The organism is Phyllobacterium bourgognense (genome assembly GCF_003337575.1).
Lineage (GTDB): Bacteria > Pseudomonadota > Alphaproteobacteria > Rhizobiales > Rhizobiaceae > Phyllobacterium > Phyllobacterium bourgognense.
Genome location: NZ_QPJM01000003.1, coordinates 112807 through 168281, shown reverse-complemented (window position 1 = coordinate 168281; position 55475 = coordinate 112807). Strand labels below are relative to the sequence as shown.

The following is a 55475-nucleotide window of genomic DNA, read 5'->3' as shown; positions in this document are numbered from 1 at the left end:
CCAACAAGGCGCTGGATTATGTCGCCAAACAGCAAAACGCCAAGCGCAGCGATCTCATAGGTCAGGCCAAGATGATACTTCCAATGGCAGCGGCGCAGCTTGGTAATGCCGAGTTCGCCCAAGCGCTTGCGACTGCCGTCAATGCCTATCTCGATGACCCGAAAAACATCGAGGTCAAGGCCGCTCCGGCAAAACCGGTACCCTTTGCGGTTATCGCTGCCGGCGGCATGGCCGATCCGAAATCGCTGATCAAAACCCTCGGCGTCACGGTCAACGCAAACCAGTAATCGAAACCAATCAATGAAAAAGCCCGGCAGCAATGCCGGGCTTTTTGTTTTATTGGAGTCAGTTAGAAGAGGTTTTTAAAGCTCTTTCTTCACCGGGTTGAGCCGAATGTTCAGATCGCGTAGCTGGGCTTGCGATACCTCCGACGGGGCATTCATCAGGAGATCATTTGCCTGCTGGTTCATTGGGAACATCGTGATCTCGCGCAGGTTCTTTGCGCCGACGAGCAGCATAACGATACGATCGATGCCAGCCGCCATGCCGCCATGCGGAGGCGCGCCGTACTGGAAGGCGCGGTAGAGGGCGCCAAAATGTTCCTCAACCGCCTCTCGCGAATGACCGACAGCCTCAAAGGCCTTGACCATGGTTTCCGGCAGATGATTACGGATGCCGCCCGAGGCGATCTCGAAACCGTTGCAGACCATGTCGTACTGAAACGCCTTGATCGTCAGCGGGTCCTGGTTTTCCAGCGCATCGATTCCGCCCTGCGGCATGGAGAACGGATTGTGGGCGAAATCGATCTTCTTCTCCTCGTCGAGCCATTCGAAGAACGGGAAGTCGATAATCCAGCACAGCTTGAACTGGTCGCGGTCGACGAGGTTCAGTTCTTCGCCGGCGCGTGTGCGAGCGGCGCCTGCAAAGGACACAAACTTCTTGGGATCGCCAGCAACGAAGAAGGCCGCATCGCCATCGCCAAGACCCAGCTGCATGCGCAGCGCTTCGGTGCGTTCCGGGCCGATATTCTTGGCAAGAGGCCCTGCCCCTTCAAGGTTTTCGCCTTCCTTGCGCCAGAAGATATAGCCGAGGCCCGGCTGGCCCTCGCTTTGCGCCCAGGAATTCATGCGGTCGCAGAAAGCGCGCGAACCACCGGTTTTGGCCGGAATAGCCCAGACCTCGACCTTCGGATCGTTGGCGATCATGTTGGCGAAAACCTTGAAGCCGGAACCGGCGAAATGCTCGGTCACCGCCTGCATTTCAATCGGGTTGCGTAAGTCAGGCTTGTCCGAACCATATTTACGCATGGCGTCGTCATAGGTGATCCGCGGGAATTCTTGCGTAACGGGCTTGCCGTCGGCAAATTCCTCGAAAACGCCGCGCAATACGGGCTCCATGGTCGAAAGCACGTCATTCTGCTCGACGAAGCTCATCTCGATATCGAGCTGGTAGAATTCACCCGGAAGACGATCGGCTCGCGGATCTTCGTCGCGAAAACACGGCGCGATCTGGAAGTAGCGGTCGAAACCGGACATCATGATCAGCTGCTTGTACTGCTGCGGCGCCTGCGGCAGTGCGTAGAACTTGCCGGGATGGATTCGGCTCGGCACGAGGAAGTCGCGCGCGCCTTCCGGGGACGACGCGGTAAGGATCGGCGTCGAAAATTCGGTGAAACCCACATCGGTCATACGGCGGCGCATCGCAGCGATGATCTTCGTGCGCGACATGATGTTCTTGTGCAAGCTATCGCGACGCAGATCGAGGAAGCGATACTTCAGGCGAATATCTTCCGGATAGTCGAGCTCGCCGAATACCGGCAAAGGCAGTTCCTTTGCGGCGGACAGCACCTCTATTTCGCGGGCAAAAACCTCGATCTCGCCAGTCGGCATATTGGGGTTGATCGTGTCGTCCGTGCGCGCCTTGACCTCGCCGTCAACACGGATAACCCATTCACCACGCACGGTTTCTGCCAGTTTGAAGGCCGGCGAATCCGGGTTGGCGACGATCTGCGTCAAGCCATAATGATCGCGGATATCGATGAAGAGAATGCCGCCATGGTCGCGGACGCGATGAACCCAGCCGGAAAGACGAACAGTTGAACCAACGTCCGATTTACGCAAGGCGGCGCAGGTATGGCTGCGGTAACGGTGCATGATAAGTGCCTCTGATAGTGGGATGGACATGCGTGGAAAGCCCCGCAAGCGGTCCAGGAATTTGCGCGGACAAGCGCATTTTGAGGGTGATTTGTCAAGATCAGGATTGGGACGGAGACAAACGCATATCCATTCGCTATAGAAATTTCATGACCATGATTACAACCACTGATCAGCTTGAACAGGCTGTTGCCGCCCTCACCCAATCCGATTTCGTGACAGTCGATACGGAATTTATCCGGGAGACCACGTTCTGGCCGGAGCTTTGCGTCATACAGCTCGCCTCGCCTGACCACACGGCGATCGTGGATGCTTTGGCGCCGGGCCTTGATCTTGCTGCGTTTTTCAAGCTGATGGCTAACGAAAAGATCGTCAAGGTGTTCCATGCCGCGCGCCAGGACATCGAAATCATCTTTCATCTCGGCAATCTGATCCCGCATCCGGTGTTCGACACACAGGTCGCGGCGATGGTCTGTGGCTTCGGCGATGCAATCGCTTACGACCAGTTGGTGCAACGGATCGTTGGGGCGCAGATCGATAAATCGTCACGATTCACCGACTGGCGGCGGCGTCCGCTCTCGGAAAAGCAGCTGGACTACGCGCTCGCCGATGTTACCCATCTGCGCGACATTTACCTGCATCTGAAGAGCAGTCTCGAAGCAGAAGGCCGCACCGAGTGGGTTCTCGACGAGATGAAGATCCTCACGGCGCGCGAGACCTACGACATGCATCCGGACGATGCCTGGAAGCGGCTGAAGATGCGCCTGCGCAAGCCGGTGGAGCTCGCGGTCCTGCGCAGTGTTGCCGCCTGGCGCGAGCGGGAAGCGCGCGAACGCAATGTGCCGCGCGGCCGGGTCATCAAGGATGACGCCATCTACGAAATCGCCCAGCAGCAGCCGCGCGATGCGGAAGCGATGTCGCGTTTGCGAACGATTCCAAAGGGTTGGGAGCGCTCCAGCATGGCAACGGGCCTGCTCAATGCCGTCAATCTTGCGCTTGATCTGCCGAAGGAAGACATGCCGCGCCTGCCGAAATCCGTGCAGTCGCCAGAAGGCGCAGGTGCTGCGGCCGAGCTTTTGAAGGTGCTGTTGCGGCTCGTTACCGAGGAGCACGGCGTTGCTGCAAAGGTGGTCGCGACCACCGACGAGATCGACAGGATCGCGGCAGAAGGCGATGCGGATGACATTCCGGCGCTGCAGGGATGGCGGCGTGAGGTGTTTGGCGAGAAGGCGCTGCAGCTCATCAATGGCGAACTCTGCCTCAAATTCGAGAACAAGAAGATACGCGCCGTGGAGTGGCCAGACGGCAAAACCGCAACCGCAAACAACCAAATTTCTACCGCCGATTGAAATTCTTGCAGTGGATTCGATGATTCTTGCATAGGAATCGATCATTCGTGCGCAGGATTCGCAAACTCTTGTTTGATTTCTATCCCGGACCAAAACAGGTTTGCTCGAAACTTATGGTTCGGTCGCGATCGAAGCATCGAGCCACCGATTTCTTGCATTGATCATGTGCGTGGTTCGTCGTTCGGTAAGCTCACGATGAAGAAGCTCACCTTGAGGGAGAAGGGTTGATTGCAGTGATAATCGTTAAGGTTGCTGTTCTCGGCTCTTGCAACTCACTCACTCCCTCATGGTGAGCTTGTCGAACCACGCACAATATTCACGCGGCCAAAATTGAGTAAACCATCATGACCACATCGACGCTCCCTGCTCCGTCGCTTGCAAAAGAAATCGCCCTTCTCGCCGTTCTCGCGACGCTGTGGGGAGCGTCCTATACCTTCATCAAGATCGGCGTCGAAACCATTCCGCCGGTCACCTTCATCGCGGCACGGACACTCATTGCCGGCGGGTTGCTTCTGGCGATCATAAAGCTGCGCGGATTATCGCTGCCACGCGGCCCCGCCATCTGGAAGCGCTTTCTGATTCAGGCCTGCATCAACAGCGTCGTTCCGTTCACGCTCATCGCCTGGGCGGAGCTGACGGTGAATGCCGGACTTGCAACAATCCTCAACTCGACGACGCCGATCTTCGCCTTCCTTTTGACCGTCCTGATCACGCGTCATGAAGCCGTAACGGCCCGCAAGCTTTTCGGCGTCGTCGCCGGCGTCATCGGCATCAGCCTCATCATCGGTCTTGAAGCATTCCATGGCGTCGGCAAGGAGGTGCTTGCGCAACTGGCGATTGTGGCAGCGACGATCTCCTATGCGGCGGCGGCGATCTTCGGGCGAGGCTTCAAGGGACTCGATCCGATGATGCCCGCTGCGGGCTCGCTCCTTTGCGGCGCGGTACTGCTCATTCCGGTCAGCCTCGTCGTCGACCAGCCCTGGACTATCGTCCCGTCGACGCACTCGATCCTAGCACTGCTTGGCCTGTCGATTTTTTCGACCGCCCTCGCCTTCGTGATCTATTTCCGCTTGATCCACACGCTGGGTTCTGTCAGCACCACATCGCAAGCCTATCTGCGCGTACCCATAGGCGTCGGCATCGGCGTGCTTTTCCTTGGCGAAAGCCTCAATCCGACCGCCTGGATTGGCCTTGTCTGCGTCATTGCTGGCGTCGCAGCCATGACGCTGCCGACACGCCGGAGAGCGGCAATCACGGCAGGTTGAAACTACTAGCTGTCGAGCGCTTCGGCAGCAGGCACGATACGCTCGCGCACCACGTCGTGCAGCTGCCGCACATAACCCGAACGTCGGGAGGGCGTCGCGGGGTCGGATGTCATCACAACCACAAGCGAGACGTGCGGCACCACATAGATCATCTGGCCGCCATAGCCCCACGCGTAGTAGACCGGCTTGCCACTGGCGGCGCTGGACACAAACCAGCCAAGCCCGTAGGCGTCGCCCGTAAACGGTGAACTTGTTCTCGGCTTCCACGATTCCTCGACCCATGCCTTCGGTACGATCTGCCTGCCACCGCTGGCGCCGGATGCCAAAAACATTTCGCCGAATGCACGCATGGCACGGGGCGAAAGCAGCATGTCGTTGCCGCCAAAATAGATGCCTTGCGGATCGCGCGGCCAAGGCGGGATATTGATTTCAAGCGGTTTGCCCAGCCACTCCCGGGCGTTCGCCAAAGTTGAACGTCCGGTCTTGCGCGTCAACAGCGCTGAAAGAAGGTGAGAGTTGCCGGTAGAGTAGAGCATGCCGCCGCCGGGCTCATCGACGAACTCGCGCGACAGGGCATAGCGGACCCAATCATTGCTTCCGACCCAGCGGCCATAATTTGGCCCCGAGGTGCGATCGAGACCCGATTGCATCGACAACAGATTGCCAATTGTCACGGCCTGCAATCTCGGGTCGGCGTCGCGCGGCAGCTTGTCCGCGAGCATTGGCGCAATGGGTTGATCCAGCCCCTCGAACACGCGGCGATCGATAGCAATCCCGACAAGCGTGGCGATAATGGTCTTGGAAACGGATTTCACATTGACCGGGCGGTCGGCGGCAGGCCCACGGAAGACGTGTTCGAGCTCAAGATCGCCATGCCGCGAGATGATCAGCGTATGGAGGGACGGGAAGCCGTTTGCCGCCTCCATGATGGTATCGATTGTAGCCTTGTCCAACCCGGCGGCGGCAGGCTGGGATATGGCCCCGCGCGATGCACATGCGACGGCAGCGAGAGACGTCATCAGGAATGCACGACGGCCGATTGGAACGAGGTTTTTCATTCGCCGAGATTGATGAAAGCGTTAAGCGGCAGCAACACACAAGCTGTCACATGCATGTGATCAGCTCGACTATCCCTCGATCGCGTCGAGGAACGTCTGCACGCCCAAGGTCAGATAGGCCGTATCGACGCTCAGGGGAATATAGGTATAGCCGAGACCGGCGAAGCGTTTTGCCAGCGCTGGAGTCGCAGCATAGATCGCGCAGAGCTTGCCCGCCGCCTTGGCCTTGGCGGCAATCCGCGTCAGCGGCTCGATGATGGCCTCGGAAGCTGCATCCACCTCCTGCCCGTCGCTCCAGGCAATAGAGAAATCCGACGGGCCGACAAACACGCCATCGATACCGTCCACCTCAAGAATGTAATCAAGCGCCTCATAGGCGGCGCGGGTCTCGATCATGGCGAAGGCAAGCGTCTCCTCATTCACCTCGCGCAAATATCCGCCGGAGCCGCCGGCGCCATAGCTCGCGGGACGACCGCGCATCTGGCCCCAGGAGCGTTCGCCGAGCGGCGGATATTTCATCGCGGCCGCGAAAAGCTTTGCATCGTGGACGCTGTTGATCATCGGCGCGACGACGCCTTCAACACCAAAATCCAGCGCGCGGCTTGCCATGTCGAAACGACCGACCGGAATGCGTACCAGCGCATGCTTTTGAGCGCTGCGCAGGATGCCGGTGAGCGCGGCGACGCTCGCCGTATCGTGCGGGCCGTGCTGCATGTCGAAGAGCACAGCATCAAGCGGCGTGCGGGCAAGCGCCTCCATGGCAAACGGATCGGTCAGGTGCGACCAGCCAGAATAAATGATTTCGCCGGATTTCAGACGCGATGCGAGCGACATGGGGGATTCCTCGTCCAGATGTTTTGCGCGAGTATGGGAAGCTGAGAGCAGACTGGTCAAGAGCGATGCTGAAATTCTCAAATCTGAGGATTTGCCGCGAGGCCCCCCGAACGAATCGTGACGGGATCGATTGTCAGGGTGAAATCGTGTAAGCTCCGGGTTGACGCTGAGTCCTATCACCAATGCAACCATGGTGCAGATGACAGTTTTCCATGATGGAAACGAGCAGAAATTCATAGAAGAGACTGGGCCAAGAGACGAAATTCTCTACAACCTCCTGCTATCGCAGGATGAAAGCCAGGTTCTCATCGCTCTCTACGACCAGAATGATGTCTTGCGCTACGCCAACAAGGGCTGGCGGGCGGCATATCATCTTGCACCCGGCGAAGAGGTCGCCTGGGGTGCCCTGATGCGCCGGAATTTCGAGGCCGGGCTCGGGACGGTCCTCGCAACCCAAAATTTCGATGAATGGCTGATATCGACCCAGTCGCGCCGGGGAAAGGTGCCGTTTCGCGCTTTTGAGACAGATGTGGTCGATGGCCGCTGGCTCTGGATGACAGAGACAGTCCAGGCGAATGGCTGGATGCTTTGTATTGCCAGCGATATTACGCCGTTGCGCACGGATGACCGCCGCTTGCGGCAGGACCGCGATCTCGCATTGCGGGCTTCGCAGACGGACGAGCTTACCGGCGTCGGTAACCGGCGCTTCATCATGACCAGGCTCGAGGAGCTGACAAGGCGAGAATTGCCACTTGACGCGGCTGTCAAAGGCTGTGTTGCAGTACTCGATATCGACCATTTCAAAGCGATCAACGATCATTACGGGCATCAGGCCGGTGACCAGGTTTTGCTCGATTTCGCCCGGCACGCGCATAGTTTCGTGCGGCGGCTCGATTGTTTCGGACGGATCGGCGGTGAGGAATTCATGCTGATCCTGCCGGAAACGCCGCTGGAAACTGGCATCGGCATTCTTGAGCGCGTGCTGGAGCGGATCAGAATGGCCCGACCTTTGCAGAACTGGCCGGACCTTGCTTATACATGTTCGGTCGGGATCACGGCATTACGGGCGGGCGATACGGCACAAGACCTTTTCGCCCGCGCGGACCTTGCGCTCTATGAGGCCAAGCTCGGCGGGCGAAACCATATCAGCGTGATATGAGTGCCATATTGCAGGGCATAAAATGTGAAAAAGCGCGTGGATAACACGCGCTTCTCCAAATTGATCCAGTTTTCGTATAGAACGTCAATGTGCCGGCGTTATGCGCCTTCGATTTGCTGTATGGCCTCGATCATCAGCTCTTCCATCTTGCGGCGGATGCGATGGTCGGACGTGTCGATACCGGCAGCATCGAAATCCGTACGGATCTTGCGGAAGACGTCGTCATCGCCCGCTTCGACGAAATCGGCCTTGATGACCTCCTTCGCGTACGCCTCGGCGTCTTCGCCGGTCTTGCCGAGCTTTTCCGCCGCCCAAAAGCCGAGAAGCTTGTTACGCCGGGCTTCCGCCCTGAAACGTACTTCTGCGTCATGCGCATACTTGTTTTCAAAGGCGTTTTCGCGATCTTGCATTGTCATCCTCTCTTTGCTCCCGCAAATTGTGTCGTTGACTAGTAATACAGTCATGTATCAGGCGTTTTTCAGGCAGGTCCCGATGTTTTTGTCTTTATCGATTCCCATATAACCATTCCGTGCAAAATCAAAAGGCTCAATCGACCATCGCTTGTTTCATATTGTCGTAGAACCAGCATATAACCCATAAAACGGGGGAGCTCCATAAAGGATCATTGTAGAATGCTTGCTTTTGCGATAGTTAGCGCGCCAACATGACGGCCAAGACGCAAGGCCGACCGATAACTCCAATACCAGAGAATCCGCAATGAACCGTCGCCGCCGTGTCTACGAAGGCAAAGCAAAGATCCTTTACGAAGGACCAGAACCAGGCACACTCGTCCAGCATTTCAAAGACGATACAACTGTGCTTCACCCCAAGAAAACCCAAGTGATCGACGGCAAGGGCGTCCTCAACAACCGCATCTCCGAATATATCTTCACGCAGCTCAACCGCATGGGCATCCCGACGCACTTTATACGCCGCATGAACATGCGCGAGCAGCTGATCAAGGAAGTCGAGATCATCCCGCTGCAGGTGGTCGTGCGCAATATCGCGGCCGGCTCGCTGGCAAAGCGCCTCGGCATCGAGGAAGGCACCGTGCTGCCGCGCTCGATCATCGAGTTCTACTACAAGAACGATGAGCTCGATGACCCGATGGTCTCCGAGGAGCACATTACGGCGTTCGGATGGGCAGCGCCGCAGGAAATCGATGACATCATGGCGCTCGCCATTCGCATCAACGACTTTTTGAGTGGACTGTTTCTTGGCGTCGGCATCCAGCTTGTCGATTTCAAGATCGAATGCGGCCGGCTTTACGAAGGCGAAATGATGCGCATCGTTCTAGCCGACGAATTCTCGCCGGACAGCGCCCGCCTGTGGGACGCGCAGACGAGCGAGAAGATGGACAAGGACCGGTTTCGCCGCGATATGGGCGGCCTGATCGAGGCCTATCAGGAAGTCGCGCGCCGTCTCGGCATCATGAATGAAAACGAACCGACGCGGCCTGCGGGGCCCGTATTGGTCAAGTAACACCGGAGAAGACAGATCGATGAAGGCACGTGTCACTGTAACCTTGAAGAATGGCGTTCTTGACCCGCAGGGCAAGGCGATCGTCGGTGCACTCGGCAGCCTCGGTTTCGAGGGTGTCGGCTCGGTTCGCCAGGGTAAGGTTTTCGACGTCGAACTTGATACGAGCGACAAGGCAAAGGCCGAGGCGAACCTCAAGGCAATGTGCGAAAAGCTCCTCGCAAATACGGTGATCGAGGATTATGCGGTGGAGCTCATCTAGATGAAATCGGCAGTTGTACTCCTTCCCGGCCTTAACCGCGACCGCGACATGATTGCGGCGTTGACCAAGATTTCCGGCGTTGCACCGCATACGGTGTGGCAGACGGATACGGAAATTCCCGACGTCGATCTGATCGTCATCCCCGGCGGCTTTTCCTATGGCGATTATCTGCGCTGCGGCGCCATCGCAGCGCGCATGCCAGTAATGGAAGCGATCCGCGAAAAGGCCAACAAAGGCGTCATGGTGATGGGCGTATGCAACGGCTTCCAGATTCTGGTGGAAGCCGGTCTCCTGCCCGGTGCGCTGATGCGCAATGCCTCGCTGAAATTCGTTTGCCGCCAGGTGAAACTCGAAGTCACCAATGCCAATACGCCGTTCACCCGCGGCTATTCGCATGGTCAGATCATCCAGTGCCCTGTCGCGCATCATGATGGCAACTATTTTGCCGATGCCGAGACGCTGGCACGCATCGAGGGCGATGGCCAGGTGGTGTTCCGCTATGCCGAAGGCACCAACCCGAACGGCTCGATGAATGATATTGCCGGTATCATCAACAAGAACGGTAACGTGCTGGGGCTGATGCCGCATCCGGAGAACCTGATCGAAGCGGCTCATGGCGGCACCGACGGGCGTGCGCTGTTCACGGGCGTGCTGGGGATCGCCGCCTAAGAGCCCGTCTGTAAACTCTACTGCAGCGGTCATCTGACGCGATTTTCTGCGCTTCCGGTGCTCACGTACCTTAAAGTACGCTGCGCTCCGGTTCTCGAAAACCACGCCATATGTCTCGCTGCAGCGACTTTTCAAACAGGCTCCAAAGGCGATGCTGTAGCTATATGCCCATGGCGCATCCTCAACGTTTTAGCTGATAACCATCCTGATATTCTTGCCTGTCAGCCGCGCCAGCTGCTGCAGGCGGCCTTCCGGAACATCACCAATCAGGTCAGCCTTCCTCTTGTCGATCACAAGCTCGAGGCCTTCTGCCGTCGTCTTCCAGGAAAGCTTCGGGACCACACCGGCCATGGATGCGGAAAACGGATAGGTGATGCGCATGATCCCAGCGAGAATCTTGGAATATTCCAGCAGTCGGGGTGTAGCTATGGCAGCGAGTTCCGGATCGGGAACACTGTTGGAAATGCCCTCATGCCTGAAGAAATTGGCGAGTGCGATATAGGCGCGTCCGGGATGATCGATGCCGATAAAGGAAGCATTGGAAATCATGTTCAATGCCTGCGAGCCACGGTAATCAGGATGGGCACGCCAGCTGATATCCGCCACCAGGCAGGCCGCGCGCCGATAGCGCTTCTCATCTTCCGTCTCGTTGATACCGAGCGCCGCAAAGGCCTCGCCGCTCCATTCGGCCAATTCGCGCGCATAGGCCGGCGACCGGGCGCGTAGTACGGCGAACTCCTCGGCCGCCGAGATCAACGGGTCCTCCAGCTGGTCGCCTTCGGGCAGCAGCGAATAGAGAAAACCCTCGCGCACGCCAAGGGCTGAAAACACGACCTTTGCCGGCCGCATAAGCTTGATCGTCTCAAGGAGTGCGATAGCGCCGTATGCAAGCAGCGCGCGGCGGTTCTTGGAAACATCCTCGATGCCATTCATGTTGTCGACATCGCCGGCAGCAACACGTCTGAGGAACCGCTGCGCTTCCTCGAACGGTATTTCGTAATGGTGCATCACATGGAGCGCATAATGTTCGGAACTCATGTGCAGCTTGGCAAGGTTCCGCCAAGTGCCGCCCACTGCATAAAATGTCCTGCCCTTGCCGTTGCCGAGCAGCTTTGCCGAGGCGAGATGTTTCCTTGCAAGTTCCGTAGCTTTGTTCAAATCGCCGTCGGACATGTCCTGCAGGCGCAAGCCGCCGAGCGGCAGCGTAATGCCATCACCGATCTGCCTGCCCTTGACATCGACGAGTTCCAGACTGCCGCCACCAAGATCGCCGGCAATGCCGTCCGGATCATGGAAACCCGAAATAATGCCAAGCGCGGAAAAATAGGCCTCTTCCCTGCCCGTAAGAACCTTGATCGGCTCCTTGAGCAACGCTTCGGCTTCCCGAATGAATTGTGAGCCATTCTCGGCCTCGCGCGCTGCAGCTGTCGCCAGAACGTCGAGTGAAACTGCCCCAGCCTGATCAGCCAGCGCGCGGAACCGACGCAATGCGCGTAGTGCGCTTTGTACGGCCTTCGCATTCAGCTTGCCGGTCTTCGCCAGCCCCTTGCCGAGGCCGCAGAGGATCTTTTCATTGAAAAGAACTGTCGGGGACCGGTTTACGCCTTCATACACTACCAAACGTACAGAGTTCGAACCGATATCGATGACAGCAGCTGGTTGACGCCCCTGAACGCGTCCTTGTGCGGCCGATATCATGCAGCCTTATTTCTCTTTGACCGCTTGCGATGTGCAATCAATCGCGGTGCTGAAGACTTCAGCGACTTGCCACGGCCTGAAAGGCTGGGATTTGTCATGAAATATTCCTGTGCGTTAAAAGCTTCTTCCCCGTCGGCAGGTGTGATCCGGCGCGACGTTCCGTCTGCTAGTAACTCGTAACTCTGCTGATTGTCGAGAAGGTTGGCCAACATAATCTGTGAAAGAACCTGCTGGTGCACAGTTGGATTGGTGATCGGCACCAGTGTCTCGACACGGCGATCGAGATTGCGGGTCATCATGTCGGCAGAGCCGAAATAGACCAGAGCCTTTTCCGACGGCATCGGTTCACCATTGCCAAAGCAGAAGATACGGCTGTGTTCGAGAAAACGTCCAACGATGGATTTCGCGCGGATATTGTCGGAAAGGCCTGGAAGCTGCGGGCGCAGACAGCAGATGCCACGCACGACGAGATCGACCTCTACCCCTTGCCGGCCCGCGTCATAGAGCGCGTCGATGATTTCCGCGTCGACCAGGGAATTCATCTTCATCCAGATCGACGCCGGACGCCCGGCTTTGGCATGGGCGATTTCCTCGGCAATGTGCTGCATGATGCGCGGGCGAAGCGTGATCGGCGAAACGGCAATACCCATCTCTCCGGAAGGCGGCGTATAGCCGGTGATGAAGTTGAATATCTGCGCCACATCGCGGCCGATTGACGGCTCGCAAGTAAAGAATGACAGGTCGGTATAGATCTTCGCGGTGATCGGGTGATAATTTCCCGTCCCCAGATGTACGTAACTGCGCAACTTCGCCTCTTCACGGCGCACGACCAGCGACATTTTGGCGTGGGTCTTCCATTCGATGAAGCCAAAGACGACCTGTACACCGGCGCGCTCCAGATCGCGGGCCCAGCGAATATTGGCTTCCTCGTCGAAGCGGGCCTTGAGTTCGATAAGCGCGGTCACCGACTTGCCGGCATCGGCGGCATCGATCAGTGCACGCACGATCGGGCTGTCGTTCGAGGTACGATAGAGAGTCTGCTTGATTGCTACGACGTCCGGATCGGCCGCGGCCTGGCGCAGGAACTGGACGACCACATCGAAGGATTCATAAGGGTGGTGAACGACGATGTCTTTTTCGCGAATAGCCGCGAAACAATCACCGCCGTGCTCGCGAACGCGCTCGGGGAAACGTGGATTATAGGGCACGAACTTCAGATCGGCACGCGGGATGCTGACGATTTCCGAAATCATGTTGAGCGCAAGCAGGCCGTCGAGAACGCTGATGCGATTATCGGGAACACCGAGCTCGGTGGCGACGAAACTGCGCAGTGATTCCGGCATTTCATCGTCGAATTCGATGCGAATAACCTGACCACGACGGCGACGCTTGAGTGCCGTTTCGAACAGGCGAACCAGATCCTCGGCCTCTTCCTCGACCTCGATATCACTGTCGCGGATGATGCGGAAAGTACCGGCACCTTTGACCTCGTAGCCCGGGAAAAGGCGCCCGGTAAACAGGCTGATCGCATCCTCCAGCGTGAGGAAACGGAAACGACCCTTGTCGTCCGGAATTTGGATGAAGCGCTTCAGTGCCTGAGGCAGACGCAGCAAGGCTGTCATCGGACGATTGTCGGTGCTCCGATTGAGAAGCATGGCGATCGAGAAGCCGAGATTGGGAATGAATGGAAAAGGATGCGCCGGATCGATCGCAAGCGGCGTCAGAACGGGATAGATCGTTTCAAGGAAGTGATCTTCCAGCCAAGACTGCTCATTGGCGGTCAACCTGTCCGGACGAACGATCTCGATGTTTTCCTTGAGCATTTCCGTGCGCAAAGCGTCAAGCCGATGCTGCTGGGCAATCTGCAGCTTGACGACCTCGTCGAGAACGAATTCAAGCTGCTCCTGAGGGGTGCGGCCATCGTCGCTGCGGTCGGAAACACCGGCGCGTACCTGCCCCGCAAGGCCGGCGATACGCACCATGAAGAATTCATCGAGATTGGCAGCCGAGATGGAGAGAAAACGCAAACGTTCGAGCAATGGCTGATGCGTGTTCTCGGCTTCTTCCAGAACGCGGCGATTGAACTGCAACCAGGAGAACTCACGATTGACGAAACGATCGACGCTTGTATGCAAATCCGCCAAATCCACTTTTTCCAATGCCTGCGGAATCGCGGTTGATTGTTCGTTCATTGATATTCTCCGACAAAAATGTCCTGTTAAAAATGCAGACCCTTAGCGCCTCTGGAATGGTCTGAGGCGCTCACCCTAGACAAGTCTTTTGACAGTTTGATAGCGAGCGTCTTGAAACCATCATCATACCGCTAAATCGCACTCTAAAGCGAGAAACATCCAAATGGAAACATTGTGCCGGGCGCCAATCCGTCGGCAGCAAGCAGATCCTATACATCTTCTCTGAAGTTGTTTAGCTACTGAAATAATTAGAAAATTTAAACTAATTTGCGCTGAGCATATTAACAATAACCGACAGATCGACTCGACAATACGCGGAGATCATAGTCATTTATTAGTAGGGCAATGAATGCCCGTGGCGGTCCAGGCCGAGGGCAGTGTTCAATCCGATGCCCAAACCTTTATTGGACTTTTGAAAACGTATCGGCGTTAACCTATTGAAATTCCTGCTTGAATGCATGAATTTCACTGGAGCGGCTATGAAAAAAATTATTTCCGTTCTTCGTGCCTTCGTCCTTATCGCAGCATCTTTTGGTATCTCTCCGGCGCATGCCCAAACATTAAACGTCGGCCTGACAATTGTACCCGCAGATCGCGCTGTCGCAGCACACGCGGCTCGAAGGCCCGACAACAAACGCGATGGTCATGTTCGCATTGTGGAATATGTCTCGCCGGGCTACGCAGCCATTCCAAAGTCCCGGCAGAAGGCATCTGCTTCTACTTTGAGATAACCATTTAAGGAGCCCAGTTTGGGGCCGGGATGCCTCCAGGATTCGCACTGTTTCGCGAATGCAGAAACAATACTGCGACATAGAACGCGTTTCCTTTGCGCGGCTTTTGTTTTAAGACAAAGCGAATGGGCGCTATGCGCGCTTGGCGAAGATTTCAGGAGCGAATAATGGCTGGACACAGCATCCCTCATTTCCAGAACAGCGCAGGACATGCAAGCATTGCCATCGGCGTGAAGGAATTCATGTGCGTTGGCGCCAATTCGCCTTTCGACCATCCGCATGTTTTCCTCGATCTTGGCGATGACAATGAGAAGGTGTGTCCCTATTGCTCCACGCTTTTTCGATATGACGCATCACTTGCCGCCGATGTGACCGTTCCGGAAGGCTGCACCTATGTGGACAAGGCCGCTTGAAAGCAGCGCTTATCGATCTGAAAACCGAACGAAACAGGCGAATACCAAATCCTGATCAGATCATCATTGCCGGTGCAGGTATTGCCGGCCTCACTCTTGCCCTTGCATTGAGCGCCAAAGGCTTTCACGTCCAGATATTCGAAAAAAGCGCGGCGCTCGCCGAAATCGGTGCCGGATTGCAGCTTTCCCCCAATGCAACGCGGCTTCTCGGCCGGCTTGGCGCAATGGAAAAGCTGCAATCCGCGTCCGTCGAACCGCAAGCCGTCTGCTTGCAGGACGGAGCCGCCGGCGGCGAGTTGCTGCGGTTGCCGATTGGCGAACAAGCAAAGGAACGCTGGGGCGCACCTTATATCGTTTGCCATCGCGCCGATTTGCAGAACACCTTGCTCACCCTCGCGCGCAGCCAGCCTAACATCGCCATCCAGCTGCAATCGACCGTGACGCAGCGCAAGGCAGACAGCCAAGGCGTGCTCGTCCGCGTGCAATATCACGACCGCATAGAGGAACACCGCGGCGCGCTGCTGGTCGGCGCAGACGGCGTGTGGTCGAACCTGCGCACTGCTGTCTCCGACGCAGACCGTGCGCGTTATACCGGCATGGTCGCATGGCGATCATCACTAGGGGTCGATCAGCTGCCGGAATCGTTCAAGACACTGTTGCCACCAGGGGTCAACGTCGTCGCCTGGACTGGCCCCAACGCGCATCTGATCGCTTATCCGATCCGTTCCGGCCAGATGATCAATTTTGTAGCGGTTGCGCCCGACCTCCAGGCCGGCAACCGCTGGGCTGTCTCTGTCGATCGGGAGAATCCGAGCCAGAATTTCATCCGGGAATTCGCCGGTTGGCATGTGGGACTACGCGATGTCATGCGGGCGGGTCGTCCCTGGACGCCGTGGCGGCTATTCGAGATGAAGAAATGCCGATTCCTGACCGAGGAGCGTGTGGTGCTGATTGGCGATGCTGCGCATGCCATGACACCTTATGCGGCGCAGGGTGCGGCGATGGCCATCGAAGATGCGTGCGCACTGGCTGACGCGTTGAGCGTGGATCGTGCGGCGTGGCCATCTGCCCTCACCCGGTTCAGCAAAGCCCGGACAAAACGTATTGGTGCAGTTGTCCGGCGCGGGGCGCTCAACCACCTGGCCTATCATGCAAAGGGACCGGTGGCCGTCGCGCGCAATATCGTGCTGCGCAACCGTCCCGTGGAGAAATTCATCGAGGGATTTGACTGGCTGTACGGATTTGACGCGGAAGAACGAAAAGAACAGGTTTGAATGTTATTCGGCCGGGGTGCCGCGCCGTTTCAACTCGCGCGTGATTTCAGCGATGCGATCATCGGTTTCTTTCTGGCTCTGATTGACCTCATGTCTGGCAACAAGAATCGCGCCAACGCTGATAACAGTCATCCAGAATATGATGAAGATAGTATTTGCCAGCATTATCGTAACCCTCGCCTCAATATCGTTTTACCATAAAGATGAAGTCCGTACGAGAGTACCCCGCCGCTGACAATAATAACCGATTGCGACACCAAGAAGAATGACGTGTGATCGCTCGCGCCATTTGTGACCACGCTGACAATCGGTCCAAGAATGCCAACCACGGCAGTTGCAGTAGAAAGCCTGTCAATCGCCGCAGCAACGTATTTGCGAATCTCATTATTGCGCATTTTTTCAATTGCAATGAGCTCTTTAAGTTCACCTCTGGCGGTCTCTTGATCGTCGTCGGTCATAAAAATTCCGATGAAATGGCTTTGTCAAAATCTGGTACTGAAAATCATAAAGAGACGGCGGCCGGTTTGGCCGCCGCAATAAATCGGGAAATTTCGTTCCAAGGCTGCTAGTGCAGGATCTGGCTGAGGAACAGTTTCGTGCGCTCGTGCTGCGGGTTGTCGAAAAACGCTATCGGTTCATTCTGCTCGACGATCTGACCCTGATCCATGAAGATCACGCGATTTGCGACCTGACGGGCAAAGCCCATCTCGTGCGTGACGCAAACCATCGTCATGCCTTCTTCGGCTAACTGGACCATCGTATCCAGCACTTCCTTGATCATCTCCGGATCGAGCGCCGAAGTCGGTTCATCGAACAGCATGATACGCGGATTCATGCAGAGCGACCGGGCGATTGCCACGCGCTGCTGCTGACCGCCGGAGAGCTGGCCCGGATATTTATTGGCCTGTTCCGGGATCTTGACGCGTTCCAGAAAGTGCATCGCCACCTCGTCGGCCTTTTTCTTCGGCATCTTGCGCACCCAGATCGGCGCGAGCGTGCAGTTTTCGAGGATCGTCAGATGCGGGAAAAGATTGAAGTGCTGGAACACCATGCCGACTTCGCGGCGCACCTCGTCGATCTTTTTCAGATCGCTGGTGAGCTCGATGCCGTCGACAAGGATTTTGCCGCTTTGATGCTCTTCCAGGCGGTTGATACAGCGGATCATGGTGGACTTGCCCGAGCCGGACGGACCCGCAATGACAATGCGCTCACCGCGCATCACCTTGAGATTGATGTCCTTCAGTACGTGAAAGTCGCCGTACCACTTGTTCATGTTGATGATTTCAACAGCTACGTCCGTCTTTGAAACGTGGAGGAGCGAGCGGTCGACATGGATTTCTTCCGGGTCGATGATGTTTTCAGTGGTCATAAGCATAGCTCCTTAGTGTTTGTGTCCTGTATCGAGCCGGTTTTCCATGAACAGGGAATAACGCGACATGCCGAAACAGAAAATCCAGAAGACGAATCCGGCGAAGACCAAGCCAGAGATAGGTGTTTGCGGAGATGCCCAATTGGCATCGGAAAAGTGCTGTTTCACGATTCCGAGGAGATCGAACATGCTAATGACGGAAACCAGGCTCGTATCCTTGAACAGACCGATGAAGGTGTTGACGATACTGGGTATCACCAGCTTCAACGCCTGCGGCAGGATGATCAGCCTCGTTTTCTGCCAGTAGCCGAGGCCGAGTGAATCGGCACCTTCATATTGACCCTTGGGGATCGCCTGCAGACCGCCGCGCACGACTTCCGCCATATAGGCCGATGCGAATAGCGCCACACCGATCAGGGCACGCAGCAGTTTGTCGAAGGTGACACCCGGGGGAAGGAAAAGCGGCAGCATATAGCTCGCCATGAAGAGAACCGTTATTAGCGGGACGCCGCGGATCGTCTCGATGAAGATCACGCACAGCATCTTGATAACAGGCAGTTTCGACCGCCGCCCCAACGCCAGAATGATTCCCAGCGGCAAGGAAACGCAGATACCGACAAAGGATATCACCAGCGTGACCAGCAAGCCGCCCCACAATGGCGTCTCGACATACGGAAGGCCGAGCCAACCGCCAACGAGCAGGAAGAACGCCACGATCGGGAAAATGAAGAAGAACGTGATGGCGTTCAGCACCTTGTAGGGCACTTTGGGAATGAGCAGCGGCACAAGTAGCAGCACAAACATAACGCCCACGAGATTGACGCGCCAATGTTCCTCAATCGGATAGCGGCCATACATGAACTGGTTGAAATTGGCATTCACATAAGCCCAGCAAGCGCCAGACCAGCCTTCCGGCTGGATGCCACCCTGTGCAATGGTCGAACAGACCGACCGGTCGGGTCCGACCCACGCCGCCTCGATGAACGCCCATCTGATCACCGGGGGCAGGAACCACGCAATGAGCAGAAGCGCTAGAATCGTAAGGACGGCGTCGACGGGCGCGGCAAAGAGGTTGGTGCGCACCCATTTGACCACGCCACGCTCGGCCAGCGGCGGTGTCTGCCCCTGAAGCATTTCGGTACGGACAAAGCTTAAATTACTATCCACCATGATCAGCGCTCCACCAGTGCCATTTTGGCGTTGAACCAGTTCATGAAGAGCGATGTCAGAACGCTGATGCTGAGATAGACCACCAGCCAGATGGTAACGACTTCAATGGAACGATTTGTCTGATTGAGGATCGTCCCGCCCACTGCAACCAGATCAGGATAGCCGATCGCAACAGCCAGGGACGAGTTCTTGGTCAGATTGAGATATTGGCTCGTCAGAGGCGGGATGATGATGCGCATCGCCTGCGGCACAACCACCAGCCGCGTCGTCGGGCCTGCGCGCAATCCGAGAGCATGAGCCGCCTCGCTCTGGCCCTTGCCTACGCCGCGGATGCCGGCGCGCACGATCTCGGCGATGAAGGATGCGGTATAGAACGACAGCGCCAAATAGAGGGACATGAATTCCGGCCCCACCTGAGAGCCTCCCCTCAAATTGAAGGCGCCGAGAACCGGATAGTCGAACGACAGCGGGAAACCCTTGATCGCGAGCGCCAGGAGCGGCAGTCCGACGATTAATCCAAGCGAGGTCCAGCCGACAGGAAACTGCTGTCCAGTCGCCATCTGCCGCTTATAGGCCCAGCGCCGCACGAGGAACGTGCCGACAATGCCAACCAGAAGGCCAACCCCGGCAAGCCACGCGCCCTCGCCGAAGACCGGGGCGGGGAAGAAAAAGCCGCGATTGTTCAGGAACATGTTGAACGGCAGGCTGATACTCTGACGGGCCTGCGGGAGTACCGACAAAACGCCGGAATACCAGAAGAAAATAACCAGCAAAGGCGGAACATTGCGGAAGACTTCGACGTAAACCGTGCAAATCTTGCGTATCAGCCAGTTGTGAGAAAGCCGGCCAATACCGATGATAAAGCCGATGATCGTCGCGGTGATGATGCCGGCGAAAGCGACTGTCAGAGTGTTGAGAATACCGACCCACAACGCTTGCAGGTAAGTCGAGTCACTCGAATAAGCCAGGTACGGACTGCTGCTGATATCGAAGCCGGAACGACCATCGAGGAACCCGAAGCCCGACGCAAGGTTCGCACGCTGGAGATTGGTGATCGTGTTGTTGACCATCCAGTATACGAGGCCGGCGATCACAAGGACGGCCACCGCCTGAAAAATATAACCGCGGAATTTCGGATCGTTTAAAAGTGATACCTTGGCGCTGTCCTTAACGACAGGCGTAATATCCTGTGATGCCATTGGCCCCTCATTTCTTGTAAATGCTTGTTCTTATTATTTTTTATTATGGGTAGGTGAGGAGGCCAAACCTCCTCACCTGATTTTCAAATGATCACTCTGTTTGACGCAATTCCGGTTCCCATTTTTGGAATTGCTCCAAGCGATCAGCGAATCGGCATCGCGTACTGCAGGCCTCCCTTGCTCCACTGGGCATTGATGCCGCGCGCAATCTTGAGCGGGCTTCCTGAACCAAGATTCTTTTCGAAAATTTCACCGTAATTGCCGACGGCCTTTACAATGTTGACGACCCAATCATTGGTCAAACCAAGATCTGTACCAAGCTTGGTCCCAGCTTCCTGACCGAGCACACGCTTCACTTCAGGGCTGTCACCCTTGGCCAATTCCTCGACATTGGCTTTGGTGATGCCAAGTTCTTCTGCAGTCAACAAGGCATAATGAGTCCAGCGAATAATGTCGGCCCATTGTGCATCACCCTGGCGTACGACAGGTCCGAGCGGCTCCTTCGAAATGATCTCAGGCAAAACGATATGATCATCCGGCGCAGTTAGTGCGAGGCGGTACGCATAAAGACCCGACTGGTCCGTCGTATAGGCATCGCAACGTCCTGAATCGTACGCCGCGTTGACCTCTTCAACTTTCTCGAACACGACGGGATTGTATTCCATCTTGTTCGCCTTGAAATAGTCGGCAAGGTTGAGCTCGGTGGTCGTGCCTGCCTGCACGCAAACCGAAGCACCCGAAAGCTGCAGAGCCGAGTTGATGCCTGACAACTTCTTCGAGTTGATCATGAAACCCTGACCGTCATAATAATTGACGCCGGTGAAATCAAAGCCCTGTTCGTCACGGCTGAGAGTCCAGGTTGTGTTGCGGATGAGAACATCGATCTCGCCCGACTGCAATGCAGGGAGGCGGTCTTTCGCGGACAATGGCGTATATTTTACTTTCGTCGGATCACCAAACACGGCAGCAGCCACTGCGCGGCAATAGTCGACGTCAAAACCCGACCATTCGCCTTTATCATTAGGTGAAGCGAAGCCTGGAAGGCCGGTATTTACGCCGCATTGGAGGAAGCCCTTCTTCTTGACGTCGTCCAGTGTGGCAGCCGAGGCCGCGTTCGCCAGAAGGACGAAAGCCGAGGCTGCCAGAGCGCCCTTCAAAACAAGATTTTTCATAACGATTTGACCCTTTAGGTTGGTGCCCATAGTTCCCACAGAGGAAAGATCATATTGGCGGATCGCTCCCCACGCCCCCAAAAAAGGGCCCAATATGTCTCCCATTCACGTGGCTATCGAAGGCCATTCTGACGCTTTGGTCAAGCGGTAATCTTTGCTCAATATTATAGCAATGTTAGACTTTCGACTGCTCACGAAGAGATTTTTGGATCATTTGTTGTTCAGATGAGTGTTTTGTTACCAAAAACGCTCGCTGAACCGCATAGATGGCCAGAATTGGCTTTTCCCGAAGACGAAGGCTGTGCGGCGTCCGGCCAAGAATCGGGCCAGCACAATCGTGAATAGAAAGCCGATTGTATAACCAGCCATAACATCTGTCGGATAGTGAGCGCGGGCAAAGACGCGGGTCAAAGCGATGAACATCGTCGCCAGGATGATGGGCATCCGCCAGCGTGGAAACCACAGTGCGAGTACACCACCAACCGCACCCATGGTGGTTGAGTGACCCGAAGGAAAACTCGCAAAATTATACCCGGCCTCGAATGGAGAAAAACTGTTGGCCCCCAGTGTATCGATGAATTTTGGACGGGCCCGGCCGATAAGAAACTTCGCAATATTGGTCAGGATCCCCGATAAAGCGATGGCCCAGAAGGCGAAGGTCGCCTGTGCATAGACGAGGCCAAAGCGGATACGCCGGTGTCGGGCAATATTCCCCCAATCGATGCCGATCAGACAGACGCCGATGACAAAGGCCGGAATGAGATACCATTGCGACAGGCCGATGTCTGTCAGATGCCGTACACCATTAAGGGGCTCGTAGGTCGACAGGCTACGTGACAGGAGCGCGTCATAGGGATGAATCAGCAGAATGAGGAAGAAGATGAGAACGACGGCCATGAACATGCCGTTCGTCCACGCGGGTGGAGAACCCGGATAAGCGGGAGAATTGATGCGGCGCAGAAAGCGGACAACGGACTGACCGACCCGGCTCAAGGCGGATTGCGTTTGCCCCTGATTGCGTGGCTTCGTCATCTTGTCTTTCCAGTCAATCAGCCTGCTCTCCTGTTGCAACAAGCACGCCGTGGCATTATCGACATCTGCGACACCGTCTGCAAATTCACCCCCGACGATCATCTGATGCGATTTTCTGCGCTTCCGGTGCTCAGCTGACACATCAGGGATGAATTTTCAAACGGTCTCTGACAAGGCACACGAAATATGGAGACGATCTCATGGACAAGCAACCGAAACTACTCGGAATCAATACGAGGCTTGCCCATGGCGGCTATGATCCACGTGACTATCACGGCTTCGTCAATCCCCCTGTAGTTCATGCTTCTACCGTGCTGTTTCCGGACGCGCAAACCATGGCTGATCACAGCCAGCAATATACCTATGCCACGCATGGAACACCGACGACCGATGCCTTGTGCCGCGCGATCGATGAGCTGGAGGGCTCAGCCGGCACTGTTCTCGTTCCCTCCGGTCTTGCGGCAGTGACAGTACCGCTTCTGGCTTTCCTCTCGCCGGGCGATCATCTGCTGATGGTCGACAGCTGCTACGGCAATACCCGCCATTTCTGCAAGACCATGTTGAAACGATTGGGTGTCGAGGTCGAGTTCTATGACCCGCTCGTTGGCGCCGGTATAGAGCAACTGATCAAGCCGAACACCCGTGTCGTCTTCACCGAATCGCCGGGCTCCAACACATTCGAAATCCAGGATATCCCTGCCATCGTCGAAAAGGCCCATGCGGCAGATGCTGTCGTCATGATGGACAATACCTGGGCGACGCCGATTTATTTCAAGGCGCTGGACTATGGCGTCGATATCTCGATCCATGCGGCGACCAAATATCCCGCCGGGCATTCGGATATCCTGATGGGAACCATTTCGGCCAACGAGAAATGCTTCAAGACACTCGATGCGGCGCATTCGGCGCTCGGGCTCTGCGTGAGCGGCGACGATGCGTATCAGGTTTTGCGCGGCCTGCGCACCATGGGCGTGCGCATGGAACGGCATGCGGAGAGCGCGCTGGAAATCGCCGGATGGCTCGAGGCGCAGGACGGTGTCATCGAGGTGCTGCATCCCGGTCTCGAGAGCCATGCGGGAAACGCCCTGTTCAAACGCGATTTTTGTGGTGCGGGCGGCGTGTTTTCCATCGTCATCCCCGGCGGAATTGCGCAGGCACACGCCTTTCTCAACGCATTGAAGATTTTCGGCCTGGGCTATTCCTGGGGCGGATATGAAAGTCTGGCAGTGCATGTCCATCTCGGCGGTCGGGAGATTACGGGAAAGAATTACGCAGGACCGGTCATCCGGCTGCAGATCGGGCTTGAAGACAAGGCCGATCTTATCGCCGATATTGAAAACGGACTGGCCGCAGCAAAGGTTTGACGCGGATAAATACAAGGTGATTTCAATCCCGGTGACATGACCGCTATAAGGTGCAAATGAAAAGGCTCGCCGCAATCCTCGCGCTTTTGACCGCGCTCAGCATTGGCTGGGTTCCGGTATTTGCGGCGCCCGGCCGTCTGGCTGCAGAACTGGGTTTGCAGGATGTCGCGACCGGGGCTTCGCAGGCGACTGGCCATGCTCATCATTCCGGTGGCTGCGCCGGCAAAGATCATTGCCCGGGGGACGTCAAACAACAGCATCCAGCGGTGTGTGCGGCCTGTATCGGCGTACCCGCAATCACGCTTGTGGTCCCGGTTATCCCACAACCCAAGATCATCATTCCGCGAGCAGGAGAATTGCCGCTTGTCGCGCTCGACAATGCGCCGCTGCCGCGCCCTCCCCGGTTTTAATCGATCGTTTCCTTTCGTTTTGACGCGCAGGTGAGCGGGCCGTAGCCTGCGCCGGTTTGACTGGCCCATGGAAAGATCAATGATGAAAATCACATATATTCGCAGCGCAGCGCTGGTCTGTGCCCTCACCCTCGGTTCGCCGGTGCTGGCGCAGGATCACACAACGCACCAAACCAATGACATGATGGCGATGCCCAAAGGCGATCAAAGCGCACCCTCCAAGGCATTCGCCGAAGCCAATGCGAAAATGCACAAGGACATGGCAATCCCCTTTACCGGCAATACAGACAAGGATTTTGTGTCTGGCATGATCGCACATCATCAGGGCGCCATCGACATGGCAAAAGTCGAACTCGAATATGGCAAGGATCCGGAAATCCGCAAGCTGGCCGAAACGATCATCGCAGCGCAGGAGACCGAGATCAAACAAATGAAAGCCTGGCTAACCAAGAACGGCGGCTAAAACTCAGAGCCCGTTCGAAACTCTGCTGCGGCGGTCATCTGACGCGGTTTTCTGCGCTTCCGGTGCTCACGTACCTAGGGTACGCTGCGCGCCGGTTCTCGAAAGCCACGCCATATGTCCCGCCGCAGCGACTTTCCAAACGGGCTCTTAAACAAGAATCACCCGCCGGTTTTGGCCGGCGGGTGATTTTCAGAGAACGATTTCCAGATTACTGGCGTATCTCGGTAGTTGCAGCGCGTTTCTGCAGGCTTAATTGCCAAAGACTATGGGCGGCATCGGCATAGGTCGATGATCCGATTCTGAATTCGGCGGAACGCAAAGGTAACAAATCCTCCACGACGGCAAGTGTGCGTGCGGGAAGGATATCCGTACAGGTCCATAAACGCCGGAACACGGCACTGATCGGGACCCGTTTCTCGTTGACGTCAATCTGGGGCTCGTCACTGCCGAGTTCCCAATCCTCCAAGGCGTCAATCGCATCCTGAAAGGCATTGTGCAATATGATGGGCGCATGGCCCTCATGAAGTGGGTGCAGCAAACCAGGCATTCCTGTCTCCTCACTCTTGTGTTGCAACTGCCGGGGGCTCCCGGAAGTGGAATCATAAGGGCGAGACGGCACCTATCGCAAGCCTAAACTGCTATACCATACTATTTTACTAGTCATTCTTGATTAAATCGAGTTTTCGCTACAGTTTTAACCTCCGTCATTCAACCAAGAACTGCACAGATTCATGCATGCCGTTGAATATACCGTATTTTCTGTGAGAATTTTTCCTATAGCTCTAATTATTGAGTTGCGCTGGTTTGACTTGCATCGGTCTGTAACGTTAATAAGAACCACATTTTGCTTTACTGATCATTGTTTTGAACTGGACTTTTTCAATGACCTATTTTCAGCGCGTGGCGGCATTTGAGCCGCGACCAGATTTATCGGGCAATTTCAAACAACGTCTCGGTGGTTATCTGACCGCCCGCTTCCAGCCGCTTGCGGAACGTTTTCGTTGGTTGAAGGCAGCCGCATGGAGTGAGCTACGCAGCTCCGCCGACACCCGCATCGTCTTTGATGCATTACCGGAAAGCGATGTCGCAAAAGTTTGTCACATCCTTTGCGCGACCGGATCATTTCGTGAAAATGCGGCGGTGCTGGAACTTGGCGCCGCATCGGGCATACAGACCATCGAAATGGCAACTTGCGGTGCATTCTCGCATGTGCTTGCCGTCGAACCGGAGGCCGTCAATTTTGCGGCCTTGCAGCGAAACGTCGACGATAACGGCGTGCAGGATATGGTTTGCTGCTTCCCGGGGGCCGTGGGTATCATCGATGGAATGACCAATTTCTACGTAGGCCGCGACGACAAGCAGCGAAGCGGCATGAAACAGCAGAGCCCCAACGATATCAAGACCAGAATCCCGATCAACACGGTCGAAACCATCCTGCAGGACGCACGTGTTCCGCTGGAGCAGATCGGTCTCATATGGATCGACATCGAAGGTTACGAGGCCATCGCCTGCCTGTCCATGACCGGGCTCATGGAACGCAACACTCCAATTTATGCTGTGCTTTCGCCGGAACTATATCACCGCGATCATGGTTCGAGTTTCGTCCGCTATCTCGCCACATATTATCGCCGCTGCGTCTTGCTGACGGGCGTGGAACCTCGAATCGTCAATGTAGCGGACATCCCGCTCGACCAGGGAAGCGTGCGCGTCCTGCTGATCGATTGACCGTGAAATCAGCGAGATTGGTGCTGCATTTTTTGCACCCATCTTGCCAAACTGGCGTCATTGCCGCATTCATGTCCCCGCTGTTCGCTAAAGCGTGTCGCGATCTTTCAGATTCGCCCCTGCGCTTTAGATCTTTGATTTTTTACGCATGCGTTAACGCAAAACCGCTGCACACTTGCGCGACACGCTCTGGCGAGGATATTGGCACATGACGACAAGGCACCTTCAGGTGATCATTCTTTCCGCGCTGCTCTCGGGCTGCGCAGGTATTCAAAGCCAGCTCGATAATGAAAAAATTTCATCCCTGCGTTATGACAGTGTCGCCTGCCCCGCACTTGTGGCGCAACGCAACCAGGCTGTGGCCGAGATCAGCCGGCTCACCAATGGCCGCGGCTACCAGGATCCGAATGTGGTCACCGGCTTCGGTCCGTTTCTGCCCGACTATCGCACGGCAAACCAGAAGCAGGCCGGCGCCTTGCAGGGACAGGCCGATTCAATGACGCGGTCAATCGATCGCCGCAAATGCACCGGATAACCCACCATTCGTTGATTTGCTTGAAGAATTATTGAATAATTTTCTCATATTTTCTCATCTGGCAGACGGATTTACAATCGGCCGCAAACGTTGTTTCGTGTTGCCACGTCCGGATTGAACATATGGACGGATCGCAACTTGGGGGCACGATCATGATCTTCGGTATGACGCCGTTTACACTTTTCCATGTGATTCTAAGCCTGATCGGTATTGTTTCAGGGCTGATTGTTCTGGCGGGTCTTATTGGCTCCGACAGGAAGGAAAGCTGGACGCTGATCTTCCTGATAACGACAGTGGCGACGACCGTAACCGGCTTCCTGTTTCCCTATAGCGGCTTCACGCCGGCCATAGGGGTGGGCATCATATCGTTGATTTTCCTCATCGCAGCCATTGCCGCGCTCTATGTCTACCGCCTGGCCGGTTCCTGGCGCTGGGTCTACGTCGTCAGTGCAATCGTATCACTCTATCTGAACTGCTTTGTTCTCGTCGCGCAGTCGTTCCAGAAGATACCGGCACTCAATGCGCTCGCACCTACGGGTTCTGAACCCCCGTTCGCGATCGTACAGGGTGTCGTACTGGCATTGTTCGTTATCGCGGGCTTTCTTTCATTGCGACGGTTTCACCCGGCATACGCCTGAAAACCGCAGGTTTTCAGGTTCGCGAAAACGGGGGCAAGCGGCGCTCTTGCAAGGAGTTCACAGCATGTCGATGATCCTCTGATACGCATGCGAAAACCGGCGCTGCAATTCCAGTTGAATAACCGCAAAACTAAGCGTACACCTATTAGCTTAAGCGAATAAATTGCTTTCAGCCTTTTGGATAAGCCCACTAGGTCAATTGTTCTTCTAAGGGAGTGACAAATGGGAGACGTGACGCTTCATACCCCGCACAATGCCTGCTGCGCTACACCGCAGATTCTACAAAAAGTCCGCGAAGAAATGCCAAACAAGCCTACCAGCGCCAACAGGCTTTCGGATATCCTGAGACGAGCCAAAGGCGGTTTTGCGCATCGGCGTTTTAAACAGCACACGAAATAATCCGCGTCGAAAGTCACGGCAGGATTGACATCAAGATCGCTGTGGCTCGGCTGCGGCGATCTTTGTGTATTTACCTTGTTTGACTTTGTCCGCTTGCCTGCACGGCGGAACCGCCACATCATATTCAGATCTATTGCCCCGTTGTCGGAACCGCTTATCGCTGAAAACCATTTGGGACGTGACAGAAATTGATGGGGATTGATCCCATGATGGGTTTTCGAGCTAATTATATAGACAGAATTACTAAGTTGTTTTCGCCCTGGCGCTATGGCCTGATGCAATCCGAGCCGTAGTTTATCGCGGCTCCAAGTCCTCTTAATCACTGTTTTCATTGGCAGATGTGGGAGGCACCAATGGAAGAGGATGAAAAAAAGGAAAAGGAGGATTATGCGCCCTACATGACGTCCATCTGGGGCTATCTCATAATCTTTTTGATCATCATACCAATTGTCTTGTATCTAGGCCGTCAGTTCGGAAGGTGAATTCTTGTGTCGTTAACGAGCTTCAACAAGAGGGCGAAGTCCCCTGCAACAATGACATATGCCCCATCGAATGATGAAAACGGGTACGCTGCCGATAATGGAATGAAGTTTTATCTGTACTGGCCGCCGGCGATGATCATGATTCTGCTGGCCGTCGGAAGCTATGCAGTGGGAATGTACTTTTCCTAGAACTTCCTATCGCCGCGGTGCTTCGTATTCGGGCACAGTACTGGTGGGCCCGAAGAAATATTTGCGCGGGTCCTCCGCGATTTCTGAAACGCTGCGATCAATACCTTCAACCGCGCGCCGGCTGTTCGAGATGAAGCGCTGTGCATTTTGTAACGGTTGACCCGTCAAATTGCCGAGATTGTTGAGCACGGCGACGAGCTGCGTGTTCAGGTCCTTGGCTTGCTTCTGATAGGACTGGAGCCTGGAGCGTATTTCGCTGGCCACGCTGTCCTTGTCGTCCGAAAGCTGCTTGTCGACCTTGGCCAATGTTTCATCGACGCGCATGGAAGATTTGTTCACCCGCGAGATGACATCGCGCGCGTCATTCATGAGTTCTCCGACGCTGCGTGCCTTTTGGCCATATTCGTTTATCATTTCGGTTTTGCCGGCAAGGTCGTCGGTAAATTCCTTGGCCTGCTGGATGCTCGCAAGCAGCGGTCCACGCGTTCTCGCGACGTATTCTTCCGTCGCCGTCGTCGCCTTGTCGACGCGGTCGATCCAGTCCTGCGCAGTCTGCACCAGCGTCTTCAGGGACGATGGATCGACGTCCATACGGGCAATCGTGTCTTCCTTGTCCGCCTCTTCCAGAAGCTTGGGCTCATAGGCCTTGCCGCCCGTCAACTCGAGGCGCGCTTGACCGGCCAAAATTTCGAAGGCAAGCGTTGCCACGGTCGAGCGCGTGATCGGCGTGGTCGAGTCGATCTCAGTCTGAACGATAACGGCGTCGGGATTGGTCGAATCAATAAAGAGACGCTTTACCTCACCGACCTTCAGGCCGTTGAAGAATACCGGGCTGTTCGCGGCCAGGCCCGTGACGGAACCTGGAACCCTGATTTCCAGCGTCGACGTTTCCCGCGTATCGCCATAACGACCGACCCAGTAAAAGAAACCAAACGCCAGCGCACAGACCACAAGGCTGAAAACCGTAACGAGAAGATAGTTGGCCTTGGTTTCCATCGATTCTTTTGAGGCGACTCCGCGATTGTATGAGTGATCCATTCATTACCGCCTCAAGGGACGGCAAATCAATGGCGAACCAATAATCCGAGACCAGCGCCTTGAGTTGACAACGGAAAAAAGAGAATGATGTTTGACACTATTGGACTGGCAAACAGCATTTGATCGGGAGCGGATCATGATGAACTTGACGATTTTGGCATTCGCATTGGTGTCATTCATCGGCATCGCAACGCCAGGACCGACAGTGCTGCTGGCGCTGACAAACGGCTCGCGTTTCGGTATCAGGACCGCATGCCTCGGCATGGCCGGAGCGGTGCTGTCGGATTTTGTCCTCATCGGCGCGGTGGCGCTGGGTCTCGGCGCACTCCTCGCCGCGTCGGAATTCTGGTTCGCCATGGTCAAGTGGATCGGCGTCGGTTACCTCACCTTCCTCGGTATCATGCTGTTGCGATCCAAGGGAACGCTCGAGGTCCTGCATACGAGCGGCAGTGCAGGCTCTTCATCGCGAGCAGTATTTCTGAAGAGTTTCTTCGTCGCCGTCACAAATCCGAAGGGATATCTGTTTTTCTCGGCGTTTCTTCCGCAGTTCGTCGCGCCGGAATTGCCGCAGTTTCCGCAGTATCTGGGACTGGCGGTGACCTTCGCACTGATCGATTTCGCCGTCATGTTCGGCTACGCCGTTCTGGGTTCGCGTGCGGTGCGCCTGCTGAAGAAATCCGGTGCGCTCTGGCTCGACAGGATCTGCGGCGGCGCATTGCTTGCCCTCGCCGGCTCGCTCGCGTTCTATCGACGGGCGAGCGCATAGAACTGACACCAAAATAATTACCCGACGCGCAGCTGTCATGAACGAGTCTTATGATTCCGATGATTCTGCGCGTCGGGAAATTCAACAATGGACCATCACGACCTCAACCTGCGACCATTTCGCTTCGAAGAGATCGAAACGTTGCGATCGATCGAGAAATCCGCTCGCTTGCGTTATGCCGGATGGGACGGTCTCGAGATGGTGGTGGACGCTCCGTCTATCGCTGCAGAACGTTTTCTCAGTGGCGAAACAGTTGTCGCCGAAATCGATGGAAAATGCGTCGGCTATGTTCTGATGCAGCCGCTCGACGGATTGATGTACATCGCCAGTATCATGGTTGCTGCCGATTTCTCCGGAAGCGGTGTGGGCGCAGCATTTCTCGACGTGGTCAAGTCGCGTGCCAGGGACTTGAAACTATCGGGCGTCATGCTGACGACCTTCCGGGCACCGCGGTGGAATGGTCCGTGGTTTCGCAAATATGGCTTTGAACCCATGCCGGAAGAACGGATCGGCCCCTGCCTGCGGGCAATACTCGACCGTCACGCAACGGTTCTCGACATGTCGAAACGCGAAACGCTGTGGGTTGAATGGCACTAGGGTCAGGAGCATTCTCGCCTCATTCTATCAACAGCAAGCCGCGCTTGTTCTCGCCATCGAACGTGTCCATCGCCTTGAACAAACGTTCTCTCTTGACCAGCCAAGGCTTGTAATTTTCGTTCACGTCGAGAACGAAAACCGCGTCCTCCGCCTCCAGATATCCACCGATGGGCGAATGATGACCGCCGCCGCCGCCGAAAATCGCTTCCCGGGTAAAGTTTATGATGTAGCGGCGATCCGGATCATTGGCGTGTTTCATATGCTCGTGAAACTGCTCGGCGGTGAGGTCGCGAATGACCGAGACTTTTCGCTCAGTATGGGCATGGGCGACTTCGGCGAGCTCGTCCAGGGTGAGTCCGATGATGCAGAAGCCGGTCCAGCATTTACCCGTGCCTTCGAGGACCTGCGCTTCCGTGGTTTCCTCCTCGCCAATGGAGCGGAAGGCGTTTGCGATGCTTGCCGGGCCACAGCGGGAACCGTTGGACTGCCAGGTCACGTCCGAGTTGAATGTAGCGGCGACCGGGAGGCGCCATGCTCGCTCCAGGAGTTCCGGTGCACGATTGACCGACAGCTCTATCGCCTTGGGTGAAACACTGGATTGGCTGGCAATAAAAACAGCGGCGGCGCCTAGCAGACCGGCGCACACGGCTAGACCAAAAATGAGGCCACGTTTCATCACCGGCACTCGCGAATTGAGCAAGGACCAAGGTTAGCGCATGGAGCGCGACGCAGCAAACCATGCCTGTTTCTGCGACACAGTCACCGGCGCATCTGTTGTGGCACTGTCTACTGAAAGACATACTATTGACGCCGGTCCAAGTGCGTTTTTTAATGTCGTGGTCGCTGGGTCTGTCAACGGCATACCAGCGATTGAGAGACATACAAGTGCTCCCGCCTTTGGTGGTAGGAGGCGCCATCATGTCCCTGCATCTCTTTGAAAAACTCACCTATGACGAAGACGATTGGTGCATTTTGGAGGACGCCCACATCAGGGCTTGTGACCTTCTCGGCGAGCCGCCAGTATCCTACAAAAATGCCGATCGCCTGGCACGCCACATCATGAAACTGTTCGATGCGGGCGTCCGCGACTTTGAGATGATTGCGACGATTGCGGCCCATCGCGAAGTCCTCCTGGATCGCAAAGCCACATATCATTGATTGTAGCCAAACATGTGTGATTGCCAATCCTGGAACGGTTTGGTGGCCACGACTGTAGCGAAACGACCGCTCATGAGCACAGGGACAGCAGCTCAAACTCTATCGTATAGCTCTTGGTCAGCAATGTCGTCATTCCAACTGATTAGCCGCTGGTGAATTGCCCCGGACTATCCCCGGTAGTAAAATCCCTACCCAATAACAAGAAAAAGACTGGGGCGGGACCATGAGAAGAACTCGAAACTATTCTGACTTCGAAGAAAGACGCACCCGGTCATTTCTGGTCAAGGTCTGCGATTATGGCGTAGCCATATTGCTGCTGATAGGCGTTGGCTACTCGACTTACCTGGACATAGAAGCCCGCTTCAAGCCGAGCGAACATGCGCTGTTGGCTGCACAGCGCGCCGAGATCAACGCCAAATCAACGATCAAATAACCTCATCGCTGATCAATTATCTTTTCTGGCCAGTATCGATCGGAGAGGCTAACGATCTTTCCGTAGAGCCGGCTTGACATGAATTGTCCGCGGGCGGACAATTCATCGTTGGGTCACAGACCCCGCAGGTGAGGTTCGGTCGTATGTGGCACACTTCGATGGCCGAGCCTCACTGCGGGCGGTGCGCCGCAGCCATCGCTTATTCTGCAAACCGATCGCTGAATGATGCGTTGTGCGGAGCAGTCGACCCGCCAAGTCGACAGCGGCCCCGGCAGCCATCATCCAAGCGCAAGGGGCGCCGGACCCCACCTCCTCCGGATCGGTATCATCAGACCTAAGACTTTGCGAAACCAGACCTTAGTCTGAGCATGCGCAGGCATTTGGTCCATATTGCCACTGCCATTTTGGGAGTATTTTAGCGGCGCCGGCACCACCCCCGGGCCGGCGAGGCCTGCTAAAAAGGACACCGCTTCTTTTTCACACAGCAGACCCAACCGACGCCCGACCTTCCGGTAAGTTGCATTCCGGAGGGTCGGGCTTTGTACTTGCCGACCTGCGGCACCACAAGTCCCGTCGAGGCTCCGCCGAGCCTGCAGAAAGGGCTACTGGAGTTGGCCGAGCCAAGCGAGACGCTTCGTGTCAACCTTCGCGCCACTGACATGCGCACGGCCACCGGTGCCCGGTATCGCCACAGTCTCGTCCCGCTGGTCAAGATCGATTTGGCCGATCTCGTTGGCGTGCTTCTCGGCGCTCCGCTTTGGATCGCCAATAGTCGGCGAAGACAACGATCCCCTCCTTTTCCGCCGCGAGCCTGGCGGCCGCTTTTGGGGAGAGCGTAACGTTAACATCGAAACCCATGCCATCCTGTGCTGTTGCCGGGATGGAACCTGCCAACAACAGGATGGGCGCAAGCGACGATCCATGGCGTTTCACAATCCGCCCTGCCTCGAACCCCTCACGCAAGTATCAATTCGCGGCCGGAACGGGGCAGCTCATATCCCCTTCCTGGCATTTCAGGTAACCCTCGAAGTTTTTGACACGCAATTGCGTCAGGTCGTCCAGGCATTGCGCGACGAGCATTGGCAGCATGCTTCCACCGGCAGCCAGTGAAGTCTGGAAATTGCACTCTGCGTCGCGAAATTTGGTCCAGTCCCGCTGTGCCTGAACGAGAAGCTTCCTGGTATTTGCGTCGTCCTTCAGGCGCGCTTCGATTTGCGTGTAAAGCTCATTGAGCTTTTTGTCGGATTTACCGAGTGAAGCACCGGCACACTGGTTCAAATCGTACTGAGTCTTGGCGTCGTCGTAGCATTTGTCTTGCGCGAAAGCGAAAGTCGGCATGGCCAGAACCAAGGCAGCAGCCAATGTCGCGGTTTTCATCGATTGTCCTCCGTTTAGAATCCAAAAACAGCTCGTGCGCCTTCAGTAAAGCCCTTCATAATCTGGCTCATGTTACTGACCCAAAGGTTCAACTTGCCAAAATGTTGCATGAAACTGCGGCATAAGGCAAGTTTAGCTCGATGCATTTGGTTAAATTTCAAATTAGAATTTGCTAACAAATTCAAAGTTTCTCCAATTCCCTGTAACAGATGGAACGACGACTGATCACAAACGCCAAAACGGGACGTTGTCTCGTCTGTTTGCCAAATTATTCTCGCTTCTGTGACTTTTATTCTTCCAACCTTGGTGCAATCCAATACAGAAATTAATACTCAACTGTTGGATTATTGCCGAGTGCGCCTGGCGATTGGATTGTCGTGCGACAGCGCCCGGCTACGGGGCTGCAGCGCCACGAGCTGCCTTTCGATGAAGTCGACAAAGGCCCGGGCTTCACCTGTCCAGATTTGAGCGCCAGTGCGAACATCCATTCGGATGCGATGCCGGGTCCAAGTCCGGAAGCACGGCGTTCCATAAGGGAGGCCTGCCCTTTGGAACACTTCTGTGGCTTCGGCGCTCTAGCTCGGCTGCGAGCGAGCGCAACCATAATTATATGCCATGAAGGTTAGATGGAACCTACCGAGACCGGTAAGCCTGATTCAGCGGTCCGTTAAGGGGCGTTATAGTCCTCGAATACCTCTTTTGAGCAGATAGACGCCCCTCAATGGCGCATTGTACTCTGCCCTAAAGGATACTTCGGAGGAGGTAGCCATGCCGCAACGGACTGTGTGGCATCGGACCCGAGATATGGGTCGTCTGTTCCACGAATTCGGCCCCGGGATGCAACCACTAAGGTTTCTGTGGAGCCTAGCCCACGGCAAGTCCCATGACGGAACAATGTTATTCAGAGTGCGTTCACTTGGCCATCAACCAATATCCGTCAGACCGGGCACCAGCGATCTGGTAGTGCTTTATGAGACTTTCGGTGCGTCATATGATGCACCCCCATCAATTCTTTCAAAGGAAAAAGCGACACGCATTTGGGACCTTGGCGCAAATATTGGTCTGACCGTCGCGCTGTACGCTGCTGCTTTTCCACTAGCGAGGATAAGTGCCGTGGAGCTGGATGCGGCCAATGCCGAGCTCGCACGCACCAATACCATCACGTTTGGTTCGCGCTGCGAGATCATTACAGGAGCTGTATGGTTCGAGGATGGAGAAATCGAATATGTCATCGACGCAGGTATGGAACACGGCGCACATGTCACCGAAGCGGCTAATTCCCCGACACGGAATTCGCGCGCTTGGTCACTCAATACTCTTTTCAAGAATGACGACCTGATCGACTTTGTAAAGATGGATATCGAGGGAGCGGAAGCGTTGGTACTTACGCGAAATACCGAATGGTCCACCAAGGTTGCCTGTCTCAAGGTTGAATGTCACTCGCCCTACACCGTTGCGCAAGCGGTAGCCGACCTGGAGCCACTGGGCTACGAAGTTGAGCAAGAGTCGAGACATTGGGCCTCAGTCTTTGCGATCAAACCTTTTTTAGTCGGGCAATCGCCGACGTTACCATCGCACTAGGCACAATCGAGGGCGATGAATTCTGGCTAATCCCGAAGGCCGGGGCGTTGACTGCCCTTTCCGGGGAAGGCGACAGGTCCCCCCATTACGAGCCGCAATAGCGGGAACAAAGCGACCGCTTAATCGTTTCTGACTCGCCGTTCCAGTCACTCCCATTTTTTATAGTGCGGCACCGAATGCAATGATGCGCGTTTGTGCGCTGGCACCGCCCGCTTCGCATCCGTCAGGATAAGAGGTCTCCCGTGTTGGAAAACCCAGTGGGTGAGGAATTCGGCGGCGTCTCGACCCGGAAGCGCCAAAACGTAGTACTCGTTACGGGGGCATCGGGGTTTATCGGTACTGAACTTGTCAAACAGCTTGAGGCGGCAGGCAACCGGGTGATTTGCACGTCGCGAGAACCATCAGGTGGCGGTTCCCCGTACGTCCGTCTGCCTTATACGGACGAGCCTGCAAGTGCCTTCGAAAATATCCTGGAGAACGTCGACCATGTCGTCCATCTGGCCGCCATCCATCACGCCAAGCGAGCAGTATCAGCCGAAGAATATTATGCCGCCAATTGTCTGCTGACAGGCAGACTGGCCACGGCTGCGCATAAAAAGATCAGCGGCAAATTCGTCTTCACATCATCGATCCGGGCGCAGTGTGGCAGCGTATTCGACGGTGTCTTGCGGGAAAGCGACCCGCCGCAGCCAACAGATGACTACGGGCGGGCAAAACTCGCCGCAGAGGTCGAAATTGCCGCTGCTATGCCCCGCCGGAATTATACGATCCTCCGGCCAGTTCTGGTCTACGGCCCGAACGCTACCGGCAACCTTGCCAAGCTCACGCGGCTTGCTGCATTGCCCATCCCCCTGCCCCTGAAGTCGCTGCCTGGCAAAAGGTCGCTGCTTGACCTCGGCGCGCTTTGCGCGGCGATCTTCCATAGTCTGCAAGAGCCGAAGACGGATGGCGAAACTTTCATCGTTGCGGACAACTCACCTCTGAGGTTGGGGGAAATCGTGGCGGCCATGCGCCGCGGGATGGGCCACAGTCCCCGATTGTTTTCCGTCCCGGAAGCGTTTTTGAGCATCGCCGCAAAGATGACCGCACAAACCGATCGCAAGCAAAGACTGTACAAGGATCTTGTTGCCAGCTCGGCCAAACTTCAGTCCACGGGCTGGGAGGCCGTGGATGATTCAATGCGGCGAATAGAGGAGGTGTCAACAACGGTAACTTCAGCTCAGCGGGCGATATCATCTCTTGCAGCAAGATATCCATTCTTGTTGTTGCCACGCGATTTTCGCTGACACCATATATCGAACTACTTGGTTTCATCCGGCAATTGAATTGGTGGGCTCAACGTTAACGGCGGAACTGGCCCCGGCTCAGGATTGGGAATAGGCGGATCGTCCGGCAGTGGCGGGGCCGGTTCCGGCTCTGGAGTAGGTATTGGATCACCCATATCAATGTCTCCCTATAATGAGCTCTTAACTGCTTACCGTAAGGGAATGTTCCGCCCGCTAAATGCCTAATAAGGCGTCGCGCTAAGGCCAAACTGCTTTGATCCGCACCGAGCAGTTGAACCTGGGCGCGAGGCCCTTGTGCATGGCGCTGTGGTTTCTGGATGCCGTCGCCGCATCAGGGATCGGAACAAATAGCGGTGAAAAGTCCAAACTCGGATACAGCCGAGTCTACCAGATAAGTTATTGAAAAGTGGCGATCCCGACTGGATTCGAACCAGTGACCGTCGGCTTAGAAGGCCGGTGCTCTATCCAGCTGAGCTACGGGACCAATATGAGTTCCTGCGGAAAGCAATCTTCCCGGGAAAAATCGAAAAACGCTATTCTAGTGTGTCCAGGGCTGCTTGCGGTCAAAGCGGAAATTTTCCGAATAAGACACGATACGCCGGCGTGTTTCCTTGGGCTCCTGCACGACATAGTCGATGGCATTTTTCTGCGCGTAGGCGATCGCCTCTTCCTTCGTCTCGAAAGTCAGGCGGATCTGGCTCTTCATGTCGCGCGATGACGTATAACCCATCAGCGGTTCAATCTTGCGCGGCTGCTCCGGCTCGAAGTCAAGCGTCCAGGTCCCGGTCTTGGCCTTGCCGGATTGCATTGCGGTTTTTGCCGGGCGGTAGATGCGTGCTGCCATTGAAGAGATTCCTTTGTCTGCAATCCCGATATATTACAGGCTTCAATTCAGTTCCAGCAGCATTTGCTTGGGAATTGGTCGGAGCGGCAGGATTCGAACCTGCGACCCTCTGGTCCCAAACCAGATGCGCTACCAGGCTGCGCTACGCTCCGTCCTTTGTTTGACGCTGCTGTCCCTAGAGTCTTCGTGATCGGAAAGCAATAGCTCAAGACACGAAAAAAGCAGAAAACCGAAACGAATGGTTTGCAAAGGCAACATGTGGCACCAAAAGTCCCCGTTCAAAGATCGGCTCCTTTGTCCCCAGATGGCGACTTGACAGAAAAGTGAAGTCAGGAACCACAAAAATTGACCTTTTGATCTGGTCATCGTCAACGAGAAGGTTAGATCGATGGTCAAACGCAATTCACTATCGAATCCCGGAGTTTGCAAATGAGTGCTACGAACGACTATACGCCGCCGAAGGTCTGGATCTGGGACAAAGAGAGCGGCGGTCGCTTCGCAAACATCAACCGGCCGATCGCCGGGCCGACACATGACAAGGAGCTGCCTATCGGCCGCCATCCGCTTCAGCTCTATTCTCAAGGTACGCCGAATGGTGTGAAGGTTACCATCATGCTCGAAGAGCTTCTGGCGCTTGGCCACGATGGCGCGGAGTACGACGCCTGGTTGATCAATATCAATGATGGTGACCAGTTCGGTAGCGGTTTTGTCGCGGTCAATCCAAACTCGAAAATACCCGCTCTGGTGGATCGCAGTGGCCCGAAGCCCATCCGGGTTTTCGAGTCCGGTTCTATCCTCGTTTATCTCGCCGAGAAATTCGGTGCGTTTCTTCCGACGGAAACAGCGGCGCGCGCCGAATGCCTGTCATGGCTGTTTTGGCAGATGGGTAGCGCACCCTATCTGGGAGGCGGGTTCGGCCATTTCTACGCCTACGCGCCGACCAAGATCGAATATGCGATCGACCGTTTTGCCATGGAAACCAAACGTCAGCTCGATGTGCTCGACCGTCGCCTTGCGGAAAGCGAATATCTGGGAGGCAGCGAATACACCATTGCCGATATTGCAGTCTGGCCGTGGTATGGCGGACTGGTCAAGGGCCGGCAATACGACGCCGCGGAATTCCTGCAAGTGCAGGAATACAAGAACGTGTTGCGTTGGGCCAACCAGATTGAAGAACGCCCGGCAGTCCGGCGCGGCCGGATGGTCAATCGCACCTCCGGTGAACTTTCGACCCAGTTGCGTGAGCGTCACGATGCCAGCGACTTCGAAATGAAGACCCAGGACAAATTGGCTGCCAAATGACCGCCTGCTAAAACCAGAGTTTGCGCGGCGTTGGCAAACTGTATCTCGATGCCGGCAGCATTGGCTTGCCTGCCGGCGATTCAGGCAGCTTCTTCGTCGAGAGTTCCCGTCGGACAGAAAACCCGAAAGGTGTTCCGTCCCGCAGCTTTTGCAGCATAAAGGGCGGTATCGGCATTCTTCACGACGGACGGGACACAGTCATCGATAAGCGCTATACCCACCGACGCCCCAAGCTTCGGTGACTGACCGAAAAACTCCAAAGGTTTACTCAGAGAACCGACGATCTGCTGCGCAAGGTCTGTAATCGCATCCTCGCCGAATTGGGATCCTAGCAGAATGGCGAATTCGTCGCCGCCAATTCGGGCCACAACCTCGGTCCCATGACATAAAGCAAGGAGGCGATTGGCAACCTCTTTCAGACACTCATCGCCGACGGGGTGCCCCAGACTGTCGTTGATACTTTTGAAACCGTCGAGATCGATCAGCAGCAATGCGCCGCCCGGATTTTCGCCGGCATCGAGTTCGCACAAATCTGCAAGTCTCATCTGGAACTGGCTGCGGTTGGCCAGTCCGGTCAAAAGGTCGAAGTCGGCCAGATATCGCGTGCGGTCCAACAAAATCTTTTGCTCGGTGATGTCCTGTTTCATGCCAAAAATGCGAACAGGTACGCCATTTTCGGATTCGACAGTGGCAGTAATTCGTATCCAGCGGCGATTGCCTTGCACCGTTATGATTTCGGCATCCATCTCGAAGCCGCTGCGATCTTCTATTGCTCTTTTGCGGCGTCGCTGGAGTTCTTTCGCAGTGTTCTCCGCATAGCATTCCACGATCTCGTTTCGATGAAGGTTGGACCCGCGCGGCAGATCAAAGATGTCATAGACCACATCGGTCCAATGCAATGTCTCATCGGGAAGGCTGCACTCCCACACACCAATCCGGGCAGCCACCGAGGCCCGCGCGAAGATTTTGCGACTGTGTTCCAGTGCAGTAGCCTGATCGCGGATTATAGATTCTTTAGCCTGCAGCTCCGCTTTCAAGCGGGCAATGACGGCGGACTCGAGCAGCGGGACATCGGACATATATAACTCTGTTGCCTGGAGCGAGAGCGCATAGTGGCGCGAAAGTTGTTAATACACTTTATCGAGTGGCTTCGTCTCGCAGAAAATCGATGAGAGAATGCTGAAGCTTTGCCCGCCACCGTTAAAGGGTGGTGGGAACTTGCGTCGCCTCAAGTCGTCGGGCTTCGCCGCACGTGCCAGGCAAGTCGTGCAAGCGCGCCGCCAACGCTGATCAGTTCAATTCCGAGCAGCAATCCGACGAGCCATAGCGCCGTGACCGGCAGGCTTGCCCAAAGCACCAGAGAGAGCAGGACACCGACCAGCCCGCTGGCCAGCACCCAGCCCCAATAGGGAAATGGACGGATCGTTAGCGCAAAGACGATCTTTGAGATGCCTTCGATCATGAAGAACACGATCAGGAGGAGCGTGACCGTCAGCAGGCCCTGCGCCGGATCACGCAGGAAGAGGAAGCCAATAAGGAACGCGAGGATGACGGAAACGAGTTGCAGCCAAAAGTGCGGCACATGCCGCGCTCCGAGAAGACTGATGCCCTGCGCAACGCCACTGATGATCAATAGCCAGCCCAACAGGACGATGACGGCTACCGACGAGACAATGGGATAAATGATAGCAAGTGCTCCTGCTGCGACGAGCAGTACACCTTGAATGAGGTACCACAAGGAGTACCGCTTCACCGTTTCCCGCATGGCCGCACGGAAAACCTCTGCAGCCGCATCCAATGACATCGCCATGATCTGCTCCACTTTCCCCAGTGCCACACCTACTGCCGGAAACAGCCGTATCCGGCGATCCTGAATTGTGCATCCATGATGAACAAGTACGTAACTGTAACACGCCTGACAGCTGATGATTATCAACGTTATTTGCCATGATGCTACGGCTGGCAAGATGAAGTACGACCTCTCCTCCATAAGAGGTAGCACCTCTCCCCGGATCTACGCCTTTCGACGATGTAACTACGCCAATTTCAGCAGCCAACAAGCACGAAGTCCGACGCCTTCTACGTTGCGGGGTGAGGTAAGATGAACCGTCAGCAATCTTGAATGAAATAGATCGAGAGGGATGGGAATATGGCAACAAATTCAGAGCGGCACGTACCACCCAGCCGGGCGAGACGTCACTTCCTCGGCCTGACTTTCGCCATCGGCGCCAGAGTCGCAGCCGCGAGCGCCGCGGCGATGATTATTCCTTCGCTGCCCGCTCAAGCCAAGGGCAAATGGTGGGGAAAACCTGGCGGCGGTAATGGCAATTCCAAGGGCGGCGGCGGTGGTAATAATTGTTTCCTGCGGGGCACCTCGATCATGACCCCGACAGGCGAGACGCCCATCGAGGAGCTCGGAATCGGTGATCTTGTTGAAACCGTGCGCGGAGAAACCCTGGCAATCAAATGGATCGGTCGCCGCCTTTACAAGACGAGCGGCTCATCCTGGCCTGAAAACGTGATGCCAATTCGTGTCTCACGCCAGGCTCTCGACCAGCGGACGCCGCACAAGGATCTCTATCTGTCTCCCGACCACGCTCTGTTCATCGATGGCGTCCTCATCCGTGTGAAGGAGCTTGTTAACGGGATTTCGATCGTGCCCGCCCTTCCCGCAGGGCAGGAAAACATCGAGTATTTCCAGATCGTGCTCGACACCCATGAAGTGATCCTGGCCGACGGTGCTCCAGCCGAGACATTCCTTTTCAGGGCAAACAATCACGAGAATTTCACGAACTTCGCTGAGTATGATCGTCTCTATCCAGCAGACGGTCGGCGTCCTGCCATGACGCCTTTTGCGCCAGTCGTAGGCTATGAAGGCGGCCGACAGCATCTGAAGGCTCTTCTTCTCCTCGGGGCGTCTCCCTTTGTTCACTGGCGTGACCCTGTCCGTGACGTTTACGAGAGAATTGCGGTACGCGCCGGGCAACTGGTCACCTGATCCGGCAGGGAGGACGACAAAGCCTCCGCATGCAAACGGCAATCAAGTTTGCGCGTCTATCCTTACGCGCAAACTGACCCTTCATCTCCTCTGTTCGCAAAATTTTCGTTTGATGGTATTTGCAAACGAATTCTGCCTTATGGTTTCACCAGGTTGGATGCGATGACAGGATTGCCGTGAGCAGGTTGATATCGGAGCTGTATGAGGGAAACACCAACAGGGCGCACCTATTCCGGTATGCGTTGCTGGCTTTCGATATCGCCACTGTCCTTTTCGTGATCGGTACATCCTTTCTTCCACGGACCCAGGTCGTCGAATGGGCAGATACGGGTATCGGTCTGATCATTTTGCTTGATCTGGTAGCCCGCTTTTCGACCGGCGAGATGACGATGCGGTCAATCTTCCGACCCTCTACGCTTGCGGATTTTGCCGCCGTTTTCTCTTTTCTTGCCCCTCTTTCCGGCGAGGGTTTCGGATTTCTACGTATCCTTCGCACCCTTCGGTTACTTCACACCTATCAGGTTCTCGCGCGACTGCGTGCTGACTTCCCGTTTGTGCGCCAACACGAGGATGCCTTGATCGCCGTCCTCAATCTTTTGGTGTTCCTGTTCATCATGACAGGCGTGGTTTACGAGACGCAGCACCGGACCAATGCCGAGATCGCCAACTATGCCGACGCGCTGTATTTTACCGTCACCGCCCTCACCACAACCGGTTTTGGCGACATCACGCTTGAGGGGACGAGCGGCCGATTGATCTCCGTGTCAATCATGATTTTTGGCGTAACGCTCTTCCTGCGCCTTGCTCAAGTGCTGTTTCGGCCAAATAAAGTTCGCTATCTATGTTCGACTTGTGGACTCAACCGGCATGATCCCGATGCTGTGCATTGCAAAGCCTGCGGAGCTATCGTCAATATCGAGAACGAGGGCGAAGGTTGAGAGTCCGTTTAGAAACTGGGACATACAAAGGAGGGATAAGCTGTGTTCTATGCCATCTTGGCCTATCACGAGGAGGAAGTGGTCGAATCATGGACCAAAGAGGAAGACGCGGCGCTGATGGCCGAACTGCTCGAGGTCAATGAACGCCTCGTGAGCGAAAAACGTTTGGGCCCGGCTGCACGGCTTGGTCCGACGGGGCGCGCCGTGACCTTGCGGGGCAAGGATGCCGGCATGATCATCGATGGCCCCTTTGCCGAGACCAAAGAGCAGTTGCTCGGCTTCTACGTTGTGGAATGCCCGACGCTTAAGGATGCTGTCGCAGCCGCACGCGACCTGCGCCGTGCCAATCCCACTGCCGTTTATGAAATCCGGCCAATCCTCCTCTATCGCCCGGGTGCGCCGCTGCTGCCTGAACAGGAGAGTTGAGTTAAAGCTCGAAGGCCGCCTGCCCCTCATCGCTCGCGGTGACAACGCTGGCGGCAAGAGCGCGGGTGATTCTCGATTTCTTTTCGAGAGCAGCGTGGTCCAGCCGCTCGACAATGCGATTGGCCGTGGAGAGCGAACGCTCGATATGGCTGACGAGAAAGTTGATGACGTTGGGATCAACAGCAATCTGCCGATCAGCGAAGAGCTTGTAGAGAACGCCCGAGAGCAGCGTGTCGTCCGGCTCGCCGATTTCTACGGTCGTCGCCGCTTTCAGGCGCGAAGCGAGATCCGGCAAGGTCACAGGCCAGTTGGCTGGCCATTTACGCGACGTCATCAGCAGACTGGAGCCGCTCTGGCGCACGCTATTGATCAGGTGGAAAAGGCCGGATTCGTCGATCGGACCTGAGCCGATGTCGTCAATCAGGAACGGGCCCTTCTCGCCCGATGCGGTACCGATGCTCTGCGCATCGAGAACGATGGCATCAGATTCTGCTTTCCAGACCGCGGCAAGATGGGTTTTGCCCGAGCCTGTTGGACCGGCCAACACAACGATGGGCGATATCCAGCCCGGCCAGCGATCGACGATATCCACCGCAGCCATGTTGGATGCAGACACGATCAGATCGTCACGGGAATAGCCCGGTTCGTGGCCGAGATCGAGCGGCAGCTGGCGCGGTGTACTTGCATCGGTCATGGGGCGATGAAATACAGCCCGCAACGCTGCACTGTCATCTGATTTCTTTGGTCTTCTCGTTTTTGCGATGTTCGCCTGTGTAGAGCGGGGATTGCTGATAGCGATGGATGACGAAGCGCACGAGAACGCCGACGGCGGCAGCTGTTGGCACGGCGATGAGCATGCCGGTGAAACCAAGCAGCGAGCCAAACGCGAACAGCGCGAACATCAGCCAGACGGGATGAAGGCCCACGGACGAGCCGACGAGTTTCGGCTGAAGGATATTGCCCTCGATGAACTGTCCTATGCCAAATGCAATGGCGACATACAGAACATTGATATAATCGGGCCAGAACTGCACGAGCGCTACGCCAAGCGCCAACAGCAGGCCAACCAGCGAGCCGACATAAGGAATGAAGCTGATCAGACCGGCAAACAGACCGATCAGCAGACCGAAGTTCAGCCCGGTAACCGTGAGGCCGACCGCATATATGATACCGAGAAGGAGACACACCGTGCCCTGCCCGCGAACGAAACCAGCGATGGCTTTGTTCATGTCGCGCGCTATGACGCGAACGGTATGGACATGCTCGCGTGGAACAAGCTTGTCGATCTCGGTAACCATGCGGTCCCAGTCGAGCAGCATATAAAATGCCACAACAGGCGTGACGACGAATAGTGCCACGACATCGATCAAGGTTTTACCCGAACTCCAGATCGACTGCAGCAGGGTGGTAAGGAAGCCTGCGCCCTGCTGGAGAAGCGAATCCAGACTGCTGCGGATGACCGAAGCATCGACACCTATGAAATCCTTCAACCATTGAGAGTCGCGATTGGCGATGAGTTCCTGCAGTCGCGATACATAACTCGGCAAACGCACGATAAAATCGCTCATCTGCGAGGCGAGTACAGGCACGAGGATGATGAGCAACAGCGCAAAGGTGACGACAAACAGGACGAGGATGACGATAGTGGCCAGCAGACGGGACAGGCCGAGGCGCTGGAGATGGTCGGCGACAGGATCAAGAAAATAAGCGAGCACAAGTCCCGCGACAAAAGGCAGGAGAATCGATGAGAAGATGTAGAGGAAAAACGCCAGGAAAAGCATCGCGCCTGTCCAGAACACGGCCTGGCGGCGTACGCTTGCGCCAAGTGTGTTTACCTGGACATCCACATGAATGTCCTTGTCCTGAATTTCGACCGGGACAGGATCCGTTTTAGTCTTGCTTATGCTTTTGCTCATATCCCGCCATGTGTTTCATCCACGTCATGAGATAGGCAGCCGCGGAAGCTGCGGTCAAGAGGGCAACTATCCATACTAGTACCATGCGACTGCCGGTCAGTGAAAAATCAAATGCCATATCGGCCAGTGTGACCGTGACAAGAACAATTTGAAACGCCGTATTCGCCTTCGACACGTACAACGGATGCATTTCCAACGGTTTGGCGATGATCGCACCGAGGAGCACCGCGCCGATAATGAAGATATCGCGCGAAACGACGATGACGACCAGCCAGACTGGCAATTCCTTCACAAAACCAAGCACCACGAACAGCGAAACCAGAAGCAGTTTGTCGGCGATGGGATCGAGATAGGCACCGAGCTCTGACCCTTGATTGTAACGCCGGGCAATGAAACCATCGATGCCGTCGGAGATGCCGGCGATAACGAAGCCTATCAGTGCGGCTCCGACATATCCGGACAGCAAGGCCATCACGATGAACGGCACGAGAATGAAACGGAAGATCGTGATGTAGTTGGGAATTGTCACTGGATCCGGATTCCTCAAGGCATGCATACAAATCCTAAATGGCGTGGGTAAATGCTTTCCTCAACCCCAAACGGCGGCCAAACTGTCCATAAACGGGGTTTTCTTGACGGGAGGGTTACTCAGACCTTGCAGCAACGCCAGAGTCGTGCCATTTCGCGGGCAATAATCCGGAGCAGATCATGAATACCAAGAACGATCCCGCCAAAGGTGGCAAGAATGGCCTTACCTACGCGCAGGCAGGCGTGGATATCGATGCCGGCAATCTGCTTGTCGAAAAGATAAAGCCGATCGTGCGTTCGACGCGCCGGCCCGGCGCAGATGGCGAAATCGGCGGTTTTGGCGGACTTTTCGACCTGAAGGCCGCAGGTTTTACCGATCCCGTGCTGGTTGCGGCCAATGACGGTGTCGGCACCAAGCTGAAGATCGCCATCGATGCGGGCGTACATGACACCGTCGGCATCGACCTCGTCGCCATGTGCGTCAACGATCTCGTCGTGCAAGGCGCCGAGCCTCTGTTCTTCCTCGATTACTTCGCCACAGGCAAGCTCGATCCGGATCAGGGCGCGGCTATCGTCAGCGGGATTGCCGAAGGCTGCTTGCAGGCCGGTTGTGCGCTGATCGGCGGTGAGACGGCGGAAATGCCGGGCATGTACCGCGATGGCGATTATGACCTTGCCGGGTTTGCCGTGGGCGCAGCCGAGCGCAATCAGTTGCTGCCGTCCGGTGACATTGCCGAGGGCGATGTCATTCTCGGCCTCGCCTCTTCCGGTGTTCACTCCAACGGATTTTCGCTGGTACGGCGCATCGTAGAACTTTCGGGCCTTGGCTGGGATGCCGATGCGCCATTCAAGACCGGCACGACGCTGGGCGAGGCGCTGCTGACGCCGACGCGAATCTATGTGAAGCCGTTGCTCGCCGCCATCCGCGAAACCAACGCGATCAAAGCACTGGCGCATATTACCGGCGGCGGGTTCCCGGACAATATTCCCCGCGTTCTGCCCAAGAACCTGACGGCGAGCATCGACCTGTCGGCCATCAAGGTTCCGCCCGTGTTTTCGTGGCTGGCAAAGACCGGCGGCGTCGAGCGTGATGAAATGCTGCGGACGTTCAATTGCGGTATCGGCATGATTGCCGTTGTTGCGCCCGACAATGTCGATGCGGTGCTTGCGGCTCTGAACGCACAGGGCGAACAGCCTGTGCGGCTCGGCACGATGGTTGCACGCACCAATGCCGGGGTCGTCTATCAAGGCACGCTGGCGCTGTGAGCACACCAAAGAAACGTGTCGCCATCCTGATATCCGGGCGCGGCTCCAATATGAGCGCGCTCATTGAAGCGGCAAAGAACGCGGACTATCCGGCTGAAATCGTTGCGGTTATTGCCAACAAGCCGGATGCCGGCGGGCTGGAAACAGCACGGGCGCAGGGCATTCCGGCATTTGCCATTCCCCATCGCGACTTTGCTTCGAAGCGCGAGCATGAAAAAGCTGTTTCCGACGCCCTGCAGGCTGTGAAGGCTGATATCGTCTGCCTTGCGGGTTACATGAGAATTATCTCGCCGGAATTCGTAAGTGAATGGGAAGGAAAGATGCTCAATATCCATCCTTCCCTGCTCCCGCTGTTCAAAGGCCTCCACACGCATGAGCAGGTGCTCGAAGCTGGCATGCGTGTGCATGGCTGCACCGTGCATTTCGTCACTGCGGGCACGGACGAAGGCCCGATCATTGCGCAGACCTCCGTGCCTGTGAAGACAGGCGATACGCCCGATAGGCTCGCTGAACGGGTGCTCTCAGTGGAGCACGAAACCTATGTGCGTGCGCTCGCGCTGGTTGCAAGCGGCAAAGCTGTGATGAAGGACGGGCGAACGGTTTTTACCGACTAATCCGTTTATGCGGCATCTTCATCTTTGGTCTGCGCACGCACCAAAGAAAGTTTAAGGCCAAGGGCGTCGGCAACCTTTGTGATCGTCGCCAATCCCGGATTACCCTCCCCACTCAAAGCTTTGTAGAGCGCCTGACGGGTGAGGCCGGTCTTCTGAGCAAGCTCAGTAATTCCCCGCGCACGGGCAATTGTCCCCAGGGCGCGGGCAATTTCTGACGGCGTGCCGTCTTCGCACGTTGCCAGCAAATACTCCTCAATGATTTCTTCGGAATCGAGATGTTGGGCAGTATCGTAGGGACTTAACTTTATCACAATTTTGATCTCCTTAAATCCATTGCCATCATTTTTGCCCTTCTGACATCTCGGTCCTGAGTGCTTTTGTCGCCGCCGCACAGCAATATGATCAAGATGCTACCAAGTTCCACAAAATAGATGCGATAGCCCGGCCCATAATCGATGCGAAGCTCGCTTACACCTTCCCCCACCCATTTGACGTCACCCAGATTACCGGCAATTGCGCGGTCGAGTCGCTTCATTACTATGGCCTTGGCTCGAAGGTCACGCAGTCCGTCGATCCAGTTGAGAAAGCTATCTGTTTTCTGAATAATCCGCATTTGAGATGTAAACCATAGTTGTCAAAATTGCTAGATGCTAAAAATCGAAAAAGTAAAAAGTAATAAATTCTGGGAAAAATAATTAGCGCGGCCCAGCCACTCTCACCCAGACCTTGTTGTCGTGGAAGGCGGCGCCGCCATTGGGTGCTGGAGCATCGGCGCCAGTCAGGACATTGATCCCCTCGCCTCGCTCGAAAGCCGAATTGGCGAAGATGCCTTCGGAGATTACCACGCCGGGCTTGGTCACGGCCTGAATGCGCGCATGCACAACGACTTCACCGCGATCATTGCCTATCTCCACGCGCGCGCCATCCTCGATACCGAGTTCGGCCGCATCTTCCGGATGGATCAGCAGTTCCGGTCGCCTTTCCTTGACCACCGACGTCGGCGTTTCCGAGAAAGTCGAGTTCAGGAAATTATGCGCAGGCGACGTCGCCAGGCGGAAGGGGTGCTTCTCATCGGCGATTTCGATTGCCTGCCAGTAGTCCGGCCATTGCGGCAATGTTTCGAACGGGCCCTGCAGGCCCATCGATTGCGGCGGCCGGTTGGGTGACGGGCCGTTGGTCCAATCCGGCTTGAAACGGAACTTGCCATCCGGCCAGCTGAAACCTTTTTCATAATGCGCCGTTTCGAAATCCGGCTGGATGTCGAGCCAGCGGGTTTCCTTGAGCACGTCGAACCCGGGCAGATTGCTAGCTGCCATCATGTTGTCGATGAGTGTTTTCGCGTCGAGATCGAAGCCGGGGAAATCACCCACACCGAGGCGTTTTGCCAGTTCGTTAATGACAAAGAGATTGGGGCGGGTTTCGCCGGGACCATCGATCAACTTCGGACCGAGCACGATATGCTGCTGGCCGCCGCCCCGATAGATGTCGTCATGCTCCATGAACATGGTAGCCGGAAGAACGACGTCGGCGAGTTTGGCGGTGTCGGTCATGAACTGCTCATGCACGGCCATGAACAGATCATCGCGCAGCATACCCTGTTTCACCAGACGCTGCTCCGGCGCGACATTAGCGGGGTTGGTGTTTTGTACCAGCATCGCCATGACCGGCGGGCCGCCATAAAGCGCGGCCGGATCGCCCGTAAGCGCCGGACCGATCTTGCACTGGTCGATGTGCCGGATGGATGGGTCGACAAATGCACGGCCTTCGATCTCCCGCTTGTCCATGCGGAAAATGCCTGAATTCGAATGGAAGCCGCCGCCGCCCTCGTATTTCCAGGCGCCGGTCACAGCCGGAATTGACAGTGCCGCATGCATGTTGACCGCGCCGTTGCGCTGGCGGGCAAAGCCATAGCCGAGACGGAAGAATGTCCGCTTGGTTGTGCCGACGAGCCGGGCGAACTCTTCGATCGCGGCGGTGGTCAGGCCGGTGATCGCAGCGGCCCATTCCGGGGTACGCTCCTGCAAATGTTGTTCGAGGCCCTTCGGATCGTCGGTATAGGCGTTGAGATAGTCCCAATCGGCAAGTCCATCGCGAAACAGAATATGCATGACGGCGCACGCGAAAGCGCCATCGGTGCCGGGTTTGAGGACAAGCCCCAGATCCGCCTGCCGTACAGTGGCGGTCTCATAGATGTCGATAGCAACGATCTTGGCGCCGCGATCCTTGCGGGCGCGGACAGCATGGGTCATGACATTGACCTGCGTCGCCGCAGCATTGGTGCCCCAGATCACGACACAATCGGACTTTGCCATTTCCCGCGGATCGACACCGCCGAGCTTGCCGGTGCCGGCGAAGAAGCCGGTCCAGGCCAGGTTGGTGCAGATGCTATCGAACTGGTTTGAATATTTCTTCGCATGACGCAGGCGATGGATCGAATCGCGCTGCACAAGACCCATGGTGCCGGCGTAGTAATATGGCCAGACGCTCTCGGAACCATGCTCCGCTTCGGCCTTTAGAAACCGTTCAGCGATCAGATCGAGCGCCGCGTCCCAGCTCGCCTCTTTCCATACGCCCTCGCCCTTCGCACCCCCACGAATGACAGGCTTCAGCAGCCGTTCAGGATGATGAATGCGCTCGGCATAGCGGGCAACCTTGGCACAGATGACGCCAGCCGTGTAGCTGTTCTCTTTCGCACCGCGCACGCGGCCGATATGGCCCGTATCGAGCACCTCGATGTCAAGGGCGCAGGTTGAAGGGCAATCATGGGGACAGGCCGAATGGCCCGTGCGGAGCAGGACAGGTTTGTTCATGCGATATCCTTAGCGCAAATTCCGGCAGTCACAATGCTGCTTTTTGTCTTGGTGACAAGCTTGACGCCCGCACGATGTGCTGATAGTTAAGCAATTACTTTAGTATCATATCCGGAGGAATGAAATGTCGCTGAAGCTGTATTATCACCCGCTATCGTCCTATTGCATGAAGGTTCTCACGGCGCTGTACGAGAAGGACCTGCCCTTCGAGGCGCAACTGGTCAATTTCGGCGATCCGGAAGAAAACGCACGCTTCACCGAGATGTGGCCAATCAGGAAGTTTCCGGTGCTGCGAGATGGTGCTCGCGACAGGCTCATTACGGAGTCCACACCGATCATAGAGTATCTGGAATTGCATTATCCGGGAAAGGCACAACTTCTGCCGACCAACCCCGAGATGGCACATGAAGCGCGCTGGTTTGACAGGTTCTTCGATCTGCACGTGCACACGCATATGCAGAAAATCGTCGGGGACAAGCTGCGGCCGGAAGGCAAAAAAGATGGCTTCGGGGTGGAGGAAGCGGTCACAAAGCTGCGGACAGCTTATAGCGTACTGGAAAGTAGGCTGAAGGACCGCATCTGGGCCGCTGGGGATCAATACACCTTGGCCGATTGCTCCGCCTCACCGGCACTTTTCTATGCCAATCTCGATGTCCCGCTCGGAACTGAACATCCGAGCGTATCGCGTTATTTGGAAAGGCTGATGAATCGGCCATCCTTCGCAAGAGCAATCGAGGAAGCAAAACCTTATTTCCACATGGTGCCGAAGTGATTTAGTTCAGCAGGTGCTGCACTCTTTCGATTGCCCAATGATAGAAACTTCCGGGTTCGGCGGGCAGAACTGTCGGCTTTTTCTTGTGAATATGGAACCCGATGAAGTCTTTGTGACGTGTCGGTTCAAGGCCATATCTCGGGTCGAATATGCGAAGTGCATCTCGGCCCGTCCAATAGTAGAAACTCTGCTTCGGTGCAGCATCTGTGAAAAAACCGTGCCGGCGCGCCAGGCGCGAGATGCCATCATTGCCAAAGACAGTATGGCCGATCATCGCCGTCGTGACTTCCTTGCCATTCCAGCGGGCCAGGGCTGGCTTGATGACCCGGCGGTGAAAGCCGAGCCAATCGGGGAGAACTTCGGTTCCCTGGATATAGGCGACAAAATCGCCGATGATAGGATTGTCCGTTGGCAGATACAGTGCGGAAACACCAATCCGCGTCAGGGTATCATGCGCGAGATATGGCCGGCCCGCCGATGGTAGAAACGGTTTAAGCAGGTAAACATCCGTATCGAGCCAAGCTCCCTGGTCATACTTCATCAACATAACCCGGAACAGATCGCTAAACTGGAGAATCGAAACACCGGGTGTCATAGCCGGAAAATTACGGTTGATTCGCGCGAAGGTGGCACGAGGAAGGATTTGCTCGGCATCGTGAACTTCGATGCCAGCCGGAATGTTCTCAATCCCGCTGTATGAAAAAAGTTTTACGCGATGCCCTGCCAAGAGCATTGATGCGAGACATATTCGGTCAACGAAACGAAGAGATGGACCGAACCAGAAGGTGCAAATATCCAAGATTTATCCAAAAATGAATAGGCCCGAGCAAAAACGCGTAACCGCAAATAGGGCACACATCCAACGTTTGCCAGTAGATTACAAAAATTTAAGCCAGACGCATGATGGCGGCACCCATTGCGATCAAAGCGACAGCCGCAAGGCGCTTCGGCCCGACGCTTTCCTTGAGGATGAACGCCGAAATAGCCACCGCAAACAGGATCGCTGTTTCCCGCAACGCAGCAACCGCGGCGACTGGCGCCATGGTCATGGCCCAGAGCGCAAGGCCATAAGAGCCAAGCGTACCTACGCCGCCGATCGTCGCGAGACGCGTTCGCTTGAGGAAATGCGGCCACAATTCACCCGGACGCATGATCGTCGTCCAAACGAACAGCGGCACTGCATTCAGGACAAACACCCACATCGTATAGGAAGCCGGAGCGCCCGAGTGACGAACTCCGACGCCGTCGATCAACGTATAGGACGCGATCACCACCGCGTTGATGAGCGCAAGGATCGTGGTGGCGCGATTGGAGCCGGCCCGCCGCCGCGACTCCAGCGCCAGTGCAAGGACGCCGCCGCAGATCAGCGCGATTCCGGCCCATTTCTCCAAGGAAAGTACCTCGCCGATCAGCGGGCCGCTGGCGATGGCGACGATCAACGGCGCGGTGCCGCGCATGATCGGATAGGCCTGGCTCATGTCCCCGCTGCGATAGGCCGCCGCTACCAATACAAGATAGATGACCTGCGCGACACCGGATGCGGCCAAAAAAGGCCAGCTTTCGCGAGCGGGTGGTGTTAAAAATGGCAGGCAGATGGCCGCGATGATGCCGGCAGAGGTGACAACAACAACAGTGTTCAGGAACTTGTTGCCTTCGGATTTGACAACGGCATTCCAGCTTGCATGCATGAGTGCTGCAAACAGAACGATGAGGACGACGGTTCCGGACATTGCTCACCCGCAGCACGCCAGCGATACGTGTGTGCCTGATGCGCTGTATGACAGATTTGTGTCGTATGGCAAATTCGATAAGCTGGACTTCAACATCAAAGAAAATGATGAAGTACCAAGCCCGCTTGCGACCAGGCTCGCGGCATGAGAGAAGCCCAGCATGAACTACCGACACGCCTATCATGCCGGCAATTTCGCCGATGTGGTCAAACACATCATCCTGACGCGAATTGTGCTCTATCTCCAACGCAAGGAACAAGCCTTTCGCGTTATCGATACTCATGCGGGCATAGGCCGCTACGATCTCGCGGGTGTCGAAGCTGGCAAGACCGGCGAGTGGCAGAACGGTGTCGGACGGCTGCTCGACGCCAAGATCGATGCCAAGGTTGCGGAACTGATCCAGCCCTATCTCGATATCGTCCGTGCCGAAAATGCGGATGGCGAGATGCGGCACTATCCGGGATCGCCGTTGATCGTGCGGCATCTCTTACGCCGGCAGGACCGGCTTTCCGCGCTGGAATTGCATCCGGAAGATGCAGAGCTGTTGGCCGACATATTCGAGGGCGACATTCAGGTCCGCGTAACGAAGCTCGACGGCTGGCTTGCGCTCGGCGCGCACGTGCCGCCGAAGGAAAAACGCGGGCTTGTCCTGGTCGATCCGCCGTTCGAGGTGGCGGGTGAATTCGACCGTCTCGTCGATGGGCTGGTGCGGGCACACAAGCGTTTTTCCGGCGGAACCTTCGCTTTGTGGTACCCGGTCAAGGACCGGCAGGAAGTCCGGCGGTTTGTAGCCGCGCTGCAAGATACGGGCATCCCCAAGATATTGCGGACCGAACTTATGATTCGCGCGAGCTCGCCGGAACCGCGGCTGGATGGCACTGGCATGATCATCGTCAACCCGCCCTATACGCTCGATGACGAACTGCGCATCCTGCTGCCAGCGTTGTCGAAAATCCTCAGTGAAGAACAGAATGCGGGTTTCACGCTCGAATGGATACGCGGCGAGCAAGTTGACGCTTGACCGAAGGCAACGGCTGGTTGAGATTGCGACCAACGAGATTTCACGGAGAGTGATCCTATGACGCGCGTATCATCGTTTCTTGCTGCAAGCTTCGCCGTTGGCGTCGCGCTGGCATCGGCTGCCGCTCCGGCGCGGGCCGCAGACTATGTGGAAAGCGGGCCCGGTTACGACGATACGTGCGGACAGGCACGCGTTCTCAATCGCATCATCAACAAGTTTTCCTATCAGGTTCGTCACGTGCCCAATCTGCCGCAGGTTGCGATCCAGGACTTCAGCGATGTACGCTTGACGCACTTTGAGCCTAGCCGCGATCCGGAAATGGATGCCGTGGCCCGCCATTATTGCCGCGCGACAGCACATCTCTCGGACGGAGTTCAACGTCCGGTCTGGTATCTGGTCGAAGAAGGCCAAGGTTTCGTCGGTATCGGCAATAATGTCGAATTCTGCGTATCCGGCTTTGATCGCTGGCACGTCTACAACGGCAATTGCCGCACCCTTTACTAGTCAAAGCTAAAGCATGCCGATCGGCAAGCTGGCTCGCTATGCACTGTTTGCGGCTCTGATCGGCATTTCAATACTTTCCTATCTGCGCGAAGAGAATGCGCCGGTAACGAACGTTCCGATCGCACCTTCTTCTGATACGCCGATGGAACGGCAAGCCGGCAAGCCCTCGTCACTACCGTCCGGTACAGGTTTCGACTTCTATGTGCTCGCGCTTTCCTGGTCACCCAGCTATTGCGCGGCGGAAGGCCCGAACGCCAATCAGCAACAATGTTCGTCAGGGCGGCCTTACGGATTTGTCGTGCATGGGCTCTGGCCGCAATATGAACGGGGCTATCCGCAGGATTGCGATACGTCGCAGCCGCGCAACGTTCCCTTCGCCCAGGCAAAGCAATTGTCCGATATCATGCCATCGCCGGGTCTTGTTACCTATGAGTGGCGTAAACATGGCTCCTGCACTGGCCTGACACAGCGGGACTATTTTTCCGTGATGCGCCAAGCGGTAAAGCGTGTTGCTATTCCAGCCGCTTACCGCCAGCCAACATCACGTGCACCGATCAATCCGCTGGTACTGGAACAGGCCTTTGTTTCCGCCAATCCCGGACTTGCCAAAGACGGTATCGCGGTTACCTGCGACAGCGACTATCTCCGGGAAGTGCGCGTTTGCCTGACAAAGGATCTGAACTTCCGCCCCTGCCCTGAAGTCGAGCGTTCCTCTTGCAGGCGGCGCTCGGTGGATATGCCTGCAGCGCAGTAGTGAGGCGAAAATGCCGCTCTTTGCGAAAACCAATGGCAGGTTTACGGTTCCGGCACCGAATCGTGATCAATGGGAGTCCACAGTGCCAAAAATTCTCTATTCCCCCGCCTCACCCTACAGTACCAAAGTCCGC

General features: G+C 56.0%; 62 protein-coding genes and 2 tRNA genes (2 of these 64 only partly in view). 33 read left to right on the top strand and 31 right to left on the bottom strand.

Going from position 1 to position 55475, the window contains the following annotated elements:
* Positions 1 to 287, top strand: partial view of a hypothetical protein gene (locus tag C7476_RS07175; protein WP_114429204.1) — the 3' portion only. 913 nt of this gene lie to the left of the window's left edge; only the last 287 of its 1200 coding nucleotides appear in the window; its start codon lies off the left edge, out of view; the stop codon is at positions 285 to 287.
* Between the two features lie 75 nt (positions 288 to 362).
* On the opposite strand, the gene aspS is transcribed toward C7476_RS07175, so the two are convergent.
* Complete coding sequence (aspS, locus tag C7476_RS07170; RefSeq protein WP_114429461.1) at positions 363 to 2153, bottom strand: aspartate--tRNA ligase; 1791 nt, start codon at positions 2151 to 2153, stop codon at positions 363 to 365.
* 149 nt (positions 2154 to 2302) lie between these two features.
* Here aspS and rnd point away from each other — a divergent pair, with 149 nt between their 5' ends.
* Together rnd and C7476_RS07160 are read left to right on the top strand one after the other, a co-directional pair.
* Complete coding sequence (rnd, locus tag C7476_RS07165) at positions 2303 to 3502, top strand: ribonuclease D (protein WP_114429203.1); 1200 nt, start codon at positions 2303 to 2305, stop codon at positions 3500 to 3502.
* 344 nt (positions 3503 to 3846) lie between these two features.
* Positions 3847 to 4767, top strand: coding sequence for a DMT family transporter (locus tag C7476_RS07160; RefSeq protein WP_114429202.1), 921 nt, complete (start codon positions 3847 to 3849; stop codon positions 4765 to 4767).
* A 5-nt stretch (positions 4768 to 4772) separates the two neighbouring features.
* On the opposite strand, the gene C7476_RS07155 is transcribed toward C7476_RS07160, so the two are convergent.
* Both C7476_RS07155 and C7476_RS07150 read right to left on the bottom strand, forming a co-directional pair.
* The gene (locus C7476_RS07155) at positions 4773 to 5825 is read right to left on the bottom strand and encodes a serine hydrolase domain-containing protein (RefSeq protein WP_114429201.1); all 1053 of its coding nucleotides are present in this window, start codon (positions 5823 to 5825) and stop codon (positions 4773 to 4775) included.
* A 69-nt stretch (positions 5826 to 5894) separates the two neighbouring features.
* Positions 5895 to 6659, bottom strand: coding sequence for an HpcH/HpaI aldolase family protein (locus C7476_RS07150; protein WP_114429200.1), 765 nt, complete (start codon positions 6657 to 6659; stop codon positions 5895 to 5897).
* Between the two features lie 199 nt (positions 6660 to 6858).
* Between C7476_RS07150 and C7476_RS07145 the strand changes: the two genes are divergently transcribed.
* Positions 6859 to 7818 (top strand): GGDEF domain-containing protein, encoded by a 960-nt coding sequence (locus tag C7476_RS07145; RefSeq protein WP_114429459.1) that lies wholly within the window; start codon positions 6859 to 6861, stop codon positions 7816 to 7818.
* Between the two features lie 98 nt (positions 7819 to 7916).
* Here the strand turns inward: C7476_RS07145 and C7476_RS07140 are convergent, their stop codons facing one another.
* On the bottom strand, positions 7917 to 8234 hold the full coding sequence (locus C7476_RS07140; RefSeq protein WP_114429199.1) for a DUF1476 domain-containing protein: 318 nt from the start codon (positions 8232 to 8234) through the stop codon (positions 7917 to 7919).
* A 301-nt stretch (positions 8235 to 8535) separates the two neighbouring features.
* Here C7476_RS07140 and purC point away from each other — a divergent pair, with 301 nt between their 5' ends.
* Genes purC through purQ form a run of 3 tightly spaced genes read left to right on the top strand, consistent with a single transcriptional unit; the run spans position 8536 to position 10228 of the window.
* Entirely contained in the window at positions 8536 to 9300 is a 765-nt protein-coding gene (gene purC, locus C7476_RS07135; protein ID WP_112530810.1) for a phosphoribosylaminoimidazolesuccinocarboxamide synthase, read from the top strand.
* Between the two features lie 19 nt (positions 9301 to 9319).
* Positions 9320 to 9559 (top strand): phosphoribosylformylglycinamidine synthase subunit PurS, encoded by a 240-nt coding sequence (gene purS / locus C7476_RS07130; protein ID WP_112530809.1) that lies wholly within the window; start codon positions 9320 to 9322, stop codon positions 9557 to 9559.
* Positions 9560 to 10228, top strand: coding sequence for a phosphoribosylformylglycinamidine synthase subunit PurQ (purQ, locus tag C7476_RS07125; protein WP_112530808.1), 669 nt, complete (start codon positions 9560 to 9562; stop codon positions 10226 to 10228). It begins immediately after the preceding gene.
* A gap of 189 nt (positions 10229 to 10417) precedes the next feature.
* On the opposite strand, the gene ppx is transcribed toward purQ, so the two are convergent.
* Both ppx and C7476_RS07115 read right to left on the bottom strand, forming a co-directional pair.
* Positions 10418 to 11926, bottom strand: a complete 1509-nt coding sequence (gene ppx / locus C7476_RS07120) for an exopolyphosphatase (RefSeq protein ID WP_114429198.1) — start codon at positions 11924 to 11926, stop codon at positions 10418 to 10420.
* Positions 11923 to 14118: an RNA degradosome polyphosphate kinase gene (locus C7476_RS07115; RefSeq protein WP_114429197.1), complete on the bottom strand. Its 2196-nt coding sequence runs from the start codon at positions 14116 to 14118 to the stop codon at positions 11923 to 11925. Before C7476_RS07115 ends, ppx begins: the two co-directional genes overlap by 4 nt.
* Positions 14119 to 14597: 479 nt before the next feature.
* On the opposite strand from C7476_RS07115, the gene C7476_RS07110 reads away from it, so the two are divergent.
* From C7476_RS07110 to C7476_RS07100, 3 genes are all read left to right on the top strand, one after another.
* Positions 14598 to 14849: a hypothetical protein gene (locus C7476_RS07110; protein ID WP_147274626.1), complete on the top strand. Its 252-nt coding sequence runs from the start codon at positions 14598 to 14600 to the stop codon at positions 14847 to 14849.
* A gap of 167 nt (positions 14850 to 15016) precedes the next feature.
* Positions 15017 to 15262 (top strand): zinc-finger domain-containing protein, encoded by a 246-nt coding sequence (locus C7476_RS07105; RefSeq protein ID WP_114429195.1) that lies wholly within the window; start codon positions 15017 to 15019, stop codon positions 15260 to 15262.
* On the top strand, positions 15259 to 16536 hold the full coding sequence (locus C7476_RS07100; RefSeq protein WP_181872377.1) for an FAD-dependent monooxygenase: 1278 nt from the start codon (positions 15259 to 15261) through the stop codon (positions 16534 to 16536). The genes C7476_RS07105 and C7476_RS07100 overlap by 4 nt, the downstream gene beginning before the upstream one ends.
* A 3-nt stretch (positions 16537 to 16539) precedes the next feature.
* On the opposite strand, the gene C7476_RS28110 is transcribed toward C7476_RS07100, so the two are convergent.
* From C7476_RS28110 to C7476_RS07070, 7 genes are all read right to left on the bottom strand, one after another.
* A complete protein-coding gene (locus C7476_RS28110; protein WP_181872376.1) occupies positions 16540 to 16701 on the bottom strand; it encodes a hypothetical protein in 162 nt (53 codons plus the stop codon).
* Positions 16701 to 16994, bottom strand: coding sequence for a hypothetical protein (locus C7476_RS07095; protein ID WP_114429193.1), 294 nt, complete (start codon positions 16992 to 16994; stop codon positions 16701 to 16703). Before C7476_RS07095 ends, C7476_RS28110 begins: the two co-directional genes overlap by 1 nt.
* A 107-nt stretch (positions 16995 to 17101) precedes the next feature.
* Complete coding sequence (locus tag C7476_RS07090; RefSeq protein WP_112530964.1) at positions 17102 to 17905, bottom strand: amino acid ABC transporter ATP-binding protein; 804 nt, start codon at positions 17903 to 17905, stop codon at positions 17102 to 17104.
* Positions 17906 to 17917: 12 nt separating this feature from the next.
* Positions 17918 to 19075, bottom strand: a complete 1158-nt coding sequence (locus C7476_RS07085; protein WP_114429192.1) for an amino acid ABC transporter permease — start codon at positions 19073 to 19075, stop codon at positions 17918 to 17920.
* Positions 19076 to 19077: 2 nt separating this feature from the next.
* Positions 19078 to 20274, bottom strand: coding sequence for an amino acid ABC transporter permease (locus C7476_RS07080; RefSeq protein WP_114429191.1), 1197 nt, complete (start codon positions 20272 to 20274; stop codon positions 19078 to 19080).
* A 143-nt stretch (positions 20275 to 20417) separates the two neighbouring features.
* The gene (locus C7476_RS07075; protein WP_114429190.1) at positions 20418 to 21446 is read right to left on the bottom strand and encodes an amino acid ABC transporter substrate-binding protein; all 1029 of its coding nucleotides are present in this window, start codon (positions 21444 to 21446) and stop codon (positions 20418 to 20420) included.
* A 237-nt stretch (positions 21447 to 21683) separates the two neighbouring features.
* Positions 21684 to 22478, bottom strand: a complete 795-nt coding sequence (locus tag C7476_RS07070) for a phosphatase PAP2 family protein (RefSeq protein ID WP_181872375.1) — start codon at positions 22476 to 22478, stop codon at positions 21684 to 21686.
* Positions 22479 to 22678: 200 nt separating this feature from the next.
* Here C7476_RS07070 and C7476_RS07065 point away from each other — a divergent pair, with 200 nt between their 5' ends.
* From C7476_RS07065 to copM, 3 genes are all read left to right on the top strand, one after another.
* Positions 22679 to 23842, top strand: a complete 1164-nt coding sequence (locus C7476_RS07065) for a cystathionine beta-lyase (RefSeq protein ID WP_114429188.1) — start codon at positions 22679 to 22681, stop codon at positions 23840 to 23842.
* 56 nt (positions 23843 to 23898) lie between these two features.
* A complete protein-coding gene (locus C7476_RS07060; RefSeq protein WP_114429187.1) occupies positions 23899 to 24252 on the top strand; it encodes a hypothetical protein in 354 nt (117 codons plus the stop codon).
* 79 nt (positions 24253 to 24331) lie between these two features.
* The gene (gene copM / locus C7476_RS07055) at positions 24332 to 24715 is read left to right on the top strand and encodes a CopM family metallochaperone (protein ID WP_181872374.1); all 384 of its coding nucleotides are present in this window, start codon (positions 24332 to 24334) and stop codon (positions 24713 to 24715) included.
* 208 nt (positions 24716 to 24923) lie between these two features.
* On the opposite strand, the gene C7476_RS07050 is transcribed toward copM, so the two are convergent.
* Positions 24924 to 25262, bottom strand: a complete 339-nt coding sequence (locus C7476_RS07050; RefSeq protein ID WP_114429186.1) for a BRA0787 family protein — start codon at positions 25260 to 25262, stop codon at positions 24924 to 24926.
* A 335-nt stretch (positions 25263 to 25597) separates the two neighbouring features.
* On the opposite strand from C7476_RS07050, the gene C7476_RS07045 reads away from it, so the two are divergent.
* The 3 genes from C7476_RS07045 to C7476_RS07035 all read left to right on the top strand — a co-directional run bounded on the left by C7476_RS07045 (position 25598) and on the right by C7476_RS07035 (position 27613).
* Positions 25598 to 26440 carry an FkbM family methyltransferase gene (locus C7476_RS07045; protein WP_114429185.1) on the top strand — a complete coding sequence of 281 codons (843 nt, stop codon included), beginning with the start codon at positions 25598 to 25600 and terminating at the stop codon, positions 26438 to 26440.
* Between the two features lie 208 nt (positions 26441 to 26648).
* The gene (locus C7476_RS07040; RefSeq protein ID WP_114429184.1) at positions 26649 to 26975 is read left to right on the top strand and encodes a hypothetical protein; all 327 of its coding nucleotides are present in this window, start codon (positions 26649 to 26651) and stop codon (positions 26973 to 26975) included.
* Between the two features lie 122 nt (positions 26976 to 27097).
* Entirely contained in the window at positions 27098 to 27613 is a 516-nt protein-coding gene (locus tag C7476_RS07035; RefSeq protein WP_245426201.1) for a hypothetical protein, read from the top strand.
* A gap of 1076 nt (positions 27614 to 28689) precedes the next feature.
* Here C7476_RS07035 and C7476_RS07030 read toward each other — a convergent pair.
* A complete protein-coding gene (locus C7476_RS07030; protein ID WP_245426198.1) occupies positions 28690 to 29721 on the bottom strand; it encodes an MlaD family protein in 1032 nt (343 codons plus the stop codon).
* Between the two features lie 136 nt (positions 29722 to 29857).
* Here C7476_RS07030 and C7476_RS07025 point away from each other — a divergent pair, with 136 nt between their 5' ends.
* A complete protein-coding gene (locus C7476_RS07025) occupies positions 29858 to 30487 on the top strand; it encodes a LysE family translocator (protein WP_114429453.1) in 630 nt (209 codons plus the stop codon).
* An 87-nt stretch (positions 30488 to 30574) separates the two neighbouring features.
* Positions 30575 to 31084 carry a GNAT family N-acetyltransferase gene (locus C7476_RS07020; RefSeq protein WP_114429182.1) on the top strand — a complete coding sequence of 170 codons (510 nt, stop codon included), beginning with the start codon at positions 30575 to 30577 and terminating at the stop codon, positions 31082 to 31084.
* A 19-nt stretch (positions 31085 to 31103) separates the two neighbouring features.
* Here the strand turns inward: C7476_RS07020 and C7476_RS07015 are convergent, their stop codons facing one another.
* Positions 31104 to 31760, bottom strand: coding sequence for a phytochelatin synthase family protein (locus tag C7476_RS07015; protein WP_114429181.1), 657 nt, complete (start codon positions 31758 to 31760; stop codon positions 31104 to 31106).
* A gap of 242 nt (positions 31761 to 32002) precedes the next feature.
* Here C7476_RS07015 and C7476_RS07010 point away from each other — a divergent pair, with 242 nt between their 5' ends.
* Positions 32003 to 32242 (top strand): hypothetical protein, encoded by a 240-nt coding sequence (locus tag C7476_RS07010; protein WP_114429180.1) that lies wholly within the window; start codon positions 32003 to 32005, stop codon positions 32240 to 32242.
* A gap of 223 nt (positions 32243 to 32465) precedes the next feature.
* Positions 32466 to 32675, top strand: coding sequence for a hypothetical protein (locus C7476_RS07005; protein ID WP_114429179.1), 210 nt, complete (start codon positions 32466 to 32468; stop codon positions 32673 to 32675).
* 602 nt (positions 32676 to 33277) lie between these two features.
* Here C7476_RS07005 and C7476_RS07000 read toward each other — a convergent pair.
* On the bottom strand, positions 33278 to 33460 hold the full coding sequence (locus tag C7476_RS07000) for a hypothetical protein (protein WP_114429178.1): 183 nt from the start codon (positions 33458 to 33460) through the stop codon (positions 33278 to 33280).
* 181 nt (positions 33461 to 33641) lie between these two features.
* Positions 33642 to 34052: a lysozyme inhibitor LprI family protein gene (locus tag C7476_RS06995; RefSeq protein WP_114429177.1), complete on the bottom strand. Its 411-nt coding sequence runs from the start codon at positions 34050 to 34052 to the stop codon at positions 33642 to 33644.
* Between the two features lie 804 nt (positions 34053 to 34856).
* Between C7476_RS06995 and C7476_RS06990 the strand changes: the two genes are divergently transcribed.
* Positions 34857 to 35633 (top strand): FkbM family methyltransferase, encoded by a 777-nt coding sequence (locus tag C7476_RS06990; RefSeq protein WP_181872372.1) that lies wholly within the window; start codon positions 34857 to 34859, stop codon positions 35631 to 35633.
* A gap of 257 nt (positions 35634 to 35890) precedes the next feature.
* A complete protein-coding gene (locus C7476_RS06985) occupies positions 35891 to 36919 on the top strand; it encodes an NAD-dependent epimerase/dehydratase family protein (protein WP_181872371.1) in 1029 nt (342 codons plus the stop codon).
* 407 nt (positions 36920 to 37326) lie between these two features.
* Here C7476_RS06985 and C7476_RS06980 read toward each other — a convergent pair.
* The 3 genes from C7476_RS06980 to C7476_RS06970 all read right to left on the bottom strand — a co-directional run bounded on the left by C7476_RS06980 (position 37327) and on the right by C7476_RS06970 (position 37915).
* Positions 37327 to 37403, bottom strand: a tRNA-Arg gene (locus tag C7476_RS06980).
* A 54-nt stretch (positions 37404 to 37457) separates the two neighbouring features.
* The gene (locus C7476_RS06975) at positions 37458 to 37763 is read right to left on the bottom strand and encodes an ETC complex I subunit (protein WP_114429174.1); all 306 of its coding nucleotides are present in this window, start codon (positions 37761 to 37763) and stop codon (positions 37458 to 37460) included.
* A gap of 75 nt (positions 37764 to 37838) precedes the next feature.
* Positions 37839 to 37915, bottom strand: a tRNA-Pro gene (locus C7476_RS06970).
* A gap of 277 nt (positions 37916 to 38192) precedes the next feature.
* On the opposite strand from C7476_RS06970, the gene yghU reads away from it, so the two are divergent.
* Complete coding sequence (gene yghU, locus C7476_RS06965) at positions 38193 to 39065, top strand: glutathione-dependent disulfide-bond oxidoreductase (protein WP_114429173.1); 873 nt, start codon at positions 38193 to 38195, stop codon at positions 39063 to 39065.
* 80 nt (positions 39066 to 39145) lie between these two features.
* On the opposite strand, the gene C7476_RS06960 is transcribed toward yghU, so the two are convergent.
* On the bottom strand, positions 39146 to 40144 hold the full coding sequence (locus tag C7476_RS06960) for a diguanylate cyclase domain-containing protein (RefSeq protein WP_114429172.1): 999 nt from the start codon (positions 40142 to 40144) through the stop codon (positions 39146 to 39148).
* 149 nt (positions 40145 to 40293) lie between these two features.
* Positions 40294 to 40875, bottom strand: a complete 582-nt coding sequence (locus C7476_RS06955; protein ID WP_114429171.1) for an HdeD family acid-resistance protein — start codon at positions 40873 to 40875, stop codon at positions 40294 to 40296.
* A 339-nt stretch (positions 40876 to 41214) separates the two neighbouring features.
* Between C7476_RS06955 and C7476_RS06950 the strand changes: the two genes are divergently transcribed.
* From C7476_RS06950 to C7476_RS06940, 3 genes are all read left to right on the top strand, one after another.
* Complete coding sequence (locus C7476_RS06950) at positions 41215 to 42063, top strand: Hint domain-containing protein (RefSeq protein ID WP_114429170.1); 849 nt, start codon at positions 41215 to 41217, stop codon at positions 42061 to 42063.
* A 176-nt stretch (positions 42064 to 42239) separates the two neighbouring features.
* Positions 42240 to 43001, top strand: a complete 762-nt coding sequence (locus tag C7476_RS06945; RefSeq protein WP_245426193.1) for a potassium channel family protein — start codon at positions 42240 to 42242, stop codon at positions 42999 to 43001.
* Between the two features lie 42 nt (positions 43002 to 43043).
* Positions 43044 to 43427 (top strand): YciI family protein, encoded by a 384-nt coding sequence (locus C7476_RS06940; RefSeq protein ID WP_114429169.1) that lies wholly within the window; start codon positions 43044 to 43046, stop codon positions 43425 to 43427.
* A 1-nt stretch (position 43428) separates the two neighbouring features.
* Here the strand turns inward: C7476_RS06940 and hdaA are convergent, their stop codons facing one another.
* Genes hdaA through C7476_RS06925 form a run of 3 tightly spaced genes read right to left on the bottom strand, consistent with a single transcriptional unit; the run spans position 43429 to position 45872 of the window.
* Positions 43429 to 44121, bottom strand: a complete 693-nt coding sequence (gene hdaA / locus C7476_RS06935; RefSeq protein ID WP_114429168.1) for a DnaA regulatory inactivator HdaA — start codon at positions 44119 to 44121, stop codon at positions 43429 to 43431.
* Positions 44122 to 44155: 34 nt separating this feature from the next.
* A complete protein-coding gene (locus C7476_RS06930; RefSeq protein WP_114429167.1) occupies positions 44156 to 45343 on the bottom strand; it encodes an AI-2E family transporter in 1188 nt (395 codons plus the stop codon).
* A complete protein-coding gene (locus tag C7476_RS06925) occupies positions 45318 to 45872 on the bottom strand; it encodes a CDP-alcohol phosphatidyltransferase family protein (RefSeq protein ID WP_114429449.1) in 555 nt (184 codons plus the stop codon). The genes C7476_RS06930 and C7476_RS06925 overlap by 26 nt, the downstream gene beginning before the upstream one ends.
* Positions 45873 to 46051: 179 nt before the next feature.
* Between C7476_RS06925 and purM the strand changes: the two genes are divergently transcribed.
* A complete protein-coding gene (gene purM, locus C7476_RS06920; protein WP_114429166.1) occupies positions 46052 to 47137 on the top strand; it encodes a phosphoribosylformylglycinamidine cyclo-ligase in 1086 nt (361 codons plus the stop codon).
* Positions 47134 to 47751 carry a phosphoribosylglycinamide formyltransferase gene (gene purN / locus C7476_RS06915; RefSeq protein ID WP_114429165.1) on the top strand — a complete coding sequence of 206 codons (618 nt, stop codon included), beginning with the start codon at positions 47134 to 47136 and terminating at the stop codon, positions 47749 to 47751. Before purM ends, purN begins: the two co-directional genes overlap by 4 nt.
* Positions 47752 to 47756: 5 nt before the next feature.
* Here purN and C7476_RS06910 read toward each other — a convergent pair whose 3' ends face one another.
* The 3 genes from C7476_RS06910 to C7476_RS06900 all read right to left on the bottom strand — a co-directional run bounded on the left by C7476_RS06910 (position 47757) and on the right by C7476_RS06900 (position 50561).
* Entirely contained in the window at positions 47757 to 48065 is a 309-nt protein-coding gene (locus C7476_RS06910; RefSeq protein ID WP_114429447.1) for an addiction module antidote protein, read from the bottom strand.
* The gene (locus C7476_RS06905; protein ID WP_114429164.1) at positions 48059 to 48364 is read right to left on the bottom strand and encodes a type II toxin-antitoxin system RelE/ParE family toxin; all 306 of its coding nucleotides are present in this window, start codon (positions 48362 to 48364) and stop codon (positions 48059 to 48061) included. The genes C7476_RS06910 and C7476_RS06905 overlap by 7 nt, the downstream gene beginning before the upstream one ends.
* Before the next feature lie 82 nt (positions 48365 to 48446).
* Positions 48447 to 50561, bottom strand: coding sequence for a molybdopterin oxidoreductase family protein (locus C7476_RS06900; RefSeq protein WP_114429163.1), 2115 nt, complete (start codon positions 50559 to 50561; stop codon positions 48447 to 48449).
* 124 nt (positions 50562 to 50685) lie between these two features.
* Here C7476_RS06900 and C7476_RS06895 point away from each other — a divergent pair, with 124 nt between their 5' ends.
* Positions 50686 to 51333 carry a glutathione S-transferase family protein gene (locus C7476_RS06895; protein ID WP_114429162.1) on the top strand — a complete coding sequence of 216 codons (648 nt, stop codon included), beginning with the start codon at positions 50686 to 50688 and terminating at the stop codon, positions 51331 to 51333.
* A gap of 1 nt (position 51334) precedes the next feature.
* Here C7476_RS06895 and C7476_RS06890 read toward each other — a convergent pair whose 3' ends face one another.
* Together C7476_RS06890 and C7476_RS06885 are read right to left on the bottom strand one after the other, a co-directional pair.
* Positions 51335 to 52132 (bottom strand): hypothetical protein, encoded by a 798-nt coding sequence (locus tag C7476_RS06890; protein ID WP_114429161.1) that lies wholly within the window; start codon positions 52130 to 52132, stop codon positions 51335 to 51337.
* A gap of 88 nt (positions 52133 to 52220) precedes the next feature.
* Positions 52221 to 53063, bottom strand: a complete 843-nt coding sequence (locus tag C7476_RS06885) for an EamA family transporter (protein ID WP_114429160.1) — start codon at positions 53061 to 53063, stop codon at positions 52221 to 52223.
* A gap of 160 nt (positions 53064 to 53223) precedes the next feature.
* On the opposite strand from C7476_RS06885, the gene C7476_RS06880 reads away from it, so the two are divergent.
* The 4 genes from C7476_RS06880 to C7476_RS06865 form a co-directional block, all read left to right on the top strand.
* Positions 53224 to 54084: a 23S rRNA (adenine(2030)-N(6))-methyltransferase RlmJ gene (locus C7476_RS06880; RefSeq protein ID WP_114429159.1), complete on the top strand. Its 861-nt coding sequence runs from the start codon at positions 53224 to 53226 to the stop codon at positions 54082 to 54084.
* Positions 54085 to 54141: 57 nt separating this feature from the next.
* Positions 54142 to 54588, top strand: coding sequence for a hypothetical protein (locus C7476_RS06875; RefSeq protein WP_114429158.1), 447 nt, complete (start codon positions 54142 to 54144; stop codon positions 54586 to 54588).
* A 13-nt stretch (positions 54589 to 54601) separates the two neighbouring features.
* The gene (locus C7476_RS06870; protein WP_114429157.1) at positions 54602 to 55342 is read left to right on the top strand and encodes a ribonuclease T2 family protein; all 741 of its coding nucleotides are present in this window, start codon (positions 54602 to 54604) and stop codon (positions 55340 to 55342) included.
* Between the two features lie 82 nt (positions 55343 to 55424).
* Positions 55425 to 55475 carry the start of a glutathione S-transferase gene (locus C7476_RS06865; RefSeq protein WP_114429445.1) on the top strand. It continues 546 nt past the right edge of the window, so the window shows 51 of its 597 coding nt (coding positions 1–51); its start codon is at positions 55425 to 55427; its stop codon lies off the right edge, out of view.

Coding starts and splice junctions, on each gene's coding strand:
- C7476_RS06885 (WP_114429160.1), bottom strand. CDS start 53,063: ATGTCCGGAACCGTCGTCCTCATCGTTCTGTTTGCAGCACTCATGCAT.
- C7476_RS06975 (WP_114429174.1), bottom strand. CDS start 37,763: ATGGCAGCACGCATCTACCGCCCGGCAAAAACCGCAATGCAATCCGGC.
- C7476_RS07060 (WP_114429187.1), top strand. CDS start 23,899: ATGAAAAGGCTCGCCGCAATCCTCGCGCTTTTGACCGCGCTCAGCATT.
- C7476_RS07075 (WP_114429190.1), bottom strand. CDS start 21,446: ATGAAAAATCTTGTTTTGAAGGGCGCTCTGGCAGCCTCGGCTTTCGTC.
- C7476_RS07105 (WP_114429195.1), top strand. CDS start 15,017: ATGGCTGGACACAGCATCCCTCATTTCCAGAACAGCGCAGGACATGCA.
- C7476_RS06900 (WP_114429163.1), bottom strand. CDS start 50,561: ATGAACAAACCTGTCCTGCTCCGCACGGGCCATTCGGCCTGTCCCCAT.
- C7476_RS07085 (WP_114429192.1), bottom strand. CDS start 19,075: ATGGTGGATAGTAATTTAAGCTTTGTCCGTACCGAAATGCTTCAGGGG.
- C7476_RS06950 (WP_114429170.1), top strand. CDS start 41,215: ATGGCAACAAATTCAGAGCGGCACGTACCACCCAGCCGGGCGAGACGT.
- C7476_RS07020 (WP_114429182.1), top strand. CDS start 30,575: ATGGACCATCACGACCTCAACCTGCGACCATTTCGCTTCGAAGAGATC.
- C7476_RS07110 (WP_147274626.1), top strand. CDS start 14,598: ATGAAAAAAATTATTTCCGTTCTTCGTGCCTTCGTCCTTATCGCAGCA.
- C7476_RS07145 (WP_114429459.1), top strand. CDS start 6,859: ATGACAGTTTTCCATGATGGAAACGAGCAGAAATTCATAGAAGAGACT.
- C7476_RS06895 (WP_114429162.1), top strand. CDS start 50,686: ATGTCGCTGAAGCTGTATTATCACCCGCTATCGTCCTATTGCATGAAG.
- C7476_RS07040 (WP_114429184.1), top strand. CDS start 26,649: ATGACGACAAGGCACCTTCAGGTGATCATTCTTTCCGCGCTGCTCTCG.
- C7476_RS06905 (WP_114429164.1), bottom strand. CDS start 48,364: ATGCGGATTATTCAGAAAACAGATAGCTTTCTCAACTGGATCGACGGA.
- C7476_RS06930 (WP_114429167.1), bottom strand. CDS start 45,343: ATGAGCAAAAGCATAAGCAAGACTAAAACGGATCCTGTCCCGGTCGAA.
- C7476_RS06955 (WP_114429171.1), bottom strand. CDS start 40,875: ATGGCGATGTCATTGGATGCGGCTGCAGAGGTTTTCCGTGCGGCCATG.
- C7476_RS07010 (WP_114429180.1), top strand. CDS start 32,003: ATGTCCCTGCATCTCTTTGAAAAACTCACCTATGACGAAGACGATTGG.
- C7476_RS07035 (WP_245426201.1), top strand. CDS start 27,098: ATGGACGGATCGCAACTTGGGGGCACGATCATGATCTTCGGTATGACG.
- C7476_RS07080 (WP_114429191.1), bottom strand. CDS start 20,274: ATGGCATCACAGGATATTACGCCTGTCGTTAAGGACAGCGCCAAGGTA.
- C7476_RS07115 (WP_114429197.1), bottom strand. CDS start 14,118: ATGAACGAACAATCAACCGCGATTCCGCAGGCATTGGAAAAAGTGGAT.
- C7476_RS06995 (WP_114429177.1), bottom strand. CDS start 34,052: ATGAAAACCGCGACATTGGCTGCTGCCTTGGTTCTGGCCATGCCGACT.
- C7476_RS07005 (WP_114429179.1), top strand. CDS start 32,466: ATGAGAAGAACTCGAAACTATTCTGACTTCGAAGAAAGACGCACCCGG.
- purM (WP_114429166.1), top strand. CDS start 46,052: ATGAATACCAAGAACGATCCCGCCAAAGGTGGCAAGAATGGCCTTACC.
- C7476_RS07050 (WP_114429186.1), bottom strand. CDS start 25,262: ATGCCTGGTTTGCTGCACCCACTTCATGAGGGCCATGCGCCCATCATA.
- purQ (WP_112530808.1), top strand. CDS start 9,560: ATGAAATCGGCAGTTGTACTCCTTCCCGGCCTTAACCGCGACCGCGAC.
- C7476_RS07155 (WP_114429201.1), bottom strand. CDS start 5,825: ATGAAAAACCTCGTTCCAATCGGCCGTCGTGCATTCCTGATGACGTCT.
- C7476_RS07150 (WP_114429200.1), bottom strand. CDS start 6,659: ATGTCGCTCGCATCGCGTCTGAAATCCGGCGAAATCATTTATTCTGGC.
- C7476_RS28110 (WP_181872376.1), bottom strand. CDS start 16,701: ATGCTGGCAAATACTATCTTCATCATATTCTGGATGACTGTTATCAGC.
- rnd (WP_114429203.1), top strand. CDS start 2,303: ATGACCATGATTACAACCACTGATCAGCTTGAACAGGCTGTTGCCGCC.
- C7476_RS06990 (WP_181872372.1), top strand. CDS start 34,857: ATGGGTCGTCTGTTCCACGAATTCGGCCCCGGGATGCAACCACTAAGG.
- C7476_RS07045 (WP_114429185.1), top strand. CDS start 25,598: ATGACCTATTTTCAGCGCGTGGCGGCATTTGAGCCGCGACCAGATTTA.
- C7476_RS06880 (WP_114429159.1), top strand. CDS start 53,224: ATGAACTACCGACACGCCTATCATGCCGGCAATTTCGCCGATGTGGTC.
- C7476_RS07160 (WP_114429202.1), top strand. CDS start 3,847: ATGACCACATCGACGCTCCCTGCTCCGTCGCTTGCAAAAGAAATCGCC.
- ppx (WP_114429198.1), bottom strand. CDS start 11,926: ATGATATCGGCCGCACAAGGACGCGTTCAGGGGCGTCAACCAGCTGCT.
- copM (WP_181872374.1), top strand. CDS start 24,332: ATGATGAAAATCACATATATTCGCAGCGCAGCGCTGGTCTGTGCCCTC.
- C7476_RS06960 (WP_114429172.1), bottom strand. CDS start 40,144: ATGTCCGATGTCCCGCTGCTCGAGTCCGCCGTCATTGCCCGCTTGAAA.
- C7476_RS07140 (WP_114429199.1), bottom strand. CDS start 8,234: ATGACAATGCAAGATCGCGAAAACGCCTTTGAAAACAAGTATGCGCAT.
- C7476_RS07025 (WP_114429453.1), top strand. CDS start 29,858: ATGATGAACTTGACGATTTTGGCATTCGCATTGGTGTCATTCATCGGC.
- C7476_RS06875 (WP_114429158.1), top strand. CDS start 54,142: ATGACGCGCGTATCATCGTTTCTTGCTGCAAGCTTCGCCGTTGGCGTC.
- C7476_RS07090 (WP_112530964.1), bottom strand. CDS start 17,905: ATGACCACTGAAAACATCATCGACCCGGAAGAAATCCATGTCGACCGC.
- yghU (WP_114429173.1), top strand. CDS start 38,193: ATGAGTGCTACGAACGACTATACGCCGCCGAAGGTCTGGATCTGGGAC.
- C7476_RS07070 (WP_181872375.1), bottom strand. CDS start 22,478: ATGACGAAGCCACGCAATCAGGGGCAAACGCAATCCGCCTTGAGCCGG.
- C7476_RS07065 (WP_114429188.1), top strand. CDS start 22,679: ATGGACAAGCAACCGAAACTACTCGGAATCAATACGAGGCTTGCCCAT.
- aspS (WP_114429461.1), bottom strand. CDS start 2,153: ATGCACCGTTACCGCAGCCATACCTGCGCCGCCTTGCGTAAATCGGAC.
- purC (WP_112530810.1), top strand. CDS start 8,536: ATGAACCGTCGCCGCCGTGTCTACGAAGGCAAAGCAAAGATCCTTTAC.
- hdaA (WP_114429168.1), bottom strand. CDS start 44,121: ATGACCGATGCAAGTACACCGCGCCAGCTGCCGCTCGATCTCGGCCAC.
- C7476_RS07095 (WP_114429193.1), bottom strand. CDS start 16,994: ATGACCGACGACGATCAAGAGACCGCCAGAGGTGAACTTAAAGAGCTC.
- C7476_RS06870 (WP_114429157.1), top strand. CDS start 54,602: ATGCCGATCGGCAAGCTGGCTCGCTATGCACTGTTTGCGGCTCTGATC.
- C7476_RS07030 (WP_245426198.1), bottom strand. CDS start 29,721: ATGGATCACTCATACAATCGCGGAGTCGCCTCAAAAGAATCGATGGAA.
- C7476_RS07015 (WP_114429181.1), bottom strand. CDS start 31,760: ATGAAACGTGGCCTCATTTTTGGTCTAGCCGTGTGCGCCGGTCTGCTA.
- purS (WP_112530809.1), top strand. CDS start 9,320: ATGAAGGCACGTGTCACTGTAACCTTGAAGAATGGCGTTCTTGACCCG.